Raw genomic sequence first — 42,640 nt, 5'->3', positions numbered from 1 at the left:
GACTACATCGAGCGCTTCTACAATCCGCGGCGACGCCACTCGAAGCTGGGCTATCTCAGCCCCATGGCGTCCGAGGACCGCGATATGCAAACCTAACCCCGTGTCCACGGAACCGGCAGCAGCCCATCCCGCCTATCTCAACACCCTCCCCCCTTGGCCGGAGCCCTATACCCCCAAGGCCCGCCTCGACGGCAAACCGCCGGAGCCGATTGGCGCGCTGCCGGTGCCGCCGGAGCAGGACGCAGCCTTGCCGCTGATCTGGGGAGAGAAGGGGTTCTCCTTCCTCGCCGCGCAGATCGGGGCCGATCCGGTGACCGAGGCGGTGCTGGAAGACCTTTTGCCGCTGATCGAGGACCTGCGCCGCAAGGGCAACCGGCATGACGACCTCTACCGCCTTGCGGGCGAGTTGCAGGAGCGGGCGACGGGCGAGATTTCCGCGCTGAACATGGTCAAGCTGCACCTGAGCTATCAGAAGCTGCGCCGGGTCTATGTGGGCCGCGAGGCGCGGGCCGAGCGGTTCGACGACGAGACGGTGACCGCCATCGCCGGGGTGCTGGAGATCGTGCCGGGCGTCACCCTTGCCGACTCCGGCGTGCAGGTGCTGATCGAGCGGCAGGAGTTGGAACGGACGCGCGTGGTCACGCCCGAGGTGGCCGAGGCCGAGGCGCAGGTGCTAACCTTGATGCAGGCAGAGGACGCGCCTTTCGACCCTTCAGTGAAGGATGCCGCCCGGGTGATCCTGATGCCCGGAATGGATGACAGGCTGTCTGCCAGCCGGGGGATTCTGTCGCGCAACAGCGTGATTGTCGTGCTGACCTATGTCGGTTGTGAGGCAATCAAGGGAGCGATTGGCGGCCCCGTTGGTAACTATGTCTATGACCACGGCCCTCGGCTGCTGGAGCTTGCGCAGGCCATGGGCGACGACGCCTTCTTCTGGGCGCAGATGATCCTGGCGAAGTTCAAGGGGCAGTATGAGCTGGCGTTGGGGATCGCCCGGGAGGCGGCGCAGGCAGGCCCCGTCCGTCTGCGCCCGAGCAAGCGCGACAAACCCTGACCCCGCAAAGCCAAAAGCCCCCGCTTGCGCGAGGGCTTTTCGGTCTTGGGAAGGTGGCGCGGTTGACGGGGCTCGAACCCGCGACCCCCGGCGTGACAGGCCGGTACTCTAACCAACTGAGCTACAACCGCAAACTTCCCGTCCGGGTGCCGAAGCGTGGCGCCGAACGTGGAGCGTGTAATAGTCATGGCCGGGGGGGACGTCAAGCGGGCCCGTGCGGAATTCCGGCGCTGCGGGCGGGGGCACGGATCGGCCCGCAAGCGCCTGTGCGGGAAGGGGCAAGGGGCAGTTTCGGGGGGCGCGGGATCGGGGCGCGGACCGCCGCGCCGCGCAAAAAAATCTGCGCCGCGCGGCAGATGACCGACCCGCCGAGTGCAGCCGGAAGCCAGGCGCAGAATCGACGCCCACCTGACCTGCCACTGGTCTTTCATCCAGCCGGGCCCTTGATCGGCAAATGCAGCCGGCGGGGGCCTGCCTCGCCTTTGCCGCCTGCCGCCGCTACCGCTCCGGTGCCGGGATGAACTCGGCATCGTCCCCCGGCGGCAGCTGGAAGCGGCCGTGCTGCCAATCCCCGGCCCGCCAGGCCTCTTTCGCCGCCTCGATGCGTTCCTTCGAGGAGGCGACGAAATTCCACCAGATGTGCCGCGGCCCGTCCAGCGTGGCACCGCCAAGCAGCATCACCCGCGCGCCCTGCGGGCCGGCCTTCATGGAAATGCGGTCGCCGGGGCGGAAGACCATCATCCGGCCGGCCTCGAAGGTCTGGCCGGCAATCTCCACCGCGCCCTCCAGCACATAGGCGCCGCGGTCCTCATGGTCGTCCGGCATCGGGATCGCGGCGCCGGGGTCCAGCAGCGCATCGGCATAGAAGGTCTCGGACGGCAGCGCCATGCCCGCGGTCTCGCCCCAGCCGGTGCCGAGGATCAGGCGCAGCCGCTTGCCCTCGGCCTCCAGCACCGGCAGGTCGGCGGCGGGGGTGTGCGAGAAGCTGGCCGGGTCATCCTCATGGGCGCGGGGCAGCGCGAACCAGGTCTGGATGCCGTAGAGCCGCTGGCCGGCGGCGCGCACCTGGCCATCGGTGCGCTCGGAATGGGTGATCCCCTGCCCCGCCAGCATCCAGTTCACCGCGCCGGGCTCGATCCACTGATCGGTGCCAAGCGAGTCGCGGTGGTGCATCTTGCCGGAAAAGAGGTAGGTGACGGTGGCGAGCCCGACATGCGGATGCGGGCGCACGTCGAGCCCCTGCCCGGTCAGGAACTCGGCCGGGCCCATCTGGTCGAAGAAGATGAAGGGGCCGACCATCTGGCGGGTGGGTGCGGGCAGCGCGCGGCGCACCTCGAAGCCGCCGATGTCGCGGGCGCGGGGGATGATGACGGTCTCGATGGCATCGACCTGATCGCCGGTCGGGCAATGCGGGTCAAGGGCGGGGTTCCAGCTCATGGCGGCCTCCTTCGGGGGAAAGATGCCTCCAGAGTGCCCGATCCGGGCCTGCCTGCACAGGGACATGCAGGCAGGGGATCTGTGCGCGGGCGCAGGGTTGCGCCCGCAAATGGTCAGCCGCGCGCAGCGAGCACCGAGGCCTCGAGGATCTCCAGCGCCTCGTCGAACACGGCATCCGGGATGGTCAGCGGCGCGAGGAAGCGGATCACGTTGCCATAGACGCCGCAGGTCAGCAGGATCAGGCCACGCGACAGTGCCTCCTCGCGCACCCGGTTCGCAAAGCCCGCATCGGGGGCGCCGGTGCCGGGCACGGCGAATTCCACCGCGTTCATGAAGCCCGGGCCGCGGATGTCGGCGATCTGCGGCACCGCCTCCTGCATCCCCGCCAGCCGCTGCTTCAGCCGTTGGCCAAGGCGCATGGCGCGGTCACAAAGCTGCTCCTCCTCGATCACGTCCAGCACCGCATTGGCGGCAGCGATGGCCAGCGGGTTGCCGGCATAGGTGCCCCCAAGGCCGCCTGGGTTGGGGCTGTCCATGATCTCGGCCCGGCCGGTCACCGCGGAAATCGGCAGGCCGCCGCCAAGGCCCTTGGCCATGGTGGTGATGTCGGCGGCGACCCCGTGATGCTCCATCGCGAACAGCTTGCCGGTGCGGGCAAAGCCGGTCTGCACCTCATCGGCGATCAGCACGATGCCATGGGTGTCGCAGACCCTGCGCAGGCTGGCCATGAAGCCGGCGGGCACCTCGTAGAAACCGCCCTCGCCCTGCACCGGCTCGATCAGGATCGCGGCCACGCGGGCCGGTTCCAGATCGGCCTTGAACAGGCGGTCCAGTGCCGCCAACGAGTCCTCGGCGGTGACGCCCTGCAGCGCGATCGGGAAGGGGAGGTGCCAGACATCGGCCATCATCGGGCCAAAGCCCGCCTTGTAGGGTTGCACTTTGCCGGTCAGCGCCATGCCCATGAAGGTGCGGCCGTGAAAGCCCCCCGCAAAGGCGATGACGGCGGCGCGCCCCGTGTAATGGCGGGCGATCTTCACCGCATTCTCTACCGCTTCGGCGCCGGTGGTGGCGAAGAGGGTCTTCTTGGGGAAGTCGCCGGGCACCTTGTCGTTCAGCCGCTCGGCCAGGGTCACATAGTTCTCATAGGGCACGACCTGATGGCAGGTATGGGTGAAGCGGTCCAGCTGCGCCTTGACCGCGGCGATCACCTTGGGGTGGCGATGGCCGGTGTTCACCACCGCGATGCCTGCGGCGAAGTCGATGTAGCGGGCGCCGGTCTTGTCCCAGATCTCCGCATTCTCGGCCCGGTCGGCATAGACCTGCGTGGTGACGCCGACGCCGCGGGCGATGGCGGCGGTGCGGCGGTCCGAGAGGGCGGCGTCGGTGATCGGGCTATGGGTCATGGCGGGGTGTCCTGAGAAGGGTTGCCGGAGTCCTTGCAGTTTTCCTGCAAGAATTGTCGGTGAGACTATACAAAACCCAAACCCGTGCAATATCTCTCGTGAGGCAATCGCAAGGAGAGCCGATGCCCGAGGACATGACCCCAGCCCCGCCGCGCTACCGGGTGGCCGAGGCGGCGCGGGCGGCCGGTGTCGCGCCTTCGACCCTGCGGCTGTGGGAGACGCAGGGGCTGATCGCGCCGACCCGCCTCGCCTCGGGCCAGCGGGTCTATTCCGAGGCGGATGTCGAACGGCTGTGCCGCATCGCCTTCCTGCGCCGCGAGCACGGGCTGAACCCCGCCGCGATCCGCGCCGCGCTGGCGGGCGAGACCGCGGCCCCGGCCGCCCCGTCTGCGCCGGACCTCGGCCCGCAACTGCGCCGCCTGCGGCTGGCCCGCGGCGAGACGCTGGATCAGGCGGCGGCGGCGCTGGCGATCTCGGCCTCGGCGCTGTCCACGCTGGAGCGGACCGGGGCGGGCGTGTCCTTCAAGACCCTGCATGACATCGCCCGCCATTACGGCACCACCGTCTCCAGCCTCTCCGGCCAGGACGCCCCGGGCGGCGCCGTGGTGCGCGCGGGCGCCCGGCGCCACTGGCCGATGCCGGTGGCGGGGGTGACGGTGGAGCTGCTGGCCGAGGGGCGCAACCAGATGGATTGCCACCTCTTCCGCCTCGCCCCGGGTGCCGCCAGCGAGGGCGGCTATGGCCATGAGGGCGAGGAGTTCCTGCACCTGCTTGAGGGCCGCTTCCGCATTGTGCTCGACGGTACCGAGGCCCATGACCTCGGCCCCGGCGATTCCCTCTATTTCGCCAGCAGGCGGCCCCATGCCTGGATGAACCTTGGCGAGGCGGACTGCGTGCTGATCTGGGTGAACACGCCGCCGAGTTTCTAGGCGCGTTCATCTGAAGAAGCGGGGGGCCTTCTGCCCCGCCCGGAACGCAGAAGCGGGGGGCCTTCTGCCCCCCGCGCCCCCCGAGGATATTTGGAAAAGGCAAAGGGGTTGGGGTGCGACTTGGCGGCCGGCACTCGGCCCTTTCACCCAGGCGGCGCGCTGCCTATCCTTCGCCTGCGGACTGCCCGCCCGGAGCCCCAGCCAGATGGCCTTTACCCTGCGCCAGTTGCAGTTCTTCGTGGCGGCCGCCGAGGCCGGGTCGGTGTCGGGCGCGGCGCGGGCGCTGTCGATCTCGCAATCCTCGGTCACCGAGGCGATCCGCGGGCTGGAGGAGGATCTGGGCGTCACCCTGTTCGAACGCCGGGCGCGCGGGCTGGACCTGACGCATCGGGGCAGCCTGTTCCTGCGCCATGCCAGCCAGATCCTGGGCGATGTCGCCACCGCCCGGCAGGCGTTCCGCGAGGAGCCGGGGGCGGAGGGCGGGCGGCTGAGCCTCGGCGTCACCTCGCTGGTCGCGGGCTATGTGTTGTCGGACATGCTCAGCCGGTTCCGCCCCCGCGGTCGAGGTGAGCGCGCTGGAGGAGACGGGGGAATATCTGCAGCACCTGCTGATCGGCGGCGAGCTGGATGTGGCGGTGCTGCTGACCTCGGGCATCCGCGAGCGGGCGGCGCTGAATGTGGAGACGCTGCTGGTGTCGCCCTACCGGCTGTGGCTGCCGATGGGGCACCCGCTGGCCGAGGCCGAGGCGATCGCGCCCGAGGATCTGGCGGGCGAGAACTTCATCTTGCTGACCGTGGACGAGATCGAGGAGAGTACGCGGCGGCTGATGGCGGGGTTTTCGGTGCGCCCGCGCATCGCCTTCCGCACAAGGTCTGTCGAGGCGGTGCGCAGCCTGGTCGCCACCGGCGCCGGGGTGGCGCTGCTGCCGGGGCTGGTCTACCGGCCCTGGTCGCTGGAGGGGGACCGGATCGAGATCCGCGACGTGTCGGGCGATCTGCCTTCGGTGCAAGTGGGGCTGGCCTGGCGCAAGGGCGCGCCGCTGCCGGGGCCGGCGCGCAGCTTCATCAAGGCGGCGCAGGCGGCGGTGCCGGTTCGGTAAGTTCCCATCGGTATTTCCGATAGGTGGCTTCATTCTTTTGCATTTGCGAAAGCTCGGGCGCTGGGCTTACCGTCTGGCATCACCGGAAAACCGGGGGCCATCGGCCGCCTACGCGCGGCGCTGCAACAGGGAGTTGCCCATGATCCGCCATACCCACACCCTTCGCCTCGCCGGCACCACGGCGCTGGCCCTGCTTGTGACCCTGCACCCCGCCCTCGCCCAGATGACCGAGATCGGCGCGGCAGAGGGGCAGGTCAACATCGTCGCCTGGCCCGGCTATATCGAGCGCGGCGAGACCATGCCGGAATTCGACTGGGTCACCAAGTTCGAGGAAGCCTCTGGCTGCAAGGTCAACATCAAGACCGCCAACACCTCGGACGAGATGGTGGCGCTGATGAACGAGGGCGGCTTCGACCTTGTCACCGCCTCGGGCGATGCCTCGCTGCGGCTGGTGGCGGGCAAGCGGGTGCAGCCGGTGAACGTCGATCTGATCCCGTCCTGGTCCGCGGTCGATGACCGGCTGAAGGACGCGCCCTGGCACACCGTCGATGGCGTGCATTACGGCGTGCCCTATGCCTGGGGCCCGAACGTGCTGATGTACAACACCGAGGCCTTTGGCGATACGCCCCCGACCTCGTGGAACGTGGTGTTCGAAGAGATGACCCTGCCCGATGGCCAGTCCAACAAGGGCCGGGTGCAGGCCTATGACGGGCCGATCCATGTTGCCGATGCCGCGCAATACCTGATGGTGCATCAGCCGGATCTGGGCATCACCTCGCCCTATGAGCTGACCGAGGACCAGTACAAGGCGGCGCTGGACCTGCTGCGCGGGCAGCGCGAGCTGGTGGCGCGCTACTGGCATGACGCCTTCATCCAGATGGACGATTTCAAGAACGAGGGCGTCGTCGCCTCTGGCTCCTGGCCGTTCCAGGTGAACCTGCTGCAATCCGAGGGATTCCCGGTGGCGAGCGTGATCCCCGAGGAAGGCGCGACCGGCTGGGCCGATACCACGATGATGCATGTGGACGCCGAGAACCCCAACTGCGCCTATATGTGGATGGAGCATACGCTGTCCTCGAACCTGCAATCGGACCTGTCGGTCTGGTTCGGTGCCAATCCGGTCGTGCCCGCCGCCTGCACCGATGGATCGGGGATGCAGACCGCCGAGGGCTGCACCAAGAACGGGCTCGACGATTTCGAGCGCATCAAGTTCTGGACGACGCCGGTTGCCAACTGCCCGGGCGGCGATTGCGTGCCCTATTACCGCTGGGTGTCGGATTACATCGGGGTGATCGGCGGGCGCTGATCGCTTTCGGGGCGGCCGCGCGCCGCCCCCTCTCCCTCCCCCACATCCCGCGGACGCGCTGCTGTCCGCGCGCCCTGCCCTATGCGTCTGGATGCCCTGATGACCGCTGCCGTCGACTTCACCCATGTCTCGCGCCAGTTCGGCAGCGGCGCCGCGGCGGTCCGCGCCGTCGATGACGTGAGCCTGACCATCGCCGAGGGCGAGTTCTTTGCCATGCTCGGTCCCTCGGGGTCGGGCAAGACCACCTGTCTGCGGCTGATCTCGGGGTTTGAAAGCCCCAATGCCGGCACCATCCGCATCTTCGGGCAGGACATGGGATCGGTGCCGCCGAACCGGCGCCATGTGAATACGGTGTTTCAGGATTACGCCCTCTTCCCGCACATGACCGTGCGCGACAACGTCGCCTACGGGCTGATGGTGCGCGGCGTCGATCGGCGCACGCGGATGGCGCGGGCCGAGGAGATGCTGGCGCTGGTGCATCTGCCGGAGTTTGGCGGGCGAAAACCCGGGCAGCTGTCCGGCGGGCAGCGGCAGCGGGTGGCGCTGGCCCGCGCGCTGGTGAACGAGCCGCGGGTGCTGCTGCTGGATGAGCCGCTTGGCGCGCTCGACCTCAAACTGCGCGAAGCGATGCAGGACGAGCTGAAGAGCCTGCAAAAGCGGCTTGGCATCACCTTCGTCTTCGTCACCCACGATCAGGGCGAGGCGCTGAGCATGGCCGACCGGGTGGCGGTGTTCAGCCGCGGCAAGATCGTGCAGACCGGCAGCCCGGCCGAGGTCTATGAGCGGCCTGCAACGCGGTTCGTGGCGGATTTCGTCGGCTCCTCCAACGTGCTGTCCCCCGAGCAATCGGCCCGCCTTGGCGGCCCGGCGCGCTGGACCAGCCTGCGGCCCGAGGCGATCCGGCTGGCCGCCGAAGGCGCGCCCGGCACCGTCACCGCCCTGCGTTATCTGGGCGCGGGCACGCGGGTTTCCGTGGCGCTGGAGGCGGGCCTGGATCTGGGCGTGCTCCTGCCCGCCGGCGCGCCGGTCCCGGCCCCCGGAGACGCCGTGCGCCTGACATGGGAGCGCAGCGCGATGCATGCGATGGAGGGCGAGGCATGAGCGCCGCCCTTGACCCGGCCCATCCCGCGCGCGGCCCGGGCGACCGGCTGACGGGCCTGTTCTGGCGCCGCCCTTGGGTCTTGCTGGCGCTTCTGCTGGCGCCGCCGCTGCTGTGGCTGGGGGTGGTCTATGTCGGCTCGCTGGTGGCCCTCCTGTGGCAGAGCTTCTATTCCATCGACGAATTCAGCGGCATGGTGGTGCCGGAACTGACGCTGAAGACCTATGCCGAACTGCTGCGCCCCTCGAATGCCGATGTGATCCTGCGCACCGCGACGATGGCGGCGGCGGTCACGGTTGCCTCGGCGGTGCTGGCCTTCCCCATCGCCTATTACGCCGCGCGCTATGCCAAGGGCCGCTGGAAGGCCGCCTTCTACCTTGGCGTGATGCTGCCGCTGTGGTCGAGCTATCTGGTCAAGGTCTATGCTTGGAAGCTGATCCTGGCGAAGGAGGGGATCGTGACCTGGGCCTTCGAGGGGCTTGGCGCCGGGAATATCCTGAACGCAGTGCTGGCGATCCCGGTGATCGGGGGCAACTCGCTGTCTACCAGCTATATCGGCACGTTCCTGGTGTTCCTCTATGTCTGGCTGCCGTTCATGATCCTGCCGATGCAGGCCTCGCTCGAACGGGTGCCCGCGACGATGCTGGAGGCGTCGGGCGACCTTGGCGCGCGGCCGGGGCAGACCTTCCGCCATGTGATCCTGCCGCTGGCAATGCCGGGGGTGATTGCCGGGTCGATCTTCACCTTCTCGCTAACGCTTGGCGATTACATCATCCCGCAGATCGTCGGCTCGTCGCGGCTGTTCATCGGGCAGGCGGTCTACACCCTGCAGGGCACGGCGGGGAATATTCCGCTGGCCGCCGCCTTCGCCGTGGTGCCGATCCTGATCATGCTGGTCTATCTCGCCGTGGCCCGGCGGCTCGGGGCGTTCGATGCGCTCTGACCGCGCCCCCCTGATGCTGAAGCTGGCGGCGGTGGCGGGGCTTGCCTTCCTGCACCTGCCGATCCTGCTGATCTTCCTTTACGCCTTCACCACCGAGGAGCGGACCTACCAGTTCCCGCCCCCCGGGTTGACGCTGAAATGGTTCGCCGTGGCCTGGGAGCGGCCGGACATCTGGCCGCCGCTGTATCTCTCGCTGAAGGTCGCCGCGATCTCGACCGCGCTGGCGCTGGTGCTGGGAACGCTGGCCGCCGCCGCCATGGCGCGGGCGCGGTTCTTCGGGCGTGACTCCATCTCCCTGCTGGTGATCCTGCCCATCGCCCTGCCCGGCATCATCACCGGCATGTCGCTGCGCTCCGCCTTCGCCATCGCCGATATCCCGTTTTCAACCCTGACCATCGTTCTGGGCCATGCCACCTTCTGCGTGGTCATCGTCTACAACAACGCCGTGGCGCGGTTCCGGCGGCTTGGCGGCTCGATGCTGGAGGCGAGCGCCGACCTTGGCGCCAACGGCTTCCAGACCTTCCGCTTCGTGATCCTGCCCAATCTCGGCTCCGCCTTGCTGGCGGGCGGGATGCTGGCCTTCGCGCTGTCCTTCGATGAGGTGATCGTGACCACCTTCACCGCCGGCCAGCAAAGCACGCTGCCGATCTGGATGCTGAACGAACTGGTGCGCCCGCGGCAGCGCCCGGTCACCAATGTCGTCGCCATCGTCGTCTTTGCGGCCACCTTCGTGCCGATCCTGATCGCCTATACCCTGACCCGCGGCGGCGCAGACACCGCCGGGGGCGGCAAATGAAAGAGAGTGCCATGACCGAGGACCCGACCATCACCATCGACACCGACCTGCTGATCGGCGGCAGCTTCGAGCCGGGGCAAGAGCCCGGCGAGCCGGTGCTGAACCCGCGCTCCGGCAAGCTGATCCTCGATCTGCCCGAAGCCTCCACCGATCAGGTGGACCGCGCCGTCGCCGCCGCCCGCGCCGCCTTTGCCGGCTGGTCGCGCACCACGCCTGCCGAGCGCTCCGCCGCCCTCCACGCCATCGCCGACCGGATCGAGGCAGAGGCGGGCGGCTTTGCCGCGCTGGAGGCGCTGAACTGCGGCAAGCCGATCAATGCCGCGACCAATGACGAGTTGCCCGCCATCGTCGATTGCTTCCGCTATTTCGCGGGGGCCGTGCGCTGCCAGTCGGGCACCGTCGCGGGCGAGTATCTTGCCGGGCATACCAGCATGATCCGCCGCGATGCGGTGGGGGTGATCGCCAGCATCGCGCCCTGGAACTATCCGCTGATGATGATGGCCTGGAAGCTGGCCCCGGCGATCGGCGGCGGCAATACCGTGGTGTTCAAGCCGTCCGAGCAGACGCCGCTGACGGCGCTGAAACTGGCGCGGGTGCTGGCCGATATTCTGCCCGCAGGGGTGGTCAACATCCTGCCCGGGCGCGGGCAGACGGTGGGCAGCTACCTGATCAACCATCCGGGCGTCGACATGATCTCGCTGACCGGCGATGTGGCGACGGGGCGCAAGATGCTCGATGCCGCGGCAAAATCGGTGAAGCGCACGCATCTGGAACTGGGCGGCAAGGCGCCGGTGGTGGTGTTCGACGATGCCGATATCTCCGAGGTGGTCGAGGGGCTGCGCGCCTTTGGCTACTACAACGCCGGGCAGGATTGCACCGCCGCCTGCCGGATCTATGCCGGGAAGAAGGTCTACGAGCGGCTGGTGGCGGATCTGTCCTCGGCGGTGTCGGGCATCGCGCTCGGGCTGGAGGATGACACGCAAAACGAGATCGGCCCGCTGATTTCCCTGCGCCAGCGCGACCGGGTCGCCAGCTTCGTCGAACGTGCCCGCGAACAGAGCCATATGGAGGTGACGGCCGGCGGCGAGGTGATGGGCAATGGCGGCGGCTTCTTCTACCGCCCCACCGTGATCGCCGGGGCGCGGCAAAGCGACGAAATCGTGCGGCGCGAGGTCTTCGGGCCGGTGGTGTCGGTCACGCCCTTCGATGATGTCGATCAGGCGGTGGACTGGGCCAATGACAGCGATTACGGGCTGGCAAGCTCGGTCTGGACCAGGGATGTCGGCCGCGCGATGGCGACGGCGGCGCGGCTGCGCTACGGCTGCACCTGGGTGAACACGCATTTCATGCTGGTCAACGAGATGCCCCATGGCGGGCTGAAGCAGTCGGGCTATGGCAAGGACCTGTCGGCCTATGCGCTGGAGGATTACACCGTGGTGCGGCATGTGATGGTCAAGCACGGGTGATGTAGCGCCTGTGGCCGGCGGCGGGGGCCGTCTGCCCCCCGCACCCCCCGAGGATATTTTCCCCAGAACGAATGGGGGTCAGTCTCTGGTTTGCCTTGGGCGGCCTGAGGCGGTGATGCGCAGGCGGGATTCGATGAAGACGGTTTGCCCCTCGATCTGGGCCTCGCGGCGCTGTTCGTCGCGGGTGATCTGCGGATCGGGCAGGCCTGCGGACGCGGCGGCGGCGCGGGCATTGGCCTCCAGCGCCGGGGCGAGGGCCTTGAGCGCGGTTTCGGGGTCGGGATAGGCGGCGGGGCCGTCCGGCAGATGCGCCACGAAGCGCCCCGGGCCGGGGCTGGAGACCAGCGCCTCGGCATGCATGGAGACGCGGCCCACCACCGCGCCGATGGCATTGGCAACATCTCCGTCTGCGGGGAGAATTACCTTGGTGTGCAGGCGCTGCCCGACCGCACCGTAATAACTGGCGGCCGAGGCGCCGAGGCCGATCAGCGGCACGCCGAGCGCGGCCTGCAGGCGCAGGGTGCCGCTGTGCCCCGAGAGCGCGGCGCGCAGCAGCGGGTCGGCGGGGGCGGCGGTGAAGCCGTCTTCGGCCAGCGCCGCCTCCAGCAGGCAACCCACCGTCTGCGCGGTCAACTGGTCGATGATCCGGGCGGCCAGCGCCTCGGCCCCCGCCGCGATCCGCTCGCCCCGCGCGCTCCGGCGGCGGGCCATGAGGGCGAGGGCCTTTTCGGCGGCCTCGGTGTCCCAGGCCGCCAGCCGCCCCAGCACATGCACGGCGTCCGAGGGCGTCACCCCCGCGATCATCACCAGCCCGCGCGACCAGAGCCGCTGCAGCGCCGCCTGATCCATCCGGGAGCCGAGCGCCCTCGCCAGCGGCTGCGCCTGCCCGGCCAGCCGCGCCAGCAGCGCCGCCTCGCGCGGATCCAGCCCCGGCGCCGCCACCGCCATCGGCAGCACGAAGCGGCCGGCCTCGGCACCGGGGATCTCGGTCGCCAGCGCCGCATCCAGCGCGGCATGGACCATCTGCGGATGATCGACCGCCAGCAGCGCCACCGGGATCAGCCGCCGCGGGCCAAGGCGCAGGCCGGTATCCCCCTCCGGCACCAGACCATCGGCCAGATGCACCTCGCTGTCGCCGCCAAGGCCGGTGGTGCGCATCGCCACCGCCTCGACCATCGTGCGCCAGGGGCCGACGCGGGCGCCGTCCGGGTCGATGGCCGGGCGCCCGCCGCGCAGCAGCGCCACATCGGTGGTGGTGCCGCCGATATCGGCCACCAGCGCCTCGGCCATCCCGGTCAGCCAGCGCGCGCCCTCGATGGACGCCGCCGGGCCCGAAAGGATGGTTTCGATGGGCCGCTCGCGCGCCTGTGCAGCCGAGATCAGCGCGCCATCGCCGCGCACCACCATCAGCGGGGCAGTGATGCCGCGAAGCGCAAGATGCCCCTCGCAGGCGTCGATCAGCCGGGCGATCATGTCCAGCAGCCGCGCGTTCAGCACCGCCGTCAGCGCCCGCTTAGGCCCGTTCAGTCGGGCGGAGAGGTGATGCGAGCAGGTGACGGGCCAGCCCCATGCGCGCAGCAGGTCCGCAGCGGCCAGCTCATGCGCGGGGTTGCGTGTGGCGAAGGCGGCAGCCACGGCGACGGCGGAGACCTCGAGGCCCTCCAACGCCTGTGCAAGCGCGGCGAGGTCCAGCGGCGCGGCCTCGGCCCCGCCCGCGCCATGCCCGCCGGCGATGCGGATCACCGGGTCGCCGCGCATGGCCTCGGCGAGGCCAGCGCGGGCGAGGTCGGCTTCGGCAAAGCCGATGGCGACGAGGGCCACCCGCCCGCCCTGCCCTTCGACCAGCGCATTGGTGGCGAGGGTGGTGGAGAGCGAGACCATCGCCACCTGCGCAGGATCGGTGCCCGCCAGCACCGCGTCGATGGCGGCGCCGATGCCGTGCGACAGGTCGGCGCGGGTGGTCAGCGCCTTGGCCTTGGCCAGCACGCCGCCGGGACTTGTGCCCTCCCCCTCGCGCAGCAGCACCGCATCGGTGAAGGTGCCGCCGGTATCGACGCCCAGAAGAAGTGCCATGCCTGCCCGCCCATCCTGTTCCCCTGCGCTTTGCGACAGATCGCGCCGCGCGGCAAGTCAGCCCGCATCCTCAAGGATCATCTGCGCCCCCTTCCAGCCCATCAGGATCGACGGCGCATTGGTATTGCCGCCGATCAGCGTGGGGAAGGCCGAGGCGTCGCAGACCCTCAGCCCCGCCAGCCCGTGTACGCGCAGCCGCGCATCCACCACCGAATCCGCCGCATCCGGCCCCATCCGCGCCGAGCAGCTGGCGTGATAGACTGTGCCACTGCGGGCGCGGAAATCGGCGATCAACTCGGCATCGCTGCTGACCGCGGGGCCGGGGCGCAGTTCCTCGGCGATCAGATCCGCAAGCGGGGGCTGCGCGGCAATGCGGCGCAGCATCTTCACCGCCGCCAGCATCTCGGCCACATCCGCCTCGGTCGCATAGGCGTTCGCGGTGATGCGCGGTGCGGCAAAGGGATCGGCGCTGTGCAGGCTGATGCGGCCGCGGCTGGTGGGGCGGCAGTTCGACAGGCCAAGCGAGAGGCCCGGGAACGGGTCGGGCGTCAGGATCGGCCGCTCCCCCGCCCGGGGCAGCAGGGTCGAGAAGGCCTGCATGTAGAGCTGCATGTTCGGGCGCGGCAGGCCGGGATCGGTGCGGAAGAACCCGCCGCCCTGGTTGATCGACATCGACAGCGGCCCGCGCCCAGTCAGCAGCCAGCGCGCGCCGACCAGCGCCTTGCCCCACCACGGCCGCAGCACCTCGTTCAGGGTGCGGGTCTTCATCCGCCAGGTGTAGTTGAGCCCCTGATGGTCGCAGAGATTGCCCCCGACATTGGCATTGTCGAGCAAAACCGGCAGGCCGAACGCGGCAAGGTCGGCCCCCGGCCCCACGCCCGACAGCATCAGCAGTTGCGGCGTGTTGACCGCGCCGCCCGACAGGATCACCTCGCGCCCGGCCCGGGCCAGCTGCAGCGCGCCCTTGTGGCGGTATTCGACGCCCACGGCGCGGCGGCCCTCGAAGACCACGCGGGTGGCATGGGCATGGGTGCGAACGGTCAGGTTGGCGCGCCGCATCGCCGGGCGCAGGAAGGCGCGGGCCGCCGACATACGCCGCCCGCCCTTCACTGACAGCTGGTAGACCCCCGCGCCTTCCTGCTGCGCGCCGTTGAAGTCCGGCGTCCCGGGCAGGCCGGCTTCGGCGCAGGCGCCCAGATAGGCATGGGTCAGCGGGTGCAGGTCGCGGCGGTTGGCGCTGACATGCAGCGGGCCGCCGGCGCCGCGAAACTCATCGGCGCCGCCCTCCCAATCCTCGAGGGCGCGGTAGGCGGGGAGGACATCGGCCCATCCCCAGCCCGGATTGCCCGCCGCCTGCCAGTCGTCATAGTCGCTGGAATGCCCCCGGATCCAGACCATCGCGTTGATGGACGACGAGCCCCCCAGCAGCTTGCCGCGCGGCCAGTGATCCGCCTGCCCGGCCAGCCCCGGATCGGGCTCCGTCCGGTAGCACCAGTTCACCGCGGGATCATGGAACAGCTTGCCGTAGCCAAGCGGCATCTGCACGAACAGGCGCCGGTCCGTGCCCCCCGCCTCCAGCAGCAGCACACGGTAGCGGCCGGAGGCGGTCAGCCTGTCCGCGAGCACGCAGCCCGCCGATCCGGCGCCGACGATCACATAATCATAACCCGCCGCATCTGTCGCCACGCGCCCGCTCCGCACATCCCCGCGCGGCCGAATGCACCACCGCGCGCGCCCGGCAGCACTTCCGTTTGCGACGCGGCGATGCCGCTTTCGGCTGGCGCCCGCACGGCCCGTTCGCTGCACCCGCACAAGAGCCTTGCGCGAACCAGGGCGAGCCCCTAACCCATTCACATGTCCGAGAGCACGCCCCTTCCCGCCGCGCAGGTCTTCGCCCTGCTTGTCCTGCCGCAGACGCCGATGCTGGCCATCGCGGCGGTGCTCGACCCGCTGCGCGAGGCGAATGCGCTGCTGGGACATGAAGCCTATGCCTGGCGCTTGCTGGCGACGACGGGCAAGGGCGTGCCGCTGGCCGATGGCAGCCAGCCGGCCTTTGCCGGCAGCACCGAAGATGCCCGCGGCGCCGATACGCTGCTCGTGCTGGCGGGGCCGTGGCAGCGCTGGATGGATGCGCGGGCGCTGCTGCGGCCGATCCGGCGGGTTGCGCCGCAGATCGGCTGCCTCGGCGCGGTGTCGGGCGGGGTGCGGGTGCTGGCTGCCACGGGCGAACTCGACGGGATCAAGGTAGCAAGCGATCCCGAGGCGGCGGCGGACCTGGTGGCCGCCCATCCGGCCGTTTCCGTGACCGGCGCGCCCTGGGCCCTCACCCCGGCGCGCATGACCGCCGCCACCCCGCTGGCCGGCACCGGCATGATGCTGCAGATGCTGCGCGCCCGGCACGGGGCAGAGCTGGCAGCAGAAGTTGCCGCGCGGCTCGGCTGGCCGGTCTCGGCATCGGCGCCGACGAGCGCAGGCGCGGGAGATCCGCGCGTGGCCGCCGCCATCGCGCAGATGCACGCGACCATCGCCACCCCGCAAAGCGCCGCCGCCATCGCGCAGAGCCTTGGCATCTCGTCCCGCCGGCTCGAAGGGCTGTTCCGCGCCGAGCTTGGCACCGGCCCTGGCGCCTATGCGCTGGACCTGCGGCTGGCTGCCGCGCGCGGCCTGATCGAGGCGGGGACAGAGCCGCTGGCGGCCATCGCCCGCGCCACCGGATTCTCCTCGGCCGGCACGCTCGCACGGGCCTTCCGCAGCCGCTATGACACCAGCCCCTCGGCCCTGCGCCGGCAGGCTGATTCCCTTGCGCCTGCACAGGGTTAGTCGGCGTTCTTCACGTGCCGGTGGCCGCGCCGCTTTCTTGGGCGCCGCTGCGTCCCATCGCCCAGAAGCCGGGCATCTGCGCCGCAAGTCCGGTGCCGCAACCGGCGCCGCCCCCCTGCGCTCTTGCGCCGCGCAAAGCCAGCGCTGCCAAGGCCTTCGCACATGCTGGACAGACTGCCTGCGGCGTGTAAGGTGATCGCGCAACTGTCCGGGGAGGAGGCGGCAACGCCCGTGGGCCCATGCCCAACCGGACCGCGGCATGAGTGCCATAACTGGGAGGATTCCATGGACCGTCGTTCATTTCTGACAAAGGCCGCCATTGGCGGCGCCGGCGCGGCCGCCGCGGCCACGCTTGCGGCCCCCGCCATCGCGCAGGCAAACCCGAAGGTCACCTGGCGGCTGACCTCGTCGTTCCCCAAATCGCTGGACACCATCTATGGCGGCGCCGACGTGCTGGCCAAGTACCTGACCGAGGCGACCGACGGCAACTTCACCATCCAGCCCTTCGCGGCCGGTGAGATCGTCCCGGGCCTGCAGGCCGCGGATGCCGTGACCAATGGCACGGTCGAGGCCTGCCACACCGTCGGCTACTACTACTGGGGGAAGGATCCCACCTTCGCGCTCGCGGCTGCGGTTCCGTTCTCGCTCTCGGCGCGCGGCATCAATGCCTGGCACTACCATGGCGGCGGCATCGACCTCTACAACGAGTTCATGGCGCAGCATAACATCTTCGCCCTGCCCGGCGGCAATACCGGCGTGCAGATGGGTGGCTGGTTCCGCAAGGAAATCAACACGCTGGAAGACCTCAAGGGCCTGAAATTCCGCGTCGGCGGCTTTGCCGGCAAGGTGATGGAGCGCCTCGGCGTCGTGCCGCAGCAGATCGCCGGCGGCGACATCTATCCGTCGCTGGAAAAGGGCACCATCGACGGTGCCGAGTGGGTCGGCCCCTATGATGACGAGAAGCTCGGCTTCTTCAAGGTCGCGCCCTACTACTACTACCCCGGCTGGTGGGAAGGTGGCCCGACGGTCCACTTCTTCTTCAACAAGGCCGCCTATGAGGGGCTGCCGCCGGCCTATCAGTCGCTGCTGCGCACCGCGTGCCAGGCGACCGATGCCGACATGCTGCAGAAGTACGACTACAAGAACCCGGCCGCGATCAAGTCGCTGGTCGCGCAAGGCACCCAGCTGCGCCCGTTCAGCCCCGAGATCCTGTCGGCCTGCTTCGAGGCCGCCAACGAAGTCTATGCCGAGATGGAAGCCACCAACCCGGCCTTCAAGAAGATCTGGGAATCGATCAAGGCCTTCCGGTCCGAGAACTACACCTGGGCCCAGATCGCCGAGTACAACTACGACACCTTCATGATGGTGCAGCAAAACGCCGGCAAGCTCTAATCCCAGAGCGCGCTATGGCAAGGATCGGCCCCCGGAACGCAGGTTCCGGGGGCTTTTCTTTGGGTGGATGGTCAATGGTCACCGAGGCGGCACCTGCTCGTCCAGCCAGACCTCGAACAAGGTCGTGTTCGGGCAGGCCGCGGCCAAGGCAGGTTTCTCTGCCACGATCTTGCGCGCGTAGGCCTCGTCACCGGATGCTCTGGCATCCCAATCCTCGTCGAGGCCGAGGATGCTCAGATCGACGCGCAGCGGCTGCCGAGTGGGGCTGACGATTTCGAAGGCCTCCATCGACCGGATGAAAAGCCCGCGCTCGAAAGCCCGGTCTGCGACGGCGCGCACCTGTAGGGCGGTCAGCTGCAACCGCGCCGCATCGGTAAGGATCTGGTCTATGAGGTCATAGACCGCATCGGGCATGGTGTTCCATCCGGCTGGAGACTGTCTCGCCAAAGGGCCTGCGCGCGCGAAGCACGTCAAGCCTGCCGTTGCCCCAAACGCCAACAGGCCCGCCCGTTCCGGGGCAGGCCTGCATCATGCGTCTTTAGGAAAAATGGTGGGTGATAAGGGATTTGAACCCCTGACATCTTCGATGTGAACGAAGCGCTCTACCACTGAGCTAATCACCCGGTGGCGGGGGTAATAGCGTCACTCCGCCGTGTCTGCAAGTCCCTCCGTGCCGGTTTCTTCACCCTCGGCGCCGGGTTTCTTGGCCCCGGCGCGGCGCAGCCGCACGGTCATGGTGGACCCGCCCGAGGGGGTGTCCTTCTCGCGGGTCTTGTGGGCATTGCCGAAGGGCGGCAGCACCAGCTGCTCACCGGCCGCCAGCGCCTCGCCAAGCACCTGCAGGGTGGCTTCGACGATGTCCTTGGCGATCTTCTTCTTGGCGCCCGAGGCGGCGACCACGCGCTCCACCAACTCCTTCTTGCGCAGGGTCCGGGTCGCGCCGATACCCGCGGCCTCGGTGCCCGTGTCGGTGCCCGTGTCGATGCCCGCCTCGACCGCAAGGGCCTCGATGGCCTCGATGGTGGTGGCGGTCTCCGCCTTGGCGCTGGCCGCAGCTGCAGCGCGAGCGCCTGCCGGTTTGGCGGCGGGTTTGGCGACTGCCTTGGGGGCAGATTTGGTCGGCGTCTTGGTCATCGGGGCATCCGCCTGTCATCGAGGGTGATTTGACGTTTAGCGTAGCGCAAATCCTTGCCCCGCGCCAGAAAATCCCTTCGGTTTGGAATTTTTCGCCTTTACGGCGAGCGGCAAACGCCAAGCTCCCCGCAACCCCATTCCGCGCCAAGAAAAAAGTCACTCCCCAGAGGGAACCTCTCCTTAGCCTAGTTCGGGCGGGACAAGGCGAGGCACTGCCTCGCCCCGCCCGTGCGGGACGCCTCAACCGGAGCCGTCGGCAACGCGAGACCGATTGAGGACAGCGCCCGCCAGGGGGTGATGAGCGAACAGAAACCTTCCAGTGGAAGGTTTCCGCGAAGAACGCCCGGCCCGTGGCCGGGCCGGGAGGGAGGGCGCTGGCCGGGCCCTTTGGGGGCCCGTCCGGAGCCAGTGGAGAGGGCACGGCATGGCGAAGGCGATGGCCTTCGCCAAGGCATGAGACCCAGTGGCTATCCACACAGTGCGCATTCGGAACCGGCAGCTCTGGAAGAACCGGGGGCGCGGCAGCCGCTTCCCCAACGCAAAAGGCGCGCCCCGCAAGGGACGCGCCTTCCTTCACATGCTCACGCGGTCAATGCGCGATCTGCGCCGGGTCGTTGGGCCGGGCTGCAGCCCGCGCCGCCGCGGCGGCCTCTTCGGCCACCTCGTCCCATTCCACCGGCTCGGGCTGGCGCACCAGTGCCTTTGCCAGAACTTCCCGCACATGGCTGACCGGGATGATCTCCAGCCCCGCCTTCACGTTGTCCGGGATCTCGGGCAGATCCTTGGCGTTCTCGATCGGGATGAACACCGTCTTGATGCCGCCCCGCAGCGCCGCCAGCAGCTTCTCCTTCAGCCCGCCGATGGGCAGCGCATTGCCCCGCAGCGTGACCTCGCCGGTCATGGCGATGTCCTTGCGCACCGGGATCTGCGTCAGCACCGACACGATGGAGGTGACCATCGCGAGGCCGGCGCTCGGCCCGTCCTTGGGGGTCGCCCCTTCGGGAACGTGGACGTGGATGTCGATGGTGTCGAATTTCGGCGGCTTGACCCCGATCTGCGGCGCGATAGAGCGCACGTAGCTGGAGGCGGCCTCGATGGATTCCTTCATCACATCGCCGAGTTTCCCCGTCGTCTTCATCCGGCCCTTGCCCGGCAGCTTCAGCGCCTCGATCTGCAGCAGCTCGCCGCCGACACTGGTCCAGGCCAGGCCCGTCACAACGCCGATCTGGTCTTCCTTCTCGGCCAGGCCGTGACGGAAGCGCTTGACGCCCAGATAGCTCTCCACCTGCTCCGGCCCCATCTCGACCGTGGTGATCTTGCCCTTCAGGATGTCGGTCACCGCCTTGCGGGCCAGCTTGGCGATCTCGCGTTCCAGGTTCCGCACCCCGGCCTCGCGGGTATAGCTGCGGATGACCTCGGTCAGGCCCTCGTCGGTGATCGAGAACTCGCCCTTCTTCAGGCCGTGGTTCTTGACCTGCTTGGACACGAGGTGCTGCTTGGCGATCTCGCGCTTCTCGTCCTCGGTGTAACCCGCCAGGCTGATGATCTCCATCCGGTCCAGCAGCGGGCCCGGCATGTTGTAGCTGTTGGCCGTGGTCAGGAACATCACGTTCGACAGGTCATATTCCACCTCGAGATAGTGGTCCATGAAGGTCGCGTTCTGTTCCGGGTCCAGCACCTCGAGCATCGCGCTCGCCGGATCGCCGCGGAAGTCCTGGCCCATCTTGTCGATCTCGTCGAGCAGGATCAGCGGGTTGGTGGTCTTGGCCTTCTTCAGCGCCTGGATGATCTTGCCGGGCATCGAGCCGATATAGGTGCGCCGGTGGCCGCGGATCTCGGATTCGTCGCGCACGCCGCCAAGGCTGATGCGGATGAACTCGCGCCCCGTGGCCTTCGCCACCGACCGCCCCAGCGAGGTCTTGCCCACGCCCGGAGGGCCGACGAGGCACAGGATCGGCCCCTTCAGCTTGGCGCTGCGCGCCTGCACCGCCAGATACTCGACGATGCGTTCCTTGACCTTCTCCAGCCCGTAGTGATCGGCATCGAGAACCTTCTCGGCCGCCACCAGATCCTTCTTGACCTTGGACTTCACCCCCCACGGCAGGCTCAGCAGCCAATCAAGGTAGTTGCGCACCACCGTCGCCTCGGCCGACATCGGCGACATCGACTTCAGCTTCTTCAGCTCGCCCTGCGCCTTGTCGCGCGCCTCTTTCGAGAATTTGGTGGCCGCGATCCGCTCCTCAAGCTCGTTCAGCTCGTTCTGCGACTCGTCGCCATCCCCCAGCTCGCGCTGGATCGCCTTCATCTGCTCGTTGAGGTAATATTCGCGCTGCGTGCGTTCCATCTGCGATTTCACGCGGGTCTTAATCTTCTTCTCGACCTGCAGCACCGACATCTCGCCCTGCATCAGGCCATAGACCTTCTCCAGCCGCTCGGCCACGTCGAGCGTCTCCAGCAGGTCCTGCTTTTGCGAAACCTCGATGCCCAGATGGCCCGAGGCCACGTCAGCCAGCTTCGCGGGCTCGCGGCTTTCGGCCACGGCGGCCATCGCCTCTTCGGGGATGTTCTTCTTGATCTTGGCGTAGCGCTCGAATTCCTGCGCGACGGACCGCACCAGCGCCGTCACAGAATCCGCGTCGCCGGGGGTCTCGGTCAGCCGCTCGGCGGTCGCCTCGAAGAAGTTCTCGTTCTCGACAAAGCCGGTGATCCGCACCCGGCCGCGGCCCTCGACCAGCACCTTCACGGTGCCGTCGGGCAGCTTCAGCAGCTGCAGCACCGAGGCCAGGACGCCGGTCCGGTAGATGCCATCTGCGGTTGGGTCATCGACCGAGGGGTCCATCTGGCTGGACAGCAGGATCTGCTTGTCGTCAGCCATCACCTCTTCCAGAGCGCGGACCGACTTTTCGCGGCCCACGAACAGCGGGACGATCATATGGGGGAACACCACGATGTCGCGGAGCGGCAGCACGGGGTAGCTGGAGGCAAGGGGTTCGTTCATGCTCTATCCTCTTCTCGGCAGGAGGGCGCTGGCCCCAGTATTGGCAGCGCTTGGCCCTCCCCGCGTCTCAGTCCCAATATCTGGGGGCCGTGGCGGGGCGTTTCAAGCGGGGCTCCCGCAGTCGTTCCCGCCAGAATGACGGGTGCGGGCCTTGGGTTCAAGCAAGATTGCAAGGCGCGAAGGCCCCGCGCGGGCAAATCCGCGCGAGGGGCAAGGCCTGCGCGGCCCCCGCTGCGCAGGATCATCCGCGCAGCGGGGGGCTATGGCCGTGGCTCAGACCCTGGCGTCTTCCAGCGCCGGATAGTCGGTGTAGCCTTCCGCCCCGCCGCCGTAATAGGTGGCGCTGTCGCCAGCGTTCAGCGGCGCGTCCCGGCGCAGGCGTTCCACCAGATCGGGGTTGGAGATGAACGGCTTGCCGAACGCGACCGCATCCGCCCGCCCCGTCGCCACCGCCTCGATCGCCATTCCGCGGTCATAGCCGTTGTTGGCGATGTAGGGCCCGTCGAACAGCGCCCGCAGCGCGTCGATGCTGCAGCCCTCGGGCAGATCGCGGCTGCCGCCGGTCTGGCCCTCGACCAGATGCAGGAAGGCAAGGCCAGAGCGATTCAGTCCCTTCACCGCATGGCTGAACAGCGGCATCGGGTCGCTGTCGGTCAGCCCGTTGGCGTTCGAGAACGGCGACAGCCGCAGCCCCACCCGCCCGCCGCCAAGCACGCCCGTCACCGCCTCCAGCACCTCGAACAGGAAGCGGGTGCGGTTCTCTATGCTGCCGCCATAGCCATCGGTGCGCTTGTTGGCGCCGTCGCGCAGAAACTGGTCGATCAGGTAGCCATTGGCGCCGTGGATCTCGACGCCATCAAAGCCCGCCGCATCGGCCGCGATGGCCGCCTTGCGGTAATCGTCCACCACGCGGGCAATCTCGTCCTCTTCCAGCGCCCGCGGCACCGAGGTCTCGACGAACCCCTTGCCGTCAAACGTCCGCCCGCCCGCGCCGATGGCCGAGGGTGCAACCGGATCCGCCCCGTCCAGCAGCGAGGTGTGCGAGACGCGCCCCACATGCCACAGCTGCACCACGATCTTGCCGCCCCTGGCATGAACCGCGTCCGTCACCTTCTTCCAGCCGGCGATCTGCTCGGGGCTGTAGATCCCCGGCGTCCAGGCATAGCCCTTGCCCTCGGGCGAAATCTGCGCGCCCTCGGTCACGATCAGCCCGGCACTGGCGCGCTGGCTGTAATAGGTCACATGAAGGTCATGGGGGGCATGGGTATCATGGGTGGCACGGTTGCGGGTCAGCGGCGCCATCACCACGCGGTTGGCAATCTGGATGTCGCCAAGCTGGGCGGGGGTGAACAAGGCTTCGGTCATCATCGGTCCTTTCGGGAACGCATAGTCTGGCCTTCAGGTAGGGCGCCATGCTGCCCCTGCAAACCCCGTGCGCCGCGGCGCGGCACGGACGCGCGCCCCCGCTTACCCCTGTCTTCCAAGGCCGGAATGCGGCATCCTCGCCCCCGCGCACAGCCGCTGTGCAGATCGGCCCGTCCCCCCGCCGGCGGAACCCCTGCCGCTGCCGGAGGTTGGCAGGGTCAAGGATGGAGCGACAATGACCGAACGAGCCCCCCTCGCCACCGGCCCTGCCCCGGCAGACCAGCGCCAGGACGACAAGCCTCCGTCCGATGACGTTCCCGACTCGCTTGGCGAGGTTCTCGAACAGGCCGAGAGCGAGCTTGGCGACGGCAAGGTCGAGGTCGGCCAGGTCATCGCCGCCATGGGCAGCGCCTCTTTCGCGCCGGTGATGCTGCTACCGGCCCTGCTGGTGCTCTCCCCGGCCAGCGGCATCCCGCTCCTGCCCTCGGTCTGCGGCATCACCATCGCGTTGATCGCGGCGCAGATGCTGTTCGGGCGCGAAAGCCTGTGGCTGCCGGGCTGGATCCTGCGCCGCAAGCTCGATGGGCCGAAAACCGAAAAGGCGCTGTCGGTCATCGAAAAGCCCGCCCGCTGGATCGACAAGCATACCGGCCGCCGGATGCCCTGGCTGACCGCGGCACCCTTCGACAAGCTGGTGCTGGTGGTCTGCATGCTCTGCGGCGCGATCATGCCGGCGCTGGAGCTCTTGCCCTTCACCTCCTCCATCCTCGGTGCTGCCATCTCGGTGATGTCGCTGGGGCTGCTGGTCCGTGACGGGGTTCTGGTGCTGATCGGCCTTGGCTTTGTCGGTGCCGCGGCCTCGCTGGCCATAGGGCTTTTGGGGTGAGCCTAGAGCGGTTCGATGTCGCCCTCGGCCCGCTGCGCATGGAAGGCCCCGACAAATCCCGAAAGATTCCCTTCGGAAATCGCCCCACGGAGCCCCGCCATCAGCTCCTGATAGTAGTGCAGGTTGTGCCAGGTCAGCAGCATCGAGGCGATGATCTCCTGGCTGCGCAGCACATGATGCAGGTAGGCGCGGCTGTAGCTGCGGCAGGCGGGGCAGGTGCAGTCCTCGTCCAGCGGCCGCGGGTCATCCATGTGCCGGGCGTTGCGCAGGTTCACCACGCCGCGCCGCGTGAAGGCCTGCCCAGTGCGGCCAGAGCGGGAGGGCAGCACGCAATCCATCATGTCGACGCCGCGTTCCACCGCGCCCACGATGTCATCGGGCTTGCCGACCCCCATCAGATAGCGCGGCTTGTCCTCGGGCAACATCCCCGGCGCATAGTCCAGCACGCCGAACATCGCCTCCTGCCCCTCGCCCACCGCCAGCCCGCCGATGGCATAGCCGTCAAAGCCGATGGCGCGCAGGGCGACCGCGCTTTCCTCGCGCAGCTCGCGCGTCACGCCGCCCTGCTGGATCCCGAACAGCGCATGGCCGGGCCGGTCGCCGAAGGCATCGCGCGAGCGCTGCGCCCACCGCATCGACAGCTGCATCGACTTGGCCACCTCGGCATCGGTCGCCGGCAGCGCCGGGCATTCGTCAAAGCACATCACGATATCGGACCCCAGCAGCCGCTGGATCTCCATGCTGCGCTCGGGCGTCAGGAAATGGCTGGACCCGTCGATATGGGATTTGAAGCGCACGCCTTCCTCGGTCAGCTTGCGCAGGGCGGCGAGGCTCATCACCTGAAAGCCGCCCGAGTCGGTCAGGATCGGCCGGTCCCAGTTCATGAAGCGGTGCAGCCCGCCAAGCCGGTCCACCCGCTCTGCCGTGGGGCGCAGCATCAGGTGATAGGTATTGCCCAGCAAGATGTCGGCGCCGGTCGCGCGCACATTCTCGGGCAGCATCGCCTTCACCGTGGCGGCCGTGCCCACCGGCATGAAAGCTGGCGTGCGGATCTCTCCCCGCGGCGTGTGGATCGCCCCGGTCCGGGCGGCCCCGTCGGTGGCTGTCACATGGAAGTCGAACTTCTGCGTCATCTGGGGCCTCATCTGCCCGGCCATCTGGACGGGGCGCCCCCTGATAGACGATTCTGGGGGGAATCCAAGCCGGGTCACCTCCGGCCCCCAAAGGCCACGACACCTAAAGGACGAGGACATGAAGGATATGCGAGAGCCCGGCGAAAAGGCCCCCTTCCTTCTGGGATGGGAGGAATGGGTGGCCCTCCCCGGCCTCGGCCTGCCGGCGCTGAAGGCCAAGGTCGATACCGGGGCGCGCACCTCGGCGCTGCACGCCTTCGACATCGAGCCCTTTGGGCCGATCAACGCCCCCAAGGTCCGCTTCGCCATCCACCCGATCCCCGGGCGCAATGACGTGACCATCCCCTGCTCGGCCCGCGCCATCGACCGGCGCGAGGTGATCTCATCCAATGGCGAGATGGACTACCGCTACGTCATCCGCACCGAGTTGCAGATTGGTGACCGCCGCTGGCCGGTGGAGGTGACGCTGACCGACCGCGGGTCAATGGCCTACCGGATGCTGATCGGCCGCCAGGCGCTTGGCGAGGATGTGACGGTGCGCCCGCAGGACAGCTTCGTGCAACCGCTGCTGGGGTATGAGGTCTACCACTCCGCCGCGATGAAGACCGCCGCCCCGCCCCGCACCCTGCGCATCGCCGTGCTGTCGCGCGAGGGCGGTGCCTATTCCACCCGGCGGCTGGTGACGGAAGGCGAGGCGCGCGGCCATGTGGTCGAGGTGCTGGACACCACCCGCTGCTACCTTGCGATCAACGCCGCCGAGCCCGCGGTGTGGTATGACGGCCAGCGCCTGCCCCGCTATGACGCGGTGGTGCCGCGCATCGGCGTATCGGTCACCGCCTACGGTGCCGCAATCTTGCGCCAGTTCGAGGCGGCGGGCACCTTCGTCGTCAACCCCTCGGACGGGATCCTCGCCAGCCGCGACAAGCTGATGGCGCATCAGGTGCTGGCCCGGCACCGGGTGCCGATGCCGGTGACGGCCATCGCGTCGTCTCCGAAGGATACCGGCAACCTGATCGACCTGGTGGGCCAGGCGCCGCTGGTGGTGAAGCTGCTGGAATCCACCCAAGGCCGCGGCGTGGTGCTGGCCGAAACCCGCAAGGCCGCGCAATCGGTGATCTCGGCCTTTCGCGGGCTGAAGGCGGATTTCCTGGTGCAGCAATTCGTGCGCGAGGCGGGCGGCGAGGATGTGCGCGCGCTGGTGATCGGCGGGCGCATCGCTGCCGCCATGCGCCGGGTGGCGGCGCCGGGCGAGTTCCGCTCCAACCTGCATCAGGGCGGGCGGGCCGAACCGGTGAAGCTCACCCGCGAGGAACGCGACGTGGCCCTGCGCGCCGCCCGCGCCTTCCGGCTGGGGCTGGCGGGGGTGGACCTGCTGCGATCGGATGACGGGCCGAAGGTGCTGGAAGTGAACTCCTCGCCGGGTTTCGAGGGCGTGGAAAGCGCCTCGGGCCGCAATGTGGCGCAGATCCTGTATGAGGAGATCGAGCGGCGGGTGCGGCCGGCGCCGGCACGGAAGCGGCGCGAGGCGGGGGCGTAGCGCTTGTGGCTGGCGCCGGGGGGCCGTCTGCCCCGCATGAAGCGAAAGAAGCGGGGGGCCTTCTGCCCCCCGCGCCCCCCGAGGATATTTGGAAAAGGCAAAGGGCAAGCGGGCGAGAGCGGCTTTGTCGGCGGCACTGGACCGGGGCGCGGGTATTCCCTATATAATCTCTCAACAACCCAGTGAGAGTGCCATGAACGCCGAAGCCGCCTCCCCGATTGCCGACCCGCTTGAAGGCACGCCGCTGATCAAGCCGTCCAGCACCGACCATCCGCTTTACGACAACGTGGTCGAGGCTTGCCGCTCTGTGTTCGACCCCGAGATCCCGGTGAACATCTATGATCTGGGGCTGGTCTACACCATCGAGATCAATGCCGAGAACGAGGTCGACGTGATCATGACCCTGACCGCGCCGGGCTGCCCGGTCGCCGGTGAGATGCCGGGCTGGGTCGCCGAGGCGATCGAGCCGCTGGACGGGGTGAAGATGGTCAACGTGCAGCTGACCTGGGAGCCGCAATGGGGCATGGACATGATGTCCGACGAGGCGCGGCTGGAGTTGGGGTTCATGTGATCTGCACCATATCAAGCCTGAAAGCTTGATATGCCTTGCATCAAGCCTGAGGACTTGATGTTCAGTCGATCAAGCCTCAGAGCTTGATAAACTCGAATCAAGCGACTAGGCTTGATCCCATGACCAAATCCGCCGCCATTCTGACCGGAGACCTGATCGGCTCTACCGACGCCCCCGAGGCGCTGGAGCCGACGATGGCGCGTCTGGCCGCTGCGGCGGAGGAGATCGCGCGCTGGCAAGGTAGCAGCGCCCGGTTCACCCGGTTTCGCGGCGATGGCTGGCAGATCCGCACCGATCCCGAACTTGCGCTGCGCGCTGCGGTCTACCTGCATGCCTGCCTGCGCGCGCAGGACGGTCTGCTGACCACCCGCATTGCCATTGGCCTTGGCGCGGTGGAGAGCCTCGGCACCGCCGACCTGTCGGATGCGCGGGGCGCGGCGCTGACCGCCTCGGGGCACGCGCTGGACAAGATGCGCCGCACGCGCCGCTTTGCCATCGCCGGAACCGATGTGGACACGCGGGACGAGATCATCGTGGACCTGATCGAGGGGATCGTGCTGCGCTGGACCCGGCCGCAAGCCGAGGCAGCAGCCCTGGCGCTGCCCTACCCGGCGCCGACGCTGGAGGAAATCGGGCGCGCGCTTGGCATCAGCCCGCAAGCGGTCAGCTATCGGCTCGCGGCCGGCTCTGTGCAAAGCCTGCGCGACGCCATCACCGCCTGGGAAGACGACCGCGGCGCAAGAGAGGCCCCATGATCCAGACCTTCGCCGCCCTCCTCATCGCCCATATCCTCGCCGATTTCGTGCTGCAGACCCGCTGGATGGTGGCACGGAAGCGCCGCCCCGGCGTGCTGCTGCTGCACGCGGCGCTGGTGCTGGCATCCGCGCAGGCCGTCACCGGGCAACCCGCCGCGCCGGGGCTGCTGGCGCTGGCCGCCGCGCATCTGCTGATCGACTGGGTGAAACTGCGGCTGCCGCCGGGCCTGGGCGCCTTCCTTGGCGATCAGGCGGCGCATCTGGCGACGCTGGCGCTGGCGGCAGCGCTGATGCCGGACCTCTGGGCCAGCGGATACTGGCCGGGGCTGCTGCCGGAGGCCGGGGCCGTGCTGACCGGCCTGCTGTGGCTGGCGGGGCTGGTGCTTGCCACCCGCGCCGGGGGCTTTGCCGTGGGGCTGCTGATGGCCGGCCTTGCCGCGGCGCATCCGCCCGAGGGGCTGCCCAAGGGCGGGCAGGTCATCGGCCTGCTGGAGCGCGGGCTGATCTTCGTGCTGATGACCGCCGGCCAGCCCGAGGCCATCGGCTTCCTGATCGCCGCCAAGTCGATCCTGCGCTTTGGCACCGTCACCGCCTCGGAAGACCGCGCGGTTTCCGAATATGTGATCATCGGAACCTTGGCGAGTTTTGGCTGGGCGATCCTCGCCGCACTTGCCACCACCCGGCTTCTGGCCACGCTGGCTTGAGATTTCGGCATCTGCGCCCTATGTTGGGGGCAACATAGAAGGACCACCCCATGTTCGGCATCCCCGGCCAATCCCCCGTCTCCATCACCCCCGCCGCCGCCGCCCAGATCGCGCGGCTGATGGCGAAGGACGGTGCGCATGGGTTGCGCATCGGCGTCAAGAAGGGCGGATGCGCGGGGATGGAATACACGATGGAGATCGCCGCCGAACCCGGCCCGATGGACGAGGTGGTGGAGCAAGGCGGCGCAAGGGTGATGATCGCGCCGATGGCGCAGATGTTCCTGTTCGGGACCGAGATCGACTATGAAACCTCGCTGCTGGAGGCGGGCTTCAAGTTCAACAACCCCAATGTCGCCGAGGCCTGCGGCTGCGGCGAGTCGATCCGCTTCAAGGACGAGCCGGCAGCCTGAACCGGCGCCTGATCGCTGCAGCTGCATTTGCCCATTTCCAACCCTGCCCGGCTTGCCTAGTCTGTGCCCGACCCGGGATTGAGGAGAATGGCGATGCGGCGGAAACTGGCAGCTGGCAACTGGAAGATGAATGGCACGGCGGCCTCCTTGGCCGAGTTCGATGCGCTGGCGGCGGCGTTTCCCTCGCCTGCCTGCGATGTGCTGATCTGCCCGCCCGCCACGCTGATCGCCCGCATGGCCTCGCGGCCCGGCGCCGGATCGGTGGCGATTGGCGGGCAGGATTGCCACGCCAAACCCTCGGGCGCACATACCGGCGACATATCCGCGGAGATGCTGGCCGATGCCGGGGCCAGCCATGTGATCCTGGGCCATTCCGAGCGGCGGGCGGACCATGCCGAGACCGATGCGATGGTGCTGGCCAAGACCGAGGCGGCGCACGCTGCCGGGCTGGTGGCGGTGGTCTGCGTCGGCGAGACGGAAGGTGAGCGGGATGCAGGCTCGACGCTGGACGTGATCGGCGGGCAGCTTGCCGGGTCGGTGCCGGATGCGGCGACGGGCGCGACGACCGTGATCGCCTATGAGCCGGTCTGGGCCATCGGCACCGGGCGCACCCCGACCAATGACCAGATCGCCGAGGTGCATGGCTTCCTGCGTGCCGAACTGGTCGCGCGGTTCGGCGAGGAGGGCAACGCGTTCCGCCTGCTCTATGGCGGGTCGGTCAAGCCCTCGAACGCGGCGGAAATATTTGCGATCCCGGATGTTGATGGCGCGCTGGTGGGTGGGGCCTCGCTGAAGGCGGTGGATTTCGGGGGTATCGTCACCGCGCTGGAGACGGCCTGATTTCAACGACTTGCGAGGGGATCTTCATGCAAAGCCTGAAGCAATCCCCGACCGACCCGGCTTTCGTGCAGAACCCCTATCCGTTCTATGACCGGGTCCGCGCGGCGGGCGCCGTGGTGATGTGGGAGGACTACGGCCTGCCGGTCTCGGCCAGCGCCGCGACCATCGGGGTGATCCTGCGCGACCGGCGGCTGGGGCGGGCGCCGCCGCCGGAGTTCGCGCCGGTGATCCCCCCGCACCTCGCGCCCTTCTATGCCATCGAGGCGCATTCGATGCTGGAGCTGGACCCGCCGGTGCAGACGCGGCTGCGGGGCCAGGTGCTGCGCGCCTTCACCTCGCGCAGGATCGCGGGGCTGGCGCCCGAGATTGCGGCGCTGTCCCACCGGCTGATCGACGCGCTGCCCGAGGGGCCGGTGGACCTGCTGGCGGGATTTGCGCAGCATCTGCCGGTGATCGTGATCGCGCGGCTGCTGGGGGTGCCGGAGAGCCGCGCGCCGGACCTCGTGGCCTGGTCGAACGCGATGGTCGGCATGTATCAGGCCCGCCGCGACCGGGCCACCGAGGATGCCGCGGTCGCCGCCGCCATCGCCTTCTCGGGCTACCTGCGCGGGCTGGTCGCGGACCGGACCCGGCAGCCGGGGGATGACCTCATCAGCCATCTGATCGCGGCGGGGGATGCGCTGACGCCCGATGAGCTGATCTCGACCTGCATCCTGCTGCTCAATGCCGGGCATGAGGCGACGGTGCATACGCTTGGCAATGGGATCAAGACCTTGCTGGAGGCGAAGGTGCCTGTGGAAGCCTTGTCACCGGATCGGATCGAGGCGCTGGTCGAGGAGATCCTGCGCTTCGATCCGCCGCTGCACCTGTTCCTGCGATGGGTCCATGAGGATATGGAGATCGCCGGCCACGCCTTTGCCCGCGGGGACCGCATCGGCTGCCTGCTGGCGGGCGCCAACCGCGATCCGCAGGGATGGGAGCGGCCGGGGAAGTTCATCCCCGACCGGCTGGTGAAGCCGAACCTCGCCTTCGGGGGCGGCGCGCATTTCTGCATCGGGGCGCCTCTGGCCCGGCTGGAGTTGCAGGTGGCGCTGCCGATGCTGTTTGCGCGGCTGCCGGGGCTGCGGATGAAGGGCAAGCCGCGCTACGCGAACCTCTACCACTTTCACGGGCTGGAACGGCTGGTGGTGACGCGCTGATCAGGCGGGCATCAGCGCCAGCAGCCGTTCCTCCAGCAGCGCCAGCAGGCGGCCATTGTCGAAGCGCTCTACCGCCAGTGCCCGCGCCCGGCCGGCCATGTCTTCGGTCGGCAGGCTGCCGTCCAGCACGCCGCGGATCAGGGCGGCAAAGCCCGCCTCGTCGCGCTCCGCCACCAGATAGCCGGTCTCGCCCTCGATCACCGCCTCGGGGATGCCCGCATGGCGGGTGGAGAGGACGATGCAGCCCGAGGACAGCGCCTCCTGGATCGAGGTCGGCAGGCCCTCGGTATTGCCCTTGGCGTCGGTCAGCGAGTGCTGCACGAAGACCTGCGCCCGGGCCAGCATCTCGCGCACCTCTTCATGCGGCAGCGCGCCGTGCAGGGTGACGCGGGCACCCATGCCGGCGGCGGCCACCCTCTGGCGCAGCGGCTCCAGCATCGGGCCGTCGCCGACGATGTCGAGCCGGGCCTGGGGGTGATCCCCTGCCCCGGCGAGGAAGGCGCGCAGCGTGATGTCGGGGGCCTTCTTGTCGATCAGCCGGCCCACGGCGAGGAAGCTGCCCGGCTGCTTGTCGCCCGGCACGAAGCGCGCCGTTGCCACGCCCGAGGGGATGACATGGCTGTGCGGATGGGTGATGCCGTGGCGCGCCAGGTTGTCCAGCAGGAATTGCGACACCGCGAACACCCCCGCCAGCCGCGGCATGGTCGCGCGCAGCGCCCGCACGTTGCGCGGCTTGCGCAGGTCTTTCGAGGCGTCATAGCCGCGGAAATAGCTGAAGATCGGCAGGCCCATGGCACCCGCGACAGGCGCCAGCGCCACCGCCTCGGGCCCGAATTCGCAAAGGATCGCCTGCACCCGCTCGGCGCGCAGGAACACCTCCAGCGCGCGGCGGGTCTCCCCGTAGGGCACCGAGGTCGCGCCATAGCGCCATTTGCCCACCACCGAGGCCAGCGGCTGCTGCCACAGGTCCGCGGCGCCGAACCCCTGCCGCGAGCGGCGGATCATGGGGCGGGCGTAGGGATTGCTGCCGTTCAGCTTGTTGGCGATGACCACGGTATCGCCGCCGAACAGATGCTCGATATGGCGGTTCACGAAGGTCTCGCCCGGCTTGTGGTAGCCGCCGGTGGCAATGGCAAAGCGCATCACGGTGCCCCGCCCGAAAGGTGCCCGTCGATCCCCGCCTCGGCCCAGATCTTGCCCGAGGCGCGGGCCGCCTGGATCTGCGCCCGGTGCGCCCTGATCTTCTCGGCGTCCTTGTAGCCGCGGGGATGGTCGAGATGCACCAAGGGCGCGGTGAAGCGGATGTGGCGGCCCTTCACGCCGGAGTTTTCGAGCCTTATGCCGAATTCCTTGTCGCCGCCGCCATATTTCATCGTCTCGTCGAGCCCGTTCACCCTGAGGATCGCGGCGCGGTAGGCGGAGCCGTTGGCGCCGCACCAGTTGCGGCCCACGGGATAGACGGCTTCCAGCAGATGGCTGGCGGGTTTGGGCAGCAGGCCGGCCTTCAGGCGGGTGCTGAAACGGCCGAAGGTGCCGGTCTGCGCCAACCAGTCGCGGTCGAAGACGCGGCCCTGCAGCACGTCCTCTTCGGTCACCGCCTCGGTCGTGGGGGTGTCGAGCCGGATCAGGCTGCCGGAGAGGAAGCGGTCGGGGCGCGCAAGCTCCAGATGCCGGGCGATGAAACCGGGATGGATCAGGCAATCGCCGTCGATGAACACAAGATACTCGGCCTGCGAGGTGGCGATGGCCTTGTTGAGGATCACGTTCTTCTCGAAGCCGCGATCCTCGTGCCAGACATGGCGGATCGGCAGACCCGGAAAGCGCGCCTGCACGTCAGCAATCGCCGCCGCCGTCTCGGGGCCGGACCCGTCATCGGCGACGCAGATGCTCTCGGGCCGCCTTGTCTGGCGCGCCACCGAGAGCAGGGTCAGCACCAGCGCGCGGGGGCTGTTATAGGTGGAGAGGATCAGTTCGGTGTTCATCATCGCCCCTTTGCTGTGGCGCCTATCTGGGCTTTGGCGGCGCCCTGTGCAAGCGCCGGGGGTTTTCCACCCCCGGACCCCCGGAGGATATTTGCCAAAAGGCAAAGGGATCAGAGTGGCAGCAGGGTGGTGGATTTGATCTCTTCCATCGACAGCAGCGCGGTGACGTTGTGGATCTTCACCTCGGAGATCAGGGCCTGGTAGAACTGGTCATAGGCGCGGGCGTTCTTGACGCGGACCTTCAGGATATAGTCGATATCGCCCGCCAGCCGGTGCGCCTCCAGCACTTCGGGGCGGGCGCGCAGCGTGCCGAGGAAGCGGCGCTGCCAGTCGGCCTCATGCTCGCTGGTGCGGATCAGCACGAAGAAGCAGGCCTCGAGGCCCAGGGCCTCGGCATCGAGGATCATGGTCTGGCGGCCGATCACCCCGGCCTCGCGCAGCTTGCGGATCCGGTTCCAGACAGGCGTCTTGGAGGAGCCGACCTTGCGGGCGATCTCGTCCAGCGACTGGCCAGCATCCTCCTGCAGTTCGGCAAGAATTTTCCGATCCATCTCGTCTATGCGGACTGACATTCGCCTTTTCCCCGTTTTCCAAGACACCCGGCCTTCTGCGGCGCAGTATCGGAACAAATGTCCTTATCAGCAAGGGCATATGGCGCTGGTGGGGAATTTTTTCCTATATTGGGGCAGATCACAAGGGGCCCGCCATGACCGTCACCGCCAGCCATCCCACCCTCGCCGCGCCGGCCGTGCTGTTCGTCGGCGCAGGCCCCGGCGATCCGGACCTGTTGACGCTGAAGGCGGCGCGGGCATTGGCCGAGGCCGATATCGTGCTGCATGACCGGCTGGTCGGCGCAGGCGTGCTGGCGCTGGCGGGGCCCGGGGCCACGCTGATCGACATCGGCAAGGAGGGCTTCGGCCCCTCCACCCCGCAGACCGAGATCACCGCGCTGATCGTGGCCTTTGCGCGGGCGGGGCGGCGGGTGCTGCGGCTGAAGGCCGGGGATTGCGGCATCTTCGGGCGGCTGGACGAGGAGGCGGATGCGCTGGAGGCGGCGGGAATCGCGTTTGCCGTCGTGCCGGGCATCACCGCCTCGGTCGCCGCGGCAGCGAGCCTGGGGCAGAGCCTGACCCGGCGCGGGCGCAATTCGGATCTGCGGATCCTGACGGGCCATGACACAAGCGGCTTTGCCGACCAGGACTGGCGGGCGCTGGCGGCGCCGGGATCGGTCGCCGCGATCTACATGGGCAAGAAGGCCGCGCGCTTCGTGCAGGGGCGGCTCATGATGCATGGCGCCCCGCCCGGCACCCCCGTCACCATCGTCGAGAATGTGAGCCGCCCCGATCAGCGGATCATCGCCGCGACGCTGGCCACGCTGCCGGCCTGTCTTGAAGATGTTACCGGTCCCGCCGTTCTTCTGCTCGGCCTCGCCCCCCGCGCGGCCCAAGCCACCCTGCCGACACTCAAGGAGGCCCTGCAATGAGCCGCCGTTTCACACCAAAAGTCGTCACCGCCAATGATCTGCTGGAAGGCGACGTGATCTACCTGACCGCCGATGACCGCTGGAGCCGCGCGCACCATGAGGCCGAGCTGATCGAGGACGAGGCCCATGCGCAGCTGCGGCTGCTGTTCGCCAGCGGCCAGCCGGCCCGCGTCGTCGGCCCCTATCTGGCCGAGGCCAAGGCGGGCCCCGCTGGCCCCGAGCCCACGCATTTCCGCGAGGCGTTCCGCACCCGCGGCCCGTCGAACTATCCGCACGGCAAGCAGGAGGCCGCCAATGTATGATTACAACGCCTTCGACCGTGCCTTCCTGGCCGAGCGCAATGCCCAGTTCCGCAGCCAGGTGGAGCGGCGCATCGACGGCAGCCTGACCGAGGACGAGTTCCGGCCGCTGCGGCTGATGAACGGCCTGTATCTGCAGCTGCACGCCTATATGCTGCGGATCTGCATTCCCTATGGCACGCTGAACCCCGGCCAGATGCGCCGCTTTGCCGAGGTCGCGGACCGCTGGGACAAGGGCTATGGCCATTTCACCACGCGGCAGAACATCCAGCTGAACTGGCCGAAGCTGAAGGATGTGCCGGACATCCTCGACAGCCTCGGCGAGGTCGGCATCCATGCGATCCAGACCAGCGGCAACACCATCCGCAACACCACCGCCGACCATTTCGCCGGGGCCGCGGCGGATGAGATCGAAGACCCGCGCCCGGTGGCAGAGCTGATCCGGCAATGGTCCACCGACCATCCCGAATTCCAGTTCCTGCCGCGCAAGTTCAAGATCGCCATCACCGGCAGCCCCAATGACCGCGCCGTGACCCGCGCCCATGATATCGGGCTGCGGATGGTCCGCCGCGGCGATGAGGTCGGGTTCGAGGTGCTGGTGGGCGGCGGGCTTGGCCGCACCCCCATGCTGGGCGCGGTGATCCGCGACTTCCTGCCCAAGGCGGACCTGCTGCCCTATCTGGAGGCCATCGTCAGCACCTATAACGTGATGGGCCGGCGCGACAACAAGTACAAGGCGCGCATCAAGATCACCGTGTTCGAGAACGGCATCGACGTGTTCAAGGCGGCTGTGGAAGAGCGGTTCGTGGAGACCCGCGCCCAGTTCAGCGGCGTCGACCAGCAGATCCTGAAGGGGATCGAGGCGCAGTTCACGCCCCCCGCCTTCCGCAATGCCCCCACGGATGGGTTCGAAGCGGCGCTGGCCTCGGACCCGGTGTTCCGTGCCTGGGCGGGTACCAACCTCGCCGAGCACCGCGCGCCCGGCTATGCCATCGTCACCGTCAGCCTGAAGGCGCATGGCGAGACGCCCGGGGACGCCTCATCTGCGCAGATGCGTTTGCTGGCGGACCTCGCGGAACGCTACGGGCACAACGAGCTGCGCATCAGCCATGAGCAGAACGTGATCCTGCCGCATGTCCACAAGTCGGACCTGCCGGCGATCCATGCCGCGCTGAAGACCGAGGGGCTGGCGACTGCCAATGTCGGGCTGATCTCCGACATCATCGCCTGCCCGGGGATGGACTATTGCGCGCTGGCCACCGCCCGCTCGATCCCGGTGGCGCAGGAAATCGCCACGCATTTCCAGGCCATCGGGCTGGAGCAGGAGATCGGCGCGCTGAAGATCAAGATCTCGGGCTGCATCAATGCCTGCGGGCACCATCATGTCGGGCATATCGGCATCCTCGGGCTCGACCGGGCGGGGGTGGAGAATTACCAGATCACCCTTGGCGGCGATCACACCGAAACCGCAGCGATTGGCGAGCGGGCGGGGCCCGGCTTTGCCTATGACCAGGTGGTGCCGGCCATCGAACGGCTGCTGCGCGCCTATATCGACAAGCGGACAGAGCCCACAGAGACCTTCATCGACGCCTTCCGCCGGCTTGGCCCGGCGCCATTCAAGGCTGCGCTCTACCCCGAAGAGGCCCGCGATGCCGCCTAGCGCGCTGCGCGTTCTCGCGCCCGAGCTTGACCCCATCGCCGAGCGGGTGGCACGGCTGAACGACCGCTACCGCCATCACGGCGCGGTGGCGGTGCTGGAACATGCGCTGCGCGATGCCGACCTTGGGCGCATCTCGCTGGTCTCGTCCTTCGGCGCCGAATCGGTGGTGCTGCTGCATTTGATCTCGGTCATGGCACCCGCCTTGCCGGTGCTGTTCATTGATACCCAGATGCTGTTCCAAGAAACGCTGGAGTATCAGACCTTGCTGGCAGAGCGCCTGAACCTGACCGACATCCGCACCATCCGCGCGGCCGATGCCGCGTTGGCGCTGGACGATCCCGACGGCACCTTGCACCAGTTCAGCACCGATGCCTGCTGCGCGCTGCGCAAGACCGTGCCGCTGGAAACCGCCCTGTCGCAGTTCGATGCCTGGATCACCGGGCGCAAGCGCTATCAGGGCCAGACCCGCGCCGAGATCGACTTCTTCGAGGAAGAGGACAACGGCCGCCGCATCAAGATCAACCCGCTGGCGCATTGGGGCCGCGAGGATCTGGAAGACTACATGACCGAGAACCGCCTGCCCCGGCATCCGCTGGTGGCCAGGGGCTATCCGTCCATCGGCTGCGCCCCCTGCACCAGCCCGGTGAAACCCGGCGAGGACCCGCGGGCGGGCCGCTGGCGCGGATCGGAGAAATCCGAATGCGGGATCCATTTCATCGGCGGGCGCATGGTGCGCGGGCCGGTTGCTGCTGAGAAGGAGGACGTGAAATGAGCGTGATCGTCCGTGACGACGGTTTCCACCCGGACGACTGGTCCGGCGCCCCGGCGCTGGATCTGGCGCCAGACACCTGCCTGTCCACAATCGAGGACCGGCTGCACGGCGCGCAGCTGGTGCGGGTCGACTTCCCCAGCTTTTCCGATGGCCGCGGCTTCACCATCGCGCGCCGCCTGCGCAGCCTCGGCTTCTCGGGGCGGCTGCGCGCCCGCGGACATGTTCTGGCCGACCAGTACACGATGGCCCGCCGCGCCGGCTTCGACGAGGTGGAAATCTCGGCCGATCTGGCCACCCGCCAGCCGGCCGAGCACTGGCAGTTCCGCGCCGACTGGCAGGCCCATGACTATCAGTCGCGGCTGCGCGGCTGACAGCGGGGCTTTTCCTTATCCCGATTTACACCTTAGAAGGAGATGCGTGCGAGAGCTGCCGTCCTCGCGCCTGCCCCATATGACAGAGATCGCCTTGACCCAAGACTCCCCCGCTGCCGCGACCGTCCCCGCCCCCAGGCACCTGCCCGACGCCCAGACGGTGACGGCCGTGACCCATTGGACGGACGCGCTGTTCTCGTTCCGCGTCTCGCGGCCGCAATCCTTGCGCTTCCGCTCGGGCGAGTTCGTGATGATCGGGCTGATGGGCGACAATGGCAAACCGCTGCTGCGCGCCTATTCCATCGCCTCGCCGGCTTGGGATGACGAGCTGGAATTCTACTCGATCAAGGTGCCCGATGGCCCGCTGACCTCGAAGCTGCAGCATATCAAGGTGGGCGACGAGATCATCTTGCGCCCCAAGCCGGTCGGCACGCTGGTGCATGACGCGCTGCTGCCCGGCAAGCGGGTCTGGTTCCTGGCCACCGGCACCGGCATTGCGCCCTTCGCCAGCCTGATGCGCGACCCCGAGACCTATGAGAAATACGATCAGGTCATCATGATGCACACCTGCCGCACGGCGGCAGAGCTGACCTATGGCGCCGAGCTGATCGAGGGGCTGAAGACCGACGAGCTGATCGGCGAGATGGTGGAGGGCAAGCTGCTCTATTACCCCACCACCACCCGCGAGCCGTCGGGCCATATGGGACGGATCACCGACAACCTGTCTTCGGGCAAGGTCTTTGCCGATCTGGGGATCGACCCGATCACGGCAGAGGGCGACCGCGCCATGGTCTGCGGCAGCCTAGCGTTCAACAAGGACGTGATGGCGGTGCTGGAAAGCTTCGGCCTGCGCGAGGGCGCCAATTCCGAGCCGCGGGAATATGTGGTGGAAAAAGCCTTCGTCGGCGAGGGCGTCTGAGCCTACCACACACTCCGAAACGCAAACCGCCGCCCGAGGAACCCTCGCGCGGCGGTTTTTCGTTTGGGGGCCGGAGTGGCCCCGCCCTTACATGCCCAGAGCGTCCCGCACCCGGGCGATGGTCGCCTCGGCCAGCGCCGGGTTGGAGGCGGCGGCATCCACGGCCTGCTTCAGCGCATCCCGGATCGGCGCGTCGAGGTTCGAATTGTCCAGCGCGGCCTTCAGCTGTTCGGCCTCAAAGTTTTGCGCGGTCATGCCCGCCACATCGGCCACGGCATCCCCGGCGGCGTTTGCGGCTTCGGTGGCGGCAGCGGTCGCCTGATCGGTCACGTTCTGCGCGGCGGCAGCGGCTTCGGCGGCGGCAGCTTCGGCGGCTTCGGCAGCAGCAGCGGCAGCTTCGGCGGCTTCGGTCGCAGCGGCCTCGACAGCGGCGGCGGCCTCGGCAGCGGCCGCGGCGGCGGCCTCTTCGGCGGCCCTGGCGGCAGCTTCCTCGGCGGCTTTTTCTTCCGCGGCGGCAGCCTCGGCGGCAGCGGCTTCGGCGGCGGCATCGGCCGCGGCCTGCGCGACGGCGGCTTCTTCGGCGGCGCGCTGCTGTTCGGCATAGTAATACCAGCCGCCGGCAGCGACGGCGATCACAGCCACAATGACCAGGATCTTTTTCATGGTGCTCTCCTTCGGGGCCGCGGGGCGCGGCCGAAACTGCGCAATCTATGCCAGATCACCCCCGCAAGGGGAAGCGCCCGGGGCCGGCCCAAGCGCCGCAGGGAGGCCGGAAATCCACCCGCCCCTGCCCGGAACCCGGCGCCGCGCCGGGCGTTTTGGCCGGGTAGGCTCGCAAATCCGTGAAATGCCGGTTGAAGTGCCGGGCGCAGGGGACTATTTTGCGCGCCACACGATGTTGGCGATAAAAGGAATCCAACCATAGCCCGCAGACCCCACAATGCCCCGCCGCAACGCGACACGGGACCACGTATCAACGACCGCATCCGCGCGACCGAAATCCGGCTCATCGGTGCAGATGGCGAAAACGTGGGGGTCGTGACGCCGGCCCGCGCCATGCAGATGGCTGAAGAGGCCGGGCTAGATCTGGTGGAAATCTCTCCGAACGCCGTGCCGCCGGTCTGCAAGATCATGGACTTCGGCAAGTTCAAGTATGAGCAGCAGAAGCGCGAGGCCGAGGCCCGCAAGAAGCAGCACATCATCGAGATCAAGGAAATCAAGTTCCGCCCGGGCACCGACTCGCATGACTACGAGGTCAAGATGCGCTCGGTGTTCAAGTTCCTGGAAGAGGGCGACAAGGTGAAGATCACCCTGCGCTTCCGCGGCCGCGAGATGGCCCACCAGGATCTGGGGATGGATCTGCTGAACCGCGTCGCCGCCGATGTCGGCGAAAAGGGCAAGGTCGAATCGATGCCGCGCCTGGAAGGCCGGCAGATGGTGATGATGATCGGACCGCGGTAGGCTTTCGCTTTACTGCGGTATGAAGAAAGCCTCCCGGCCTGGGAGGCTTTTCTTGTTTTGGGGCGATGCTTGGGTCCGACCGAAGAAGCGGGGGGCCAACCCCCCGCGCCCCCCGGGATATTTCCGCCAGCAAGAAGGGGCAAGGAGTGCCCCTTCGGCCTTGGTCAGGCCATGCCGAGGGCGGATTTGTAGAGTTCGAGGATGGCTTCCTCTTCCTCGAGGTCGTTCTTGTCGCGTTTGCGGATGGCGATGATCTTCTTCATCACCTTGGTGTCGTAGCCGCGGCCCTTCGCCTCGGCCATCACCTCTTTTTGCTGCTCGGCGATATCCTTCTTCTCGGCTTCGAGATGCTCGAAGCGTTCGATGAACTGGCGCAACTCGTCGGCGGTGACGTTATAGGCGGCGTCGGTCACAGGGGCATTCATCTGCGTCTCCTCGGATGGGGGCCGGTTGTTTGCGGCCTTGCTAGTCGGATGGCCCCCGCGCTGCAAGGCCCCGCAAGCCAAGGCTTGCAAGGGGAGCCGGGTTCGGCCAAGACGGCGCAAACCTGAGGAGGGCGGCATGGAGAACCTGATCTGGATCGGCGCGGCGGTTTCGGCGGCGGGGTTGGTCGGCATCGTGTGGTGCATCGTGGCGGTGTCGCGGGCGCGCGGCGCGGGACTGGATGACGAAGCGCTGCGCCTGCGCCTGCAAAGGGCGGTGACGCTGAACCTTGCGGCGCTGATGACCTCGATGCTGGGGCTGATGCTGGTGGTGCTGGGGATCGTGCTGGCCTAGAAGCGCCGCCCCGCGCGGATCCGCCGGTCCCAGAGCGGGTCCGGTGCCCAGAACCCGGCCATCTGCGGCGGCAGCGCCTCGGCCTTCGCCTTGAGGGTGTTGCGCATCGCCAGGAGCCCGGTGCGCCCGCCGCTGGCGCCCGCCCAGTGCATCGGCCCGCCCCTGTGGCGCGGAAAGCCAAGCGTGGCGCCCGCCAGCAGATCGAGCGCCCCGGCGCTGGCCACCACCCCCGCCGACAGCATCCGCGCGCCCTCATTGGCCAGTGCGGCGAGGGCGAGGCGGCAGATCTCGGCTCGGGTGATGCCGCCCTGATGCGGGGCGGGCAGGCCCTGCACCCACCGCTCCTCGGCGATCAGCGCCAGCACGCCCGGATCGTCGGTGCCTTGCGCCGCGCCCTCGGGCCAGGCCAGAAAGCCGCGCCGCCGCGAAAGGCCCGTGCGCCCGGCGGCCGCCAGCTGCGCCATGAGGCCCGGGCGCAGCCGCTCTGTCCCCGGGGCCTGCCGGGTCAGGCCGGCGCGGTCCATCGCCTCGAACGGGCCTGTCGCAAAGCCAAATCCGCGCAGCGCCGCATCCACGGCCGCGGGCGTCGCCCCCAGCAGCAGCAGATCCTCGGCCGCTTGCCACAGCGCCGCCCGCAGTCGCGGGCCCGGAAGGGCCCCGCTGCCGGGTTGGCAGGGCAGCGCCACCCGTCCCATGGCGCGTGCGAGGCCAAGGCCCGCGGCCAGCGCCGGCGAGGACCCGTCCGTGGCAATCTCCAGCAGCGGCAGCCCGTCCAGCGGCGCGTGCCGTTGCAGCCCGATCCCGGGCAGCGGCCAAGCAAAGCCTGCCAGCAAGGCGCCGGGGGGCAGCGCGCCTTCCAGCACGGCCAGAGATCCATCCGCAGCAATCCCGACCTGGCACCCGGCCAGGGTCGTCGCATCCGTTGTGGCCGACAACCGGTCCCAGGCGGCATCGCGCGCCGCCTCGGTCATCCGCCCGGCGGCGACCGCATCCTCCTGCAGCGCGGCGATGGCCTCCAGCGCGGTGCGCAAGGCCGGCACATCCTGCCCAAGCAGCCGGACCGGCACCCCGCCGGCCAGCAGATCCGCCGCAGGGTCCGCAGCCTCGGTGGTCATCGCAACCGGCCCCGGCACGGGCGCAGCCGCGGCCATGTCCCAGCCCTCCGCCTCGGCCGCTGCCATCCAGCACAGCGCCTGCGCCTCGGGCGTCGCCGCCAGCGCCTCGAACACCGCCCGCTCGAAGGCCAGCCCGCCGGCCTCGGGCAGCAGCAGCGCCGCCTCGACACAGTCCACGATCTGCCAAGGTGCGGGCAGGTCACCAGACAGACGCGCCCGTGCCCCCGCCACCGCCGCCAAGAACCCCGCCGGATCGCCAAGCCCCCGCTGCGGATCGCGCGCAAAGGGCACCGGTGCGCCGCCAGCGCGGGCCGCCGCCAAGGCCGCCGCCGCCGCCCGCGCGGCCGGCAGCGCGGCCTCCGTCACCATCTCGATCAGCCCGGCCGCCTGCGCCTCGGCCGCGGGGACCATGCGCCCCGCCAGCAACAGCTGCAGCGCGGCCCCTGCCCCC

Annotated in this window: 42 protein-coding genes, 2 tRNA genes and 1 pseudogene; 28 read left to right on the top strand and 17 right to left on the bottom strand. The window is 68.7% G+C overall.

Features of this window, described 5'->3' with window-relative positions:
• The coding region (locus GVY41_RS20640; RefSeq protein WP_338082801.1) for an IS3 family transposase at positions 1–96 on the top strand (96 nt) is incomplete at its 5' end.
• Positions 97–100: 4 nt separating this feature from the next.
• Positions 101–1,054 (top strand): hypothetical protein, encoded by a 954-nt coding sequence (locus GVY41_RS18730; protein ID WP_161348105.1) that lies wholly within the window; start codon positions 101–103, stop codon positions 1,052–1,054.
• A gap of 54 nt (positions 1,055–1,108) precedes the next feature.
• Here the strand turns inward: GVY41_RS18730 and GVY41_RS18725 are convergent.
• The 3 genes from GVY41_RS18725 to GVY41_RS18715 form a co-directional block, all read right to left on the bottom strand.
• Positions 1,109–1,185: transfer RNA gene (locus tag GVY41_RS18725), tRNA-Asp, on the bottom strand.
• A 367-nt stretch (positions 1,186–1,552) separates the two neighbouring features.
• Positions 1,553–2,491: a pirin family protein gene (locus GVY41_RS18720; RefSeq protein ID WP_161348104.1), complete on the bottom strand. Its 939-nt coding sequence runs from the start codon at positions 2,489–2,491 to the stop codon at positions 1,553–1,555.
• Between the two features lie 113 nt (positions 2,492–2,604).
• Positions 2,605–3,894, bottom strand: a complete 1,290-nt coding sequence (locus tag GVY41_RS18715; RefSeq protein ID WP_161348103.1) for a 4-aminobutyrate--2-oxoglutarate transaminase — start codon at positions 3,892–3,894, stop codon at positions 2,605–2,607.
• A gap of 122 nt (positions 3,895–4,016) precedes the next feature.
• On the opposite strand from GVY41_RS18715, the gene GVY41_RS18710 reads away from it, so the two are divergent.
• From GVY41_RS18710 to GVY41_RS18680, 8 genes and pseudogenes are all read left to right on the top strand, one after another.
• A complete protein-coding gene (locus tag GVY41_RS18710) occupies positions 4,017–4,823 on the top strand; it encodes a MerR family transcriptional regulator (RefSeq protein ID WP_211374373.1) in 807 nt (268 codons plus the stop codon).
• Between the two features lie 205 nt (positions 4,824–5,028).
• Positions 5,029–5,157, top strand: a pseudogene (locus tag GVY41_RS20425) (LysR family transcriptional regulator); the annotation flags it as partial.
• 232 nt (positions 5,158–5,389) lie between these two features.
• Positions 5,390–5,923 carry a LysR substrate-binding domain-containing protein gene (locus GVY41_RS20420; RefSeq protein ID WP_229726090.1) on the top strand — a complete coding sequence of 178 codons (534 nt, stop codon included), beginning with the start codon at positions 5,390–5,392 and terminating at the stop codon, positions 5,921–5,923.
• Between the two features lie 139 nt (positions 5,924–6,062).
• Positions 6,063–7,229: an ABC transporter substrate-binding protein gene (locus tag GVY41_RS18700; RefSeq protein WP_161348102.1), complete on the top strand. Its 1,167-nt coding sequence runs from the start codon at positions 6,063–6,065 to the stop codon at positions 7,227–7,229.
• Positions 7,230–7,328: 99 nt separating this feature from the next.
• Positions 7,329–8,330 carry an ABC transporter ATP-binding protein gene (locus GVY41_RS18695; protein ID WP_161348101.1) on the top strand — a complete coding sequence of 334 codons (1,002 nt, stop codon included), beginning with the start codon at positions 7,329–7,331 and terminating at the stop codon, positions 8,328–8,330.
• Positions 8,327–9,271, top strand: a complete 945-nt coding sequence (locus GVY41_RS18690; RefSeq protein WP_161348100.1) for an ABC transporter permease — start codon at positions 8,327–8,329, stop codon at positions 9,269–9,271. The genes GVY41_RS18695 and GVY41_RS18690 overlap by 4 nt, the downstream gene beginning before the upstream one ends.
• On the top strand, positions 9,261–10,067 hold the full coding sequence (locus tag GVY41_RS18685) for an ABC transporter permease (RefSeq protein WP_161348099.1): 807 nt from the start codon (positions 9,261–9,263) through the stop codon (positions 10,065–10,067). Before GVY41_RS18690 ends, GVY41_RS18685 begins: the two co-directional genes overlap by 11 nt.
• A gap of 11 nt (positions 10,068–10,078) precedes the next feature.
• Positions 10,079–11,533: a gamma-aminobutyraldehyde dehydrogenase gene (locus GVY41_RS18680; RefSeq protein WP_170301236.1), complete on the top strand. Its 1,455-nt coding sequence runs from the start codon at positions 10,079–10,081 to the stop codon at positions 11,531–11,533.
• Positions 11,534–11,611: 78 nt separating this feature from the next.
• Here the strand turns inward: GVY41_RS18680 and GVY41_RS18675 are convergent, their stop codons facing one another.
• Both GVY41_RS18675 and GVY41_RS18670 read right to left on the bottom strand, forming a co-directional pair.
• Entirely contained in the window at positions 11,612–13,606 is a 1,995-nt protein-coding gene (locus GVY41_RS18675) for a hydantoinase/oxoprolinase N-terminal domain-containing protein (RefSeq protein WP_161348098.1), read from the bottom strand.
• 57 nt (positions 13,607–13,663) lie between these two features.
• Positions 13,664–15,292, bottom strand: coding sequence for a GMC family oxidoreductase (locus GVY41_RS18670; RefSeq protein WP_229726091.1), 1,629 nt, complete (start codon positions 15,290–15,292; stop codon positions 13,664–13,666).
• Positions 15,293–15,460: 168 nt separating this feature from the next.
• Between GVY41_RS18670 and GVY41_RS18665 the strand changes: the two genes are divergently transcribed.
• Together GVY41_RS18665 and GVY41_RS18660 are read left to right on the top strand one after the other, a co-directional pair.
• Positions 15,461–16,426: a GlxA family transcriptional regulator gene (locus GVY41_RS18665; RefSeq protein ID WP_229726092.1), complete on the top strand. Its 966-nt coding sequence runs from the start codon at positions 15,461–15,463 to the stop codon at positions 16,424–16,426.
• A gap of 285 nt (positions 16,427–16,711) precedes the next feature.
• A complete protein-coding gene (locus GVY41_RS18660) occupies positions 16,712–17,818 on the top strand; it encodes a TRAP transporter substrate-binding protein (RefSeq protein WP_161348095.1) in 1,107 nt (368 codons plus the stop codon).
• Between the two features lie 78 nt (positions 17,819–17,896).
• On the opposite strand, the gene GVY41_RS18655 is transcribed toward GVY41_RS18660, so the two are convergent.
• From GVY41_RS18655 to GVY41_RS18635, 5 genes are all read right to left on the bottom strand, one after another.
• The gene (locus GVY41_RS18655) at positions 17,897–18,232 is read right to left on the bottom strand and encodes a hypothetical protein (protein ID WP_161348094.1); all 336 of its coding nucleotides are present in this window, start codon (positions 18,230–18,232) and stop codon (positions 17,897–17,899) included.
• Positions 18,233–18,366: 134 nt separating this feature from the next.
• Positions 18,367–18,441 (bottom strand) — tRNA-Val (locus GVY41_RS18650).
• Positions 18,442–18,460: 19 nt separating this feature from the next.
• Positions 18,461–18,952: an HU family DNA-binding protein gene (locus GVY41_RS20215; RefSeq protein WP_202456115.1), complete on the bottom strand. Its 492-nt coding sequence runs from the start codon at positions 18,950–18,952 to the stop codon at positions 18,461–18,463.
• A 589-nt stretch (positions 18,953–19,541) separates the two neighbouring features.
• A complete protein-coding gene (gene lon, locus GVY41_RS18640) occupies positions 19,542–21,950 on the bottom strand; it encodes an endopeptidase La (protein ID WP_161348093.1) in 2,409 nt (802 codons plus the stop codon).
• A 273-nt stretch (positions 21,951–22,223) separates the two neighbouring features.
• Positions 22,224–23,315 carry an alkene reductase gene (locus tag GVY41_RS18635; protein ID WP_161348092.1) on the bottom strand — a complete coding sequence of 364 codons (1,092 nt, stop codon included), beginning with the start codon at positions 23,313–23,315 and terminating at the stop codon, positions 22,224–22,226.
• A 235-nt stretch (positions 23,316–23,550) separates the two neighbouring features.
• Between GVY41_RS18635 and GVY41_RS18630 the strand changes: the two genes are divergently transcribed.
• Positions 23,551–24,201 (top strand): exopolysaccharide biosynthesis protein, encoded by a 651-nt coding sequence (locus tag GVY41_RS18630; RefSeq protein ID WP_161348091.1) that lies wholly within the window; start codon positions 23,551–23,553, stop codon positions 24,199–24,201.
• A 2-nt stretch (positions 24,202–24,203) separates the two neighbouring features.
• On the opposite strand, the gene tgt is transcribed toward GVY41_RS18630, so the two are convergent.
• A complete protein-coding gene (gene tgt / locus GVY41_RS18625; protein ID WP_161348090.1) occupies positions 24,204–25,334 on the bottom strand; it encodes a tRNA guanosine(34) transglycosylase Tgt in 1,131 nt (376 codons plus the stop codon).
• Between the two features lie 118 nt (positions 25,335–25,452).
• On the opposite strand from tgt, the gene rimK reads away from it, so the two are divergent.
• From rimK to GVY41_RS18590, 7 genes are all read left to right on the top strand, one after another.
• Complete coding sequence (gene rimK, locus GVY41_RS18620) at positions 25,453–26,871, top strand: 30S ribosomal protein S6--L-glutamate ligase (protein WP_373283315.1); 1,419 nt, start codon at positions 25,453–25,455, stop codon at positions 26,869–26,871.
• 193 nt (positions 26,872–27,064) lie between these two features.
• Positions 27,065–27,442 carry an SUF system Fe-S cluster assembly protein gene (locus GVY41_RS18615; RefSeq protein WP_161348089.1) on the top strand — a complete coding sequence of 126 codons (378 nt, stop codon included), beginning with the start codon at positions 27,065–27,067 and terminating at the stop codon, positions 27,440–27,442.
• A gap of 119 nt (positions 27,443–27,561) precedes the next feature.
• Positions 27,562–28,197, top strand: a complete 636-nt coding sequence (locus GVY41_RS18610; RefSeq protein ID WP_161348088.1) for a hypothetical protein — start codon at positions 27,562–27,564, stop codon at positions 28,195–28,197.
• Entirely contained in the window at positions 28,194–28,901 is a 708-nt protein-coding gene (locus GVY41_RS18605) for a DUF3307 domain-containing protein (protein WP_161348087.1), read from the top strand. The genes GVY41_RS18610 and GVY41_RS18605 overlap by 4 nt, the downstream gene beginning before the upstream one ends.
• A gap of 50 nt (positions 28,902–28,951) precedes the next feature.
• Complete coding sequence (locus GVY41_RS18600; protein ID WP_161348086.1) at positions 28,952–29,311, top strand: HesB/IscA family protein; 360 nt, start codon at positions 28,952–28,954, stop codon at positions 29,309–29,311.
• A gap of 93 nt (positions 29,312–29,404) precedes the next feature.
• A complete protein-coding gene (gene tpiA, locus GVY41_RS18595; RefSeq protein WP_161348085.1) occupies positions 29,405–30,151 on the top strand; it encodes a triose-phosphate isomerase in 747 nt (248 codons plus the stop codon).
• Between the two features lie 26 nt (positions 30,152–30,177).
• On the top strand, positions 30,178–31,350 hold the full coding sequence (locus GVY41_RS18590; RefSeq protein WP_161348084.1) for a cytochrome P450: 1,173 nt from the start codon (positions 30,178–30,180) through the stop codon (positions 31,348–31,350).
• Here GVY41_RS18590 and GVY41_RS18585 read toward each other — a convergent pair whose 3' ends face one another.
• The 3 genes from GVY41_RS18585 to GVY41_RS18575 all read right to left on the bottom strand — a co-directional run bounded on the left by GVY41_RS18585 (position 31,351) and on the right by GVY41_RS18575 (position 33,904).
• Positions 31,351–32,493 carry a glycosyltransferase gene (locus tag GVY41_RS18585; protein WP_161348083.1) on the bottom strand — a complete coding sequence of 381 codons (1,143 nt, stop codon included), beginning with the start codon at positions 32,491–32,493 and terminating at the stop codon, positions 31,351–31,353. It lies immediately after the preceding gene.
• A complete protein-coding gene (locus GVY41_RS18580) occupies positions 32,493–33,332 on the bottom strand; it encodes a glycosyltransferase (RefSeq protein WP_161348082.1) in 840 nt (279 codons plus the stop codon). The genes GVY41_RS18585 and GVY41_RS18580 overlap by 1 nt, the downstream gene beginning before the upstream one ends.
• 110 nt (positions 33,333–33,442) lie before the next feature.
• Positions 33,443–33,904: an Lrp/AsnC family transcriptional regulator gene (locus GVY41_RS18575; RefSeq protein ID WP_161348081.1), complete on the bottom strand. Its 462-nt coding sequence runs from the start codon at positions 33,902–33,904 to the stop codon at positions 33,443–33,445.
• A 134-nt stretch (positions 33,905–34,038) separates the two neighbouring features.
• Here GVY41_RS18575 and cobA point away from each other — a divergent pair, with 134 nt between their 5' ends.
• From cobA to GVY41_RS18545, 6 genes are all read left to right on the top strand, one after another.
• Positions 34,039–34,815 carry a uroporphyrinogen-III C-methyltransferase gene (gene cobA, locus GVY41_RS18570; protein WP_161348080.1) on the top strand — a complete coding sequence of 259 codons (777 nt, stop codon included), beginning with the start codon at positions 34,039–34,041 and terminating at the stop codon, positions 34,813–34,815.
• Complete coding sequence (locus GVY41_RS18565; RefSeq protein WP_161348079.1) at positions 34,812–35,117, top strand: DUF2849 domain-containing protein; 306 nt, start codon at positions 34,812–34,814, stop codon at positions 35,115–35,117. Before cobA ends, GVY41_RS18565 begins: the two co-directional genes overlap by 4 nt.
• Positions 35,110–36,774, top strand: a complete 1,665-nt coding sequence (locus tag GVY41_RS18560) for a nitrite/sulfite reductase (RefSeq protein ID WP_161348078.1) — start codon at positions 35,110–35,112, stop codon at positions 36,772–36,774. Before GVY41_RS18565 ends, GVY41_RS18560 begins: the two co-directional genes overlap by 8 nt.
• Positions 36,764–37,546: a phosphoadenylyl-sulfate reductase gene (locus GVY41_RS18555; protein WP_161348077.1), complete on the top strand. Its 783-nt coding sequence runs from the start codon at positions 36,764–36,766 to the stop codon at positions 37,544–37,546. Before GVY41_RS18560 ends, GVY41_RS18555 begins: the two co-directional genes overlap by 11 nt.
• Positions 37,543–37,917 carry a DUF934 domain-containing protein gene (locus GVY41_RS18550; protein ID WP_161348076.1) on the top strand — a complete coding sequence of 125 codons (375 nt, stop codon included), beginning with the start codon at positions 37,543–37,545 and terminating at the stop codon, positions 37,915–37,917. Before GVY41_RS18555 ends, GVY41_RS18550 begins: the two co-directional genes overlap by 4 nt.
• 79 nt (positions 37,918–37,996) lie before the next feature.
• Entirely contained in the window at positions 37,997–38,836 is an 840-nt protein-coding gene (locus GVY41_RS18545) for a ferredoxin--NADP reductase (RefSeq protein ID WP_161348117.1), read from the top strand.
• A gap of 87 nt (positions 38,837–38,923) precedes the next feature.
• On the opposite strand, the gene GVY41_RS18540 is transcribed toward GVY41_RS18545, so the two are convergent.
• Positions 38,924–39,499 (bottom strand): hypothetical protein, encoded by a 576-nt coding sequence (locus GVY41_RS18540; protein WP_170301235.1) that lies wholly within the window; start codon positions 39,497–39,499, stop codon positions 38,924–38,926.
• A 258-nt stretch (positions 39,500–39,757) separates the two neighbouring features.
• Here GVY41_RS18540 and infC point away from each other — a divergent pair, with 258 nt between their 5' ends.
• The gene (gene infC / locus GVY41_RS18535) at positions 39,758–40,297 is read left to right on the top strand and encodes a translation initiation factor IF-3 (RefSeq protein ID WP_161348115.1); all 540 of its coding nucleotides are present in this window, start codon (positions 39,758–39,760) and stop codon (positions 40,295–40,297) included.
• A gap of 164 nt (positions 40,298–40,461) precedes the next feature.
• Here the strand turns inward: infC and GVY41_RS18530 are convergent, their stop codons facing one another.
• Positions 40,462–40,722 carry a DUF2312 domain-containing protein gene (locus GVY41_RS18530; RefSeq protein WP_161348075.1) on the bottom strand — a complete coding sequence of 87 codons (261 nt, stop codon included), beginning with the start codon at positions 40,720–40,722 and terminating at the stop codon, positions 40,462–40,464.
• A 136-nt stretch (positions 40,723–40,858) separates the two neighbouring features.
• Between GVY41_RS18530 and GVY41_RS18525 the strand changes: the two genes are divergently transcribed.
• Entirely contained in the window at positions 40,859–41,074 is a 216-nt protein-coding gene (locus tag GVY41_RS18525; protein WP_161348074.1) for a hypothetical protein, read from the top strand.
• Here GVY41_RS18525 and GVY41_RS18520 read toward each other — a convergent pair.
• Positions 41,071–42,640 (bottom strand): 3-hydroxyacyl-CoA dehydrogenase family protein (locus GVY41_RS18520; RefSeq protein WP_161656929.1); only part of this gene is annotated, 1,570 nt, incomplete at its 5' end. The two genes, GVY41_RS18525 and GVY41_RS18520, sit on opposite strands and share 4 nt — an antisense overlap.

Origin of the sequence: Frigidibacter albus (genome assembly GCF_009908165.1) — a bacterium.
Taxonomy (GTDB): Bacteria; Pseudomonadota; Alphaproteobacteria; order Rhodobacterales; family Rhodobacteraceae; genus Frigidibacter; species Frigidibacter albus.
Note: the sequence above shows the minus strand (reverse complement) of the source record. Positions and strands in the feature narration are given on the sequence as shown.

Coding starts and splice junctions, on each gene's coding strand:
- GVY41_RS18720 (WP_161348104.1), bottom strand. CDS start 2,491: ATGAGCTGGAACCCCGCCCTTGACCCGCATTGCCCGACCGGCGATCAG.
- GVY41_RS18715 (WP_161348103.1), bottom strand. CDS start 3,894: ATGACCCATAGCCCGATCACCGACGCCGCCCTCTCGGACCGCCGCACC.
- GVY41_RS18710 (WP_211374373.1), top strand. CDS start 4,017: ATGCCCGAGGACATGACCCCAGCCCCGCCGCGCTACCGGGTGGCCGAG.
- GVY41_RS18700 (WP_161348102.1), top strand. CDS start 6,063: ATGATCCGCCATACCCACACCCTTCGCCTCGCCGGCACCACGGCGCTG.
- GVY41_RS18695 (WP_161348101.1), top strand. CDS start 7,329: ATGACCGCTGCCGTCGACTTCACCCATGTCTCGCGCCAGTTCGGCAGC.
- GVY41_RS18690 (WP_161348100.1), top strand. CDS start 8,327: ATGAGCGCCGCCCTTGACCCGGCCCATCCCGCGCGCGGCCCGGGCGAC.
- GVY41_RS18685 (WP_161348099.1), top strand. CDS start 9,261: ATGCGCTCTGACCGCGCCCCCCTGATGCTGAAGCTGGCGGCGGTGGCG.
- GVY41_RS18680 (WP_170301236.1), top strand. CDS start 10,079: ATGACCGAGGACCCGACCATCACCATCGACACCGACCTGCTGATCGGC.
- GVY41_RS18675 (WP_161348098.1), bottom strand. CDS start 13,606: ATGGCACTTCTTCTGGGCGTCGATACCGGCGGCACCTTCACCGATGCG.
- GVY41_RS18665 (WP_229726092.1), top strand. CDS start 15,461: ATGTCCGAGAGCACGCCCCTTCCCGCCGCGCAGGTCTTCGCCCTGCTT.
- GVY41_RS18660 (WP_161348095.1), top strand. CDS start 16,712: ATGGACCGTCGTTCATTTCTGACAAAGGCCGCCATTGGCGGCGCCGGC.
- GVY41_RS18655 (WP_161348094.1), bottom strand. CDS start 18,232: ATGCCCGATGCGGTCTATGACCTCATAGACCAGATCCTTACCGATGCG.
- GVY41_RS20215 (WP_202456115.1), bottom strand. CDS start 18,952: ATGACCAAGACGCCGACCAAATCTGCCCCCAAGGCAGTCGCCAAACCC.
- lon (WP_161348093.1), bottom strand. CDS start 21,950: ATGAACGAACCCCTTGCCTCCAGCTACCCCGTGCTGCCGCTCCGCGAC.
- GVY41_RS18635 (WP_161348092.1), bottom strand. CDS start 23,315: ATGACCGAAGCCTTGTTCACCCCCGCCCAGCTTGGCGACATCCAGATT.
- GVY41_RS18630 (WP_161348091.1), top strand. CDS start 23,551: ATGACCGAACGAGCCCCCCTCGCCACCGGCCCTGCCCCGGCAGACCAG.
- tgt (WP_161348090.1), bottom strand. CDS start 25,334: ATGACGCAGAAGTTCGACTTCCATGTGACAGCCACCGACGGGGCCGCC.
- rimK (WP_373283315.1), top strand. CDS start 25,453: ATGAAGGATATGCGAGAGCCCGGCGAAAAGGCCCCCTTCCTTCTGGGA.
- GVY41_RS18615 (WP_161348089.1), top strand. CDS start 27,065: ATGAACGCCGAAGCCGCCTCCCCGATTGCCGACCCGCTTGAAGGCACG.
- GVY41_RS18610 (WP_161348088.1), top strand. CDS start 27,562: ATGACCAAATCCGCCGCCATTCTGACCGGAGACCTGATCGGCTCTACC.
- GVY41_RS18605 (WP_161348087.1), top strand. CDS start 28,194: ATGATCCAGACCTTCGCCGCCCTCCTCATCGCCCATATCCTCGCCGAT.
- GVY41_RS18600 (WP_161348086.1), top strand. CDS start 28,952: ATGTTCGGCATCCCCGGCCAATCCCCCGTCTCCATCACCCCCGCCGCC.
- tpiA (WP_161348085.1), top strand. CDS start 29,405: ATGCGGCGGAAACTGGCAGCTGGCAACTGGAAGATGAATGGCACGGCG.
- GVY41_RS18590 (WP_161348084.1), top strand. CDS start 30,178: ATGCAAAGCCTGAAGCAATCCCCGACCGACCCGGCTTTCGTGCAGAAC.
- GVY41_RS18585 (WP_161348083.1), bottom strand. CDS start 32,493: ATGCGCTTTGCCATTGCCACCGGCGGCTACCACAAGCCGGGCGAGACC.
- GVY41_RS18580 (WP_161348082.1), bottom strand. CDS start 33,332: ATGAACACCGAACTGATCCTCTCCACCTATAACAGCCCCCGCGCGCTG.
- GVY41_RS18575 (WP_161348081.1), bottom strand. CDS start 33,904: ATGTCAGTCCGCATAGACGAGATGGATCGGAAAATTCTTGCCGAACTG.
- cobA (WP_161348080.1), top strand. CDS start 34,039: ATGACCGTCACCGCCAGCCATCCCACCCTCGCCGCGCCGGCCGTGCTG.
- GVY41_RS18565 (WP_161348079.1), top strand. CDS start 34,812: ATGAGCCGCCGTTTCACACCAAAAGTCGTCACCGCCAATGATCTGCTG.
- GVY41_RS18560 (WP_161348078.1), top strand. CDS start 35,110: ATGTATGATTACAACGCCTTCGACCGTGCCTTCCTGGCCGAGCGCAAT.
- GVY41_RS18555 (WP_161348077.1), top strand. CDS start 36,764: ATGCCGCCTAGCGCGCTGCGCGTTCTCGCGCCCGAGCTTGACCCCATC.
- GVY41_RS18550 (WP_161348076.1), top strand. CDS start 37,543: ATGAGCGTGATCGTCCGTGACGACGGTTTCCACCCGGACGACTGGTCC.
- GVY41_RS18545 (WP_161348117.1), top strand. CDS start 37,997: ATGACAGAGATCGCCTTGACCCAAGACTCCCCCGCTGCCGCGACCGTC.
- GVY41_RS18540 (WP_170301235.1), bottom strand. CDS start 39,499: ATGAAAAAGATCCTGGTCATTGTGGCTGTGATCGCCGTCGCTGCCGGC.
- GVY41_RS18530 (WP_161348075.1), bottom strand. CDS start 40,722: ATGAATGCCCCTGTGACCGACGCCGCCTATAACGTCACCGCCGACGAG.
- GVY41_RS18525 (WP_161348074.1), top strand. CDS start 40,859: ATGGAGAACCTGATCTGGATCGGCGCGGCGGTTTCGGCGGCGGGGTTG.